The organism is Streptomyces sp. NPDC088785, from assembly GCF_044750685.1.
In the GTDB taxonomy this organism is placed as follows: domain Bacteria; phylum Actinomycetota; class Actinomycetes; order Streptomycetales; family Streptomycetaceae; genus Streptomyces.
In genome coordinates, this window is sequence record NZ_JBIVKH010000003.1 from 1 (window position 1) to 55,713 (window position 55,713).

The following is a 55,713-nucleotide window of genomic DNA, read 5'->3' on the forward strand; positions in this document are numbered from 1 at the left end:
TTTTTGGCACGCTGTTGAGTTCTCAAGGAACGGACGCTTCCTTTGTACTCACCCTCTCGGGCTTTCCTCCGGGCGCTTCCCTTCGGTCTTTCTTGTTTCCGACTCTATCAGACCGTTTTACCGGTCGATTTCCTCGGGGTTTTGCTTCGCTTTCCGACCTTTCGGCTTTCCGGCGAGTCCGACTCTATCAGATCCTTTCGGGCCTGATTCCCAGTCAGCGGGCTTGTCTTCGCGGCCTGTTGGGCCGTTCCGACGTCTCAAACTTTAGCGGATCCCTGCGGCAGTTCCTAATCGAGGTGATCGGGACGTTCGCAACCCAATTTCGAATTGAATTCGGACATGCCGAAGACAATCCCGCTCTGGGAGATCGTGCTGGTGTTTGAGTGCCGCTTCAGCGGCTGGATGTGCTGTCGGAGAACCGTTACGGCTCTGCGGCAACCCGAAGAACTCTACGGACCGGGCCAGTCCGTGTCAACCCCGGCCGAGGTCTCCTCAGTCGAGGTCGTTGAGCCGGCCGCCCGCGTCGGGCTGGGCGTGCTCCACCCGGCGCAGGAGGCGGGTTAGGACCTCGCCGAGGGCGTTGCGCTCCGCCGGGGAGAGGTCCTGGAGCAGGTCCTCCTCGAAGACCGTGGCCAGCCGCATGGCGTGCAGCCACTTCTCGCGGCCGTCGGCGGTCAGCTCCACGATGACGCGGACCCGGTTGTTCTCGTCCCGGTCCCGGGTGACCAGGCCCTCCTGGACCATGCGGTCGATGCGGTGGGTCATGGCGGCCGGGGTCAGGCCGAGCCGCTTCGCCAGGTCGCCGGGGCCCATCCGGTAGGGGGCGCCGGAGAGGACCAGGGCCTTCAGGACCTCCCACTCGGCGTTGCTGATGCCGATCTCGGAGGTCTGCCGGCCGTACGCGACGTTCATCCGGCGGTTGAGTCTGCCCAGCGCCGAGACGATCTGCTCGACCTGGGGGTCGAGGTCCTGGAACTCCCGCTGGTATGCGGCGATCTGCTCTTCGATGGTCGGCTCGGCTGCCATGCCGCGAAGTATGGCACGGCGGCGGTTGGCGTTGAAGTCCTTCGGTATGTATTGTTTAGCTTCTAACTTTAGCTTCGAAGTCTTCAGGGTTGAGCGCTGGCCGCCTCCTGGGGGCTTCTTCTCGTGCGGGCAACTGCGAAAGGGCAGGTGAAAGTGACCAGGGCGATGGGCGCCGCGATGCGGCGTGTGCAGGTGGGTAGCGCGCTGAGTTCGTTCGGCGTGGGTTTCACGGTTCCGTTCCTCTACGTCTACGTGGCGGAAGTACGGGATCTCGGCGCCAGTGCGGCAGGGATCGTGCTGGCCGCCTTCGCCATGGCCGCCCTGGTCGTCCTGCCCTTCACCGGTCGCGCCATCGACCGGCGCGGCCCCATGCCCGTCCTGCTCGTGGCGTCCGGGGTCGCGGCCGTCGGCGCGCTCGGGCTCGGTCTCGCGAGCGGTGAGCCCGCCGCCATCGGGGCCGCCGCCGTCCTCGGCGCCGGTACCGCGGTGCTCCAGCCGGCGCTCGCCACCATGATCGTGTGGTGCTCGACGCCGGAGACCCGGACGCGGTCCTTCGCCACGCAGTTCTTCCTCCAGAACCTCGGGCTCGGCATCGGCGGGCTCATCGGCGGCCAGATCGTCGACGAGAGCCGGCCGGAGAGCTTCCTGCGGCTGTTCGCCATCGAGGCCGTGATGTTCCTCGTGCTCGCCGCGATCGTGTGGACCGTGCGCATGCCGGAGGGCGCCGCGCTCGGTGAGGCCGCCCCGAAGGACGCGGCCGGGGGCGGGCTGCGGACGCTGCTCGGGCACCGGGCGATGGTGCAGCTGTGCGGACTCGGGTTCGTGCTCTTCTTCGCCTGCTACGGGCAGTTCGAGTCCGGCCTGAGCGCCTACGGGGTCGAGGCCGCCGGGATCTCGGCGTCCACGCTCGGCATCGCGCTCGCCGCCAACACCGCGATGATCGTCGTCGCGCAGTTCGCCGTGCTGAAGTTCGTCGAGCGGCGCAAGCGGTCCCGGGTCATCGCCGGCGTCGGCCTCATCTGGGCCGTCGCGTGGATCGCCGCCGGCTACGCGGGACTGGGCCACGCGAGCCAGGCCATGGCCACCGCCGCGTTCGTCTCCACGTACGCGCTGTTCGGGCTCGGCGAGGCGATGCTGTCGCCGACCGTGGCGCCGCTGGTCGCCGATCTCGCCCCCGCGGGCATGGTCGGCTCCTACAACTCGGCGTTCGCGCTGGTCAAGCAGCTCGCGCTCGCCGTCGGGCCGGCCGTCGGCGGGCCCATGGGCGCCGCCCTGCACGGCCCGTACATCGTCACCTTCCTGCTGTTCTCGCTGGGCATCACGGTGCTCGCGCTGCGGCTCGGCAAGCGGCTCACCCCGCTCCAGGACCAGCCGTCGCTCGCCCCGGCCCGCGTGGTGCGGGTCAGCAAGCCGGAACCCGCGTCCGCCGACGCCTGAGCGGGGCGGGGCGGGGTCTCAGCGGACCGCCGTCGTCAGCGTCGCCGTGAACGGGAGCGTCACCGAACCGTCGGGCGCCGCCCGGTCCGCGAAGCGGGCGGCGAAGCGCCCGCCCGCCTCGCGCAGGGCCTCCGGCGCGGCGAGCTTGCTCCACGGCAGCGCCGAGAAGTGCCCGGGCACGTGCTCGGCCAGCGGCGGGAGCGTCACGTCGAGCGTGAGCGGGCGCGCCGTCACCTCGGTGAAGCCCGCCCCGCGCAGCGCGGCCGTCAGGACGTCGCCGGTGACGGCGAAGGCCCGGGTGAAGTCGGCCGCCGCCGCGTCGCCCGCGTGTTCGGCGAGGGTGTCGCGCTGGGCCAGGAAGTACGGCGAACGGTCCAGGTGGCTCCAGGTCGTGGCGGCGAACCGGCCGCCCGGCGCGGTCACCCGGGCCGCCTCGGCGCACACGGCCGCCAGGTCCGGGAAGAACGGCGCGCCCTGCTGGCACAGGACCGCCCCGAACGCGCCGTCCGCGTACGGCAGCCGGTCGGCGGAGGCCTCGGCGAACTCGATGTCGGGGTAGAGGTGCGGCCGGTGCGCCACCGCCACCCGCAGCATCCCGGGGCTGATGTCGGCGCCGTGCACCCGGCCGGCCGGGCCGACCCGGGCCGCCGCGAGCCGGGCCGTGAACCCCGTACCGCAGGCCAGGTCCAGGACGGTGTCGCCGGGGCACAGGGCGGCGGCGTCCACGAGCGCGGTGACGAAGGGGGCCATGAGCGGGGCGACGTACCGCTCGTAGCGCTCGGGGGCGCCGCCGGTCGGCCGGAAGTCTGCGACGGGTGCGGCATCTGCTGCGTCTGCTGCGTCTGTCATAGGGAGCTGATAGCAGCCCGGGGCCGCCTTGCCCAGGGTCCGCGCGGCGCGCCTACGGTCTGTCCGGCAGCACGAACTCGCACCACACCGCCTTCCCGCCGCCCGGCGTGCGGCGCGAGCCCCAGTTCGAGGCGATGGTCGCGACGATGGCGATGCCGCGGCCCGTCTCGTCGGCCGGCTCCGCGCGGCGGCGGCGCGGGAGGTGGTCGTCGCCGTCGGTGACCTCGATGATCAGGCGGCGGTCGGTGCGGCGCAGCCGCAGGCGCATCGGCGGGATGCCGTGCTGGAGCGAGTTCGCCACCAGCTCGCTGGCCGCCAGGACGCCCAGGTCGTGCAGGTCGGGGGCGAAGCGCCAGCTGGTCAGGACGCCGGAGGCGAAGGCGCGGGCGCGCGGGGCCGCCTCGACGCCGCCGAGGAGCTCCAGCGCGGCGTTGCGGAACAGCTCGCCGGCCGAGCCCTTGCGGGCCGGGTGCTGGAGGACCAGGACCGCCACGTCGTCGTCGTGGTCGGCGGTGACGCCCGCGGCCCGGATCAGCCGGTCGCAGATCACCTGCGGGGTGCCGGTGGCGCCGGCCAGCGCGTGCTCCAGCGCGGCCACGCCCTCGTCGATGTCCTCGTCCCTGCGCTCGACCAGGCCGTCCGTGTAGAGGACCGCGGTGGAGCCGGGGCCGAGCGGGACCGAGCCCGACGCGTGCAGCCAGCCGCCGGTGCCCAGCGGCGGGCCCGTCGGCTCGTCGCCGCGGTGGATCGTGCCGTTCTCGTCCCGTACGAGGATGGGGAGGTGGCCCGCCGACGCGTAGACCAGGCGGCCCTCGTTCGGGTCGTGGACGGCGTAGACGCAGGTGGCGATCTGCTGCGGGTCGATCTCCGTAGCGAGCCCGTCCAGCAGTTGCAGTACTTCGTGCGGCGGCAGGTCCAGGCGCGCGTAGGCCCGGACCGCCGTGCGGAGCTGGCCCATCACCGCCGCCGCGCGCACGCCGCGGCCCATGACGTCGCCGATGACCAGGGCGGTGCGGCCGCCGCCGAGGGTGATGACGTCATACCAGTCGCCGCCGACCGCGGCCTCGGTGCCGCCGGGCTGGTAGGTGGCGGCGATGCGCAGGTCGTCGGGCTCCTCCAGCTCCTGGGGCAGCAGGGAGCGTTGCAGGGTGACGGCGGTCTCGCGCTGGCGGCGCTCGCTGGTGCGCAGCCGCTCGGCGGCCTCGGCGTGGTCGGTGACGTCGGCCGCGAAGACCAGGACGCCGGGGCCCTCGGCGGTCTCCAGCGGCGTGCAGGTCACCGTGTACGAGCGGCCGCCCGAGGTCCTGCGGGACTTGACCGTGCGGGGCCTGGCGCTGCGCAGCACCTGGTCGAGGAGCGGGAGCAGGCTCAGCTCGTCGAGTTCGGGCAGGGCCTCGCGGGCCGGTGCGCCGGGCGGGCGGTCGCCGAAGGCGGCGACGTACGCGTCGTTGACGTACGCGACGCGGTGCTCCGGCCCGTGCACCAGGGCGACCAGGCCGGGGATGCGGTCGAGGACGGCGCGGACCGGCAGCCCGTCCACCCCCGCGGCGCCCGCGGCGCCCGCGCTCCCGGTGTCCGCGGTGCCGTCGGGGGCGTCCGGGTGCGGTGCGTCGTCGGGGAGGTGCTCGGCGCGGGCGGGCGGCACCGCGCCGTCGCCTCGCTGGGATACGCCGTGATCGGCCCGCGCCGCGGCGCGGCGCTGCGTTCCGGGAAGTCGGGCGCTCCAGCGCGTGAAGTTCACTTGGGAAAAGCCTCGTGGGGTCGAGGGCGGGCGCTCGGCCCGTCCATGGTCGTGGACCAGTCTGGCCGACCGTACTGACAAACGTGGGACGCCGTTGCGCGGGCGGGAGTTCCGCGCTCGGGTCAGCGGGGCGTCGGGGGCGGGGCGGGTGCGGTCAGGGGGCCCCGCGCGGACCTCCGCGGGGCGGGGCGGAAGGGTCCTCAGGGGGGACGTCACCGGCCGCGAGTTCGAACTCGGCGCGTGGCCTTTCGAGCGAACCGAGCGACACGATCTCCCTCTTGAACAGGCCGGACAGGGACCATTCGGTCAGGACGCGGGCCTTCCGGTTGGCGGTGGGCACCCTGCTGAGGTGGTAGACGCGGTGCATGAACCAGGCAGGGTAGCCCTTCACCTTGCGTCCGTAGACGTGCGCGACACCTTTGTGGAGTCCGAGCGAGGCGACCGAACCCACGTACGCGTGCCGGTAGTCGGCCGGCGGGCGGCCGTGCAGGGACGCCGCGATGTTGTCGGCGAGCGTCCTGGCCTGGCGGACGGCGTGCTGGGCGTTGGGCGCGCACTCCTTGCCCGGCGCGGTGACGTCCGGGACCCCCGCCGCGTCGCCCGCCCCCCAGGCGTGCGGGACGCCCTCGACGGCGAGCGCGGGGGTGCAGCGCAGCCGGCCGCGGTCGGTCAGCGGCAGGTCGGTGGCGGCCAGCAGGGGGCTCGGCCGCACCCCGGCGGTCCACACGACCGTACGCGTGGGCAGGCGGGAGCCGTCGGAGAGGACCGCGACCCGGTTCTCGCAGGATTCCAGGCGGGTGCCGAGGCGTACGTCGATGTTCCGGCCGCGCAGTTCGCGGATCGTGTACCGGCCCATTTCCGGGCCGACCTCCGGCAGGATCCGGTCCGCCGCCTCGACGAGGATCCACTTCAGGTCCTCGGGTTTGACGTTGTGGTAGTACTTCGCCGCGTACCGGGCCATGTCCTCCAGCTCGCCGAGCGCCTCCACGCCCGCGTAGCCGCCGCCGACGAAGACGAAGGTCAGCGCGGCGTCGCGGACCGCCGGGTCGCGGGTGGAGGAGGCGATGTCGAGCTGCTCGACGACGTGGTTGCGCAGGCCGACGGCCTCCTCGACGGTCTTGAAGCCGATGCCGTGGTCGGCGAGGCCGGGGATCGGCAGGGTCCGCGAGATCGAGCCGGGCGCCAGGACCAGTTCGTCGTAGCGCAGCGCGGCCGGGCCGGTGCCCTCCTCGTCGCTGGCGAGGGTCGTGTACATCGCCGTGCGCTTGGCGTGCTCCACGGAGACGACCTCGCCGACGATCACCCGGCAGTGGCCGAGGACCCGGCGCAGCGGGACGACCACGTGGCGCGGGGAGATCGATCCGGCCGCCGCCTCCGGCAGGAACGGCTGGTACGTCATGTACGGGTCGGGGGTGACGACGACGATCTCCACGGCGCCGGACCGCAGTTCGGGTTTGAGCTTCTTCTGGAGGCGCAGCGCGGTGTACATCCCGACATAACCGCCGCCGACGACCAGGATGCGGGCGGGTTCCGGTGATGGCGTCCTTGGCATCGTCACCGTCCCATGACGCATCGGCCCCTTGATTTTGTCCACAGCCCCGGCAAATTGTGTGGCCTGCGAACGGCGGGCGGAACCTGCCGTTCAGCCCCGGCGCGCCCCCGGGCACGCGGGCAGAACCGCAGGTCAGCGCGGGAAGCGGGGGTGGAGGCGGGGGGTGCAATCGGGGCGGAACCGGCGCGTACTCCGTTCGGGGGGCGCTCCGTGCGGAACCTGCCCCTTCTGAATTGACTCCCGCTCAACTATGTTCGTGTGCTGTCGGGGTGTCGGGGGACGCACTGGCGGACCGCAGGGTCGGTCCCGTAAATCAGCTGTCTGTTCCTCACGCTCCGGCAGACAATGGCGGGGAGTGTCTCCGGGGGGAGACGTCATTACCGGGGGAACACATATGCATATTCAGGACACTCATTGGACCTCGGTGTCAGCCGTGGCGCCGTCCGGCGTCCCGGGTGGGGCCAACGGGCGGTCGGCGGGCGACAGTTCGCGCTCGACGCCGCTGCGGGTGGATGCCCAGCGCAATCTGGAGCATGTGCTGCGCGCGGCCCGCGAGGTCTTCGGCGAGCTGGGGTACGGGGCACCCATGGAGGACGTGGCGCGGCGCGCCCGCGTCGGCGTGGGCACGGTCTACCGGCGCTTCCCCAGCAAGGACGTACTGGTGCGACGGATAGCCGAGGAGGAGACCTCCCGGCTCACCGATCAGGCCCGGACGGCGCTCGGGCAGGAGGACGAGCCGTGGTCGGCGCTCTCGCGCTTCCTGCGGACCTCGGTCGCCTCCGGCGCGGGCCGGCTGCTTCCGCCGCAGGTGCTGCGGGTGGGCGTGGCCGACGAGCCCGGGCGGGATGCCGCACGGGACGAGACGCGCGTCCCCGAGCAGCGCGGGAGCGGGCCCGGGCTGCGTCTCGTGGAGCAGCGGGTGGCACCGGCCGACGAGCTGGTGGACGCGCTGGGTCCCGACGACGCGGGGGCGGCGGCGCTCCTGGAGGTCGTGGGCCGGCTGGTGGACCGGGCCCGGGAGGCCGGTGAACTGCGGGCCGACGTGACGGTGTCGGACGTGCTGCTCGTCATCGCGACGGCGGCGCCCTCGCTGCCGGACGCCGCGCAGCAGGCGGCGGCGTCGGCGCGGCTGCTCGACATCCTGCTCGAAGGGCTGCGGTCGCGGCCGGCGTAGCGCCTGCCGCGTAGCGCGCGGGAACAGCCTCGACCGCGGGTGACCGGAACAGGTCATCCGCGGTCAACTCCTGTCGTTTTCCGGCCCGTTGTGGGTGCACGGTCGGGTGACGTGTAGTGCTCGGGTGCGGGAAATCTCCACGGATGAGTGGTTGCCGTGCAGAGCCGGTCGCCGCGCACATCCCGTGTGGCACGCTTTCCCGGTGATCGGCCGTGAGTGTGCAGGCGGGGGCTTCCGCGATGAGCGTTGACGGACAGGGCGAGCAGCGGCCCGGCGGTGGGGGGACGGGCGCGGAGGACCTCACCGCGCGGCAGGTACCGAGCCAGGGCGGCCCCGACCGGACCTCGGGCCGGCCCGCACCGGCGCCCCCGGCCGAGGCCGGGATGTCCGTCCCGGCCCAGCGCGAGGGGACGGCCGCCGACGGCGACCGGCCGCCGTCCGACGCCGACCTGATCGGGCGGATGCGCGCGGGGGACGACAGCGCGTACGAGGAGCTGTACCGCCGGCACGCCGCCGCGGTGCGCCGCTACGCCCGCACCTGCTGCCGCGACGGGCACACCGCCGACGACCTGACCGCCGAGGTCTTCGCCCGGATGCTCCAGGCCGTGCGCGGCGGCAGCGGCCCCGAGCACGCGGTGCGCGCCTATCTGCTGACCACCGTGCGGCGGGTCGCCGCGTCCTGGACGAAGTCGGCCCGGCGCGAGCACCTGGTCGACGACTTCGCCGTCTTCGCCGACCAGGCCGCCCGGTCGGCCGAGGTGCTGGACGACGACACGCTCGAACTCGGCGCGGACGTACGGGCCATGCAGGAGGCCGAGCAGTCGATGGCCATGCGGGCCTTCCGCTCGCTGCCCGAGCGCTGGCAGGCCGTGCTGTGGCACACCGAGGTCGAGGACGAGTCGCCCAGTGACGTCGCCACCCTCTTCGGCCTCGACGCCAACGGCACCCGGGTGCTCGCCAAGCGCGCCCGCGAGGGCCTGAAGGAGGCCTACCTCCAGGCGCACGTCTCGGCCACCCTGACCGAGTCCGAGGAGTGCTCCCGGTACGCGGACCGGCTCGGCGCGTACGCGCGCGGCAGCCTGCGCACGCGGGCCGAGCGGGGTCTGCGCAAGCACATGGAGGAGTGCGCCAAGTGCCGGCTCGCGGCCGGGCAGATCAAGGAGGTCGCCAGCGGCATCCCGGGGGTCGTGCCGGTCGCGGTCATCGGCTGGTTCGGTGCCGCCGGGTACGCGAAGGCGGTCGCCCTCATCGGCGGTGGCGCCGCGAGCGCGGCGGGCGCCGGTGCGGCCGCGGCGGCGAGCGGCGGCGCGACCGGGGGTGCGGCGGGCGCCGCCGCCTCCGAGGGGCTCGGGGCGCCCGCGAAGGCCGGGATCGCCGCCGGGGTGGTGGCGGCCGCGACCGCCGCCGCGCTGGCCATCGCGCTCACCGGCGGCGAGCCGAAGCAGGAGCCGGAGGCCAGGAAGGAGAAGCCGCCGGTCTCCCAGCCGCTGCCGCCGGAGCCGGAGAAGCCGGCACCGAAGCCGCCCGCGCCGAAGCCCACCCCGAAGCCGACCCCCACGCCGACCCCGGCCCCCGCCTCGAAGGCGCCGCCGGAGCCCGCCCCCGCGAAGCCGAAACCGAAGCCGAAGCCGAAGCCGCCGCCCGCCCCGGAACCGACGCCCGAGCCGACGCCGAGGCCCACGCCGCCCCGGCCCGCACCGACGCCCCCTGCCCCGCCCGCGCCCGCCGTCTTCCAGCTGAGTGCGCTCGACTTCGGCGTCACGGGCGACGGCACCAAGCCGGAGATCCGGCTCGCCGAGAGCAGCTGGGTCTGGCAGCGCTACGGCATGTCGATCGCGGGCAAGCGGTACGCGCACGGCGTCTCGGTGCACGCGCGGTCCTCGGTCACCATCGATCTGAACCGCGCCTGCACCGCGTACGACGCCCTCGCGGGCGTCGACGACATGACGCTGGGTCTGGGCGCCGTCCGCTTCTCGGTCTACGTGGACGGGGCGCGGGCCTGGCGGTCGCCGGTGGTCCGGGGCCACGGCCCGGCGGTGCCCGCGCACGTGAACCTCACCGGGCACAAGACGATCCGCCTCGTGACGGAGTCCCGGGGCCCGGGCGGCGCGGTGGCCGTCGCGGACTGGGCGGAGTCGCGGTTCGCCTGCGGGTGATCGGAGGGGAGCCGGGGTGGGCGGGGTGGGCGGGGTGGGCTCCGCGGGGTCGCCGGGTTGTGGGTGGTGGGTGGTGGGTGGTGGGTGGTGTGGGTGGTGGGTGGTCCCGTGCCGGTAAGCCTCAGGTTCCGCTCAGTTCGGCCGCGAGTCGGTCCGGGGTGAGTGCCGTGCCCGCCGCGCGCTCGGCCGCGTACCGGGTGTCCCCGAGGCCGGCCCGGGCGCGGGCGTCCACGGCCGCGCACTCGTCGCGCTCCGGCTGCGGGCGGGGCCGGTCGCAGCGCAGCCCGTCCGCCGCCGCGAACAGCCGGACCGCCCGCGCCACGTCGTCGAGGCGGGCGTGCAGCTCGGCCCCGACGTCGAGCAGCCCCGCGAGGACGATCTCCGAGCAGTGCCCCGCCAGCGCCTCGCGCAGGGTGTCCGTGAGCAGGGCGAGAGCGGGTTCCGGGCCCGCCTCGGCCGCCGTGACCCGGGCGTCGATCAGGCCCAGGGACGCGTGGAACTGCGGGGGCGGGGTGCCGTCCTCGGCGATCGCGCGGGACTCCTCGCACAGCTCGCGCGCGCGGGCCACGTCCCCGTCGGCCAGCGCCAGGTGCGCGTTCAGCACTCCGATGAAGGCGGTGGAGTCGGCGACGCCGTAGCGGTCCGCCTCTTCGCCCGCCGCGCCGAGCGCCGTGCGGGCGGCCTCCCGGTCGCCCTCGCGGTAGGAGATCTCGGCGATCCGCGCCATGAGGAACGGGGTCTCCGCGTACGCCCCCACCTCGTAGGCGAGCCGCAGCGCCTCCTCGAACTCGCCGCGCGCCTCCCGGTGGCTGCCGCGCCCCATGGCGACCTCGGCCGCCGCGCTGCACACCTGGGCGCGCATCCAGCGGTCGCCCACCCGGCGGCTGATCTCGCGCAGTTCGACGAGGTCGTCGTCGACGCCCGCCATCTGACCCGCCATGTCGACGACCATGTGGGTACGGAACATCAGGGTGACGCCGACCTCCCAGTCCCCGCCGAAGCGGCGGCAGTGCGCGACGGCGCGGTCCAGCGCCTCGCGCACGTCGCCCATGCCGTCGAGGACGAAGAGCGTGAACGGCCAGATGATGCCGGGGAAGGTGGCGCCCTGCGGGCTCGGCGGCTCGAAGGCGGCCCGCACCCGCATCATGTACGCCCGGTCGGCCTCGCTGCGGATGACCTCCTGCGGGGTGGACTCGGTGACGAGGAAGAGGGCGAGCAGCCGCAGTTTCATGCGCGGCCAGTAGAGGGGGTCCGCGGTGTCGTCGGGCGCGGTGTCGTCGGGCGCGGGGGCGTCCGGTTCGGTGGCGTCCGGTTCGATGGCGTCCGGCAGCATGTCGCGGATGGTCCGTACCCAGCCGCTGCCCTCCGGGCGGTAGTTGCGCAGCCACCAGAACCAGCCCATGTGCAGCGCGAGGTCGATCGCCGCTTCCTCGTCGACGACTCCGGGCGTGCTCGTGACCCGGGTCAGGGCCGCCCGGACGTTGTCCAGCTCGGCCTCCATCCGCTGGATCCACGGCAGTTGGCCCGCCGCGCGCAGTTCGGGGTCGGCCGCGGCGGCCAGCGCGCGGACGTGTCCGAGGTGCCGGCGCTCGGCGGCCAGCCGCAGTTCGGGCATCGCGGCGGCGCGCTCGGCCGCGTACTCGTGGATGGTCTCCAGCATGCGGTAGCGCATGCCGGGCAGGCCGCGGTCGGCCGGGCTCGCGACCAGCAGGGACTTGTCGACGAGGGAGCCGACTGCGTCGGCGCCGCCGGACGGGGAGCAGACGGCCTCGGCGGCCTCCAGGGTCCAGCCGCCCGCGAAGACCGACAGCTCGCACAGGGCGGTGCGCTCGGCGTCGTCGAGCAGGTCCCAGGACCAGTCGACGACGGCGCGCAGGGTCTGCTGGCGGGGCAGGACGGTGCGGCTGCCGCCGGTCAGCAGGCGGAACCGGTCGTCGAGGCGGTCGGCGATCTGGCGCGGGGTGAGCATGCGCAGCCGGGCCGCGGCCAGCTCGATGGCGAGCGGCAGCCCGTCCAGGCGGCGGCAGATCTCGGCGACGGCGGCGGCGTCCCGGGCGGGGTCGAACCCGGGGCGGACGGCGGCGGCCCGCTCGGCGAACAGGCGGTGGGCGGGGTCCGGGGGCAGCGGCTCGACCGGGCGGACCGACTCCCCCGGTACGCCCAGGGGTTCCCGGCTGGTGGCGAGGATCGTGAGCCCCGGGCAGTGGGTCAGCAGGGTCTCGGCCAGTCCGGCCGCCGCGTCGATCACGTGCTCGCAGTTGTCGAGGATCAGGAGCAGCTCGCGGTGGGCGCAGTACTCCACGAGGAGGCGGACCGGGTCGTCGTGCAGGCCCGACGACTCGGCCGTCCTCAGGACCGTCTCGCGCAGGCCCAGCGCGCTGACGACCGCTCCGGGGACCGCCTTCGGGTCGTCCAGCGGCGCCAGTTCGACCAGCCACGCCTGGGGTTCGGGGGCGGCGGCCTCCTCGGCGAGCCGGGTCTTGCCGGAGCCGCCCGGCCCCGTCAGCGTGACCAGCCGCGCGCCCCGCACCTCGGCGCGGATCGCGTCGAGTTCCGGTTCCCGCCCGACGAACGAATTCAGCCGGGGCCGCAGGTTGCCGGTGCGGGCCGGGGGGCGCGGGGCGGATATGGCGTCCGGCGCGGGAGGCGCACCCGGCGCGGAGGGCGTACCCGGGTCGGAAGGCGCACCCGGGTCGGAGGACGTACCCGCCACGGCAGAAGCCCCCGGCGCGGAAGGCGTGCCCGGGCCGGAAGGCGCACCCGGCACGGAAGCCGTACCCGCCACGGACGGCGCGCCCGGACCGGAAGGCGCACCCGGCACGGACGCCGCCCCCAGCCCGGACGGCGTGCCCGAGGCCGCGGGCTGCGTCAGCAACGCGGCGTGCAGCCGGGACAGTTCGGGCCCGGGATCGGTGCCCAGGCCGTCCGCCAGGACCCGCCGGGCCGTCTCGTGGGCGGCCAGCGCGTCCGCCCGGCGGCCCGCCGCGGCCAGCGCCCGGATGAGCAGCGCGTGCAGCGGCTCGTCGTAGGGGTGTGCGGCGGTCAGTTCGCGCAGTTCCGGTACGAGGCCGGCGGCGCGGCCCAGCTCCAGGTCGGCCTGGGCCCGGGCGCGGGTGGTCTCCAGGCGCTGCGCCTCGGGGCGGGTGGCCGCGGGGTGGCCGGGCAGGTCGGCCAGGGCCGGGCCGCGCCACAGGGCGAGCGCGGCGCGCAGGGTGCGGGCGGCGCTCTCCGGGGCGTGGGCGGCGAGCGCGGCGGCGCCGTCGCGGGCCAGCCGGTCGAAGACGTACAGGTCGATGTCGTCGCGGGTGGCGGCGAGGCGGTAGCCGCCCGGTTCCGAGGTGACGGCGTCCTTGCCGAGGGCCCGGCGCAGCCGGCCCACCAGGGCCTGGAGGGCGGCCGGGGCGTCGGCGGGCGGGGCGTCGCCCCAGACGTCGTCGATGAGGGCGGGCGTGGGAGCGGGGCGCGGGGTGTGCAGGGCCAGCGAGGTGAGGAGGGCGCGCAGGCGCGGGCCGCCCACTTGGACGGGGGTGCCTGCGTCGTCGTACGCCGTGGTGGTTCCCAGGATCGTGTACCGCACCGGGTCATTGTCCCCGGGGCGGGGCGCCCGGCGCCCGGGGTTCGTCGCGCTCGGCGTGTGGGCATCCGGCGGGCACCCGGCGGGCCGCGAGCACGCACCGGACGCCGCGGGGCCGCTCTCCGGGCGACGACGGGAGCGGGGAGTAGGAAGCGGGGAGTGGGGAGTGGGGAGTGGGGAGGACAGGCCCTGCGGCGGGCCACCCGGCCGCGCCCCGATCCGCCGGACAGGCCCTAGCGGGGTCCGGCGCCCAGCGCCCGTTCCGGCACCACGCTGCCGGTGGGGACCGCGCGGGCGCGGGCCGGGGTGCCGGTCCAGCAGGTGCCCCGGCGGGACATCAGGCGGCGCAGCCACAGTTCGAGGCCCACGAGGTCGGCGAGGCCGTCCAGCGGCAGCGGCTCGCCGTCGGCCGCCGCGCGCAGCGCCTTGCGGACCGTGCGCGCCTCGATCAGGCCGGTCTGCGCCAGCAGGGGCGTGTCGAAGAGCGAGATGAGGTGGTCGGCGGAGACGCGCAGGCCGGTGCGGGCGGCGGCCTGCGCGGTGGCGTGCGAGGGGGCTCCCCAGCCGGGCGGCAGGTCGCTGACGCCCGCGCCTTCGAGGACCGTGCGCAGGATGACCGCGCGGGCGCCGGGCTGGACCCGGAGCGCCTCCGGCAGCGCCTGGCAGGCGCGGACCACCGCGTTGTCGAGGAAGGGCGCGTGCAGCCGCTGGGAGCGGACCTCGGCGGCCTGCTCCAGGATGCGCAGGTCCGCCGCGTGCCGGGCGAGGGCGGCGCGGGCCCGGAACGCGCCGGGGCGCTGGCCCGGTCCCGTGCCGGGGCGGATCCTGCCCTCCTGGAGGCGAACCGATACTTCGGCGAGGGCCTCCCCGGTCAGCCAGCGCGCGGCGGGCCCGGGTCTCGCCCACGCGAGCGCGGCGAGCGAGGCGCCGACGGCGCCGCCCGGCTCGTCGAAGCTGCGGTGCAGGAGCCGGTCGGACAGGTGGTCGAGGCCCGTCGTGTAGGAGGTGCGGGCGAGCTTCCTGGCCGCTCCGTAGACGCGCGCCGGGACGCGCAGCGAGCCGCCCTCGGCCTTGGTGAGCGCCGCCACGGGACGCACCATGTGGCGGCGCCTGCGGTCCATCAGGAGGTCGGCGAGGCGGGCCGGATGGGCGTCCATGACCTGGCGCGCCCCGTACCCGGTGAAGTGGTCGGCGCTGCCGGAGGCGAGCCGGGCGCGGTGGCGGGAGGCGGAGACGAGGACGGCGCTGGGCTCGTCGGTGAGCGGGCCGTCCAGGTCCGCGTAGGGCAGCGTCTCCTCGCCGCCGGTGACCACCACGTGGTGCAGGCGGGGATTGGAGGCGATCGCCCCCGCGCGCTCCAGCTCGGCCTCGCGGTGGATCGTCGTGGTGGACAGGTCGTTGAAGGTGACGGCCAGGAGGCGTTCGCCCGCGCCCGTGCCGTGGCCGAGGACGGTGCCGGGCATGCCGGGCAGTCCCGCGGCGAGCAGGGCGAGGGTGCCGGACGCCGGGCCGCCGGAGAGGTCGGCGCCGATGCCGGGCACCGGCATGCCGCGCGCCGCCCGGCGCGCGGCGGGCCCCATGCCGGGCACCGGGCCGGGGTCGAGGTCGGTGCCGGGGATGTGCCGGGGCGCGGTCAGCCGGGCCCGTACGGCGTCCACCAGGGCCTCGCGGACGGCGTCCACGGCGCGCTCCGGGTCGGCAGGCGCGGCCGCCACCGCGAGGGAGGCCACCGGCTCGTAGCCGGCGATCTCGCGTGCGCCCGCGCGCAGGATCAGCGCGTGCCCCGGCGGAATGCGGCGCACGCCCTGGTACGGGGTCGAGTCGTGCAGCGCCTCGGGGACGTCGGGGGCGGCGAGCAGCGCGGCCAGGTGGCCGACGTCGAGGTGGGCCTCGATGAGATCGGCGAGGGGGAGCGCGGCGGTGGCGTAGGCGGTGCCGCCCGCCCAGGGCGTGTAGAAGACGGGGCGCGCCCCCGCGAGGTCGCCGGCCACCATGACGCGGCGGCCGACCTGGACGACCGCGGTGTAGCTGCCGGGCCAGGCCGTCAGGTGGCGCAGGGCGCCGCCCCGGGCGGCGAACAGGCCCACCCGCAGCTGCTCGTCGGTGGCGCCGCACACGCCGAGCACGGCGATCCGCGTACGGTCGTCGGCCTGGACGATGCGCACTTCGTCGGGGCGCCAGTCACCGACCGCCCACAGCGGGTCCGGGTCGCCCCACAGCAGCTGCGAGCCCACCGGGTGGACCGTCTCGCCGTCCGCGCCCGTGGCCCCCGCGGAGTCGAAGGCAACGGCTCCCGGGGCGGTGCTGCTCCACCCCACCAACCACCGCATCGCCGCCTCCACAAGCTGTGGACAACCAAGGGATCCCCATGCTGCCACGAAGGGGGCGCCCAGGAGGGGGCAAGTGAAGGGTGAAATGGCGGCCCGGAGCGAGAGCGCGCGATGGCGTACGCTCCCCCCAATGCGCCCTGTTCGAGCCGCGGTTGAACCGTGGCACCACCGGACCCGGACAGGACGACAGGGGCGACTTTCGGCCAATTCGGCCCGGGATGGCCGGAGGTGCCCACCCCGCTTCGGCCACAGCGCGCAACCCATCGCGCAACGCACAGTCCGGGAGGCGCACACCGCCTCCCGGACCGGTCCGCCGCCCGCGGGGATGTAGGCGGCGGTGTCCCCCAGCCCGCTGGATCCAGTACAGCGGGCCGACCCACGCAGGTTCCATGGAAGCCCTCCCCCGGTGTCCGAGTAAGAGCGCACGCACAGGCGCACGGCACCACGCACGGAGCACACGGTCACACGGCGTGGCCTGCGCCGCGCTCGGGCACGGACAACAATCCCGCCATCCGGAACAGCGGCCCTTAACGCTTGGGATTCGGCGAACTACGCTGGGTGTACGAATGCCGCGCGGTTATGCCACACCGAAGTGGTCAGTATCAGTCTGGGTGACGCCTGACGCGGCAGCCGTCTGTGTCGAGGGGTGGCGCATGTCCAGGGAGCAACGCGGGCCGAACGAGAAGTTAGGCGCCGTTCTCGCCCTCGCGGGGATCAGCAACGCCGGACTCGCGCGGCGCGTGAACGACCTCGGGAGCCAGCGCGGTCTGACGCTTCGCTACGACAAGACGTCGGTGGCGCGCTGGGTGTCGAAGGGCATGGTGCCGCAGGGCGCCGCCCCGCACCTGATCGCGGCCGCCATCGGGCAGAAGCTGGGGCGTCCCGTACCGCTGCACGAGATCGGCCTCGCGGACGCCGACCCCGCACCCGAAGTGGGTCTGGCCTTCCCGCGCGACGTGCCGGGGGCGGTGCGGTCGGCCACCGAGCTGTACCGCCTCGACCTCGCCGGGCGGCGGGCCGGCAGCGGCGGGATCTGGCAGTCGCTGGCCGGATCCTTCGCGGTGAGCGCCTACGCCACGCCCGCGTCGCGGTGGCTGATAACACCGGCCGACTCGTCCGTCGCACGCGAGCCGCACGTGGCCGCCGGGGCCGAGAGCGCCGAGGACGGCTCGAAGGTCCAGAAGGTCGGCCACAGCGACGTGCAGAAACTGCGCGAGGCCGCGGAGGACGCGCGGCGCTGGGACTCCAAGTACGGCGGCGGCGACTGGCGTTCGTCGATGGTGCCGGAGTGCCTGCGGGTCGAGGCGGCGCCGCTGCTGCTCGGCTCGTACTCGGACGAGGTGGGGCGCTCGCTGTTCGGCGCCGCGGCCGAGCTGACCCGGCTCGCCGGCTGGATGGCGTTCGACACCGGGCAGCAGGAGGCCGCCCAGCGGTACTACATCCAGGCGCTGCGGCTGGCGCGGGCCGCCGCCGACGTGCCGCTCGGCGGCTATGTGCTCGCCTCCATGTCGCTCCAGGCCACCTACAGGGGGTTCGGGGACGAGGGCGTGGACCTGGCGCAGGCCGCCCTGGAGCGCAATCGCGGCCTGTCCACCGCGCGGACCATGAGCTTCTTCCGGCTCGTCGAGGCACGCGCGCACGCGCGCGCCGGGGACGCGCAGGCGGCCGGCGCCGCGCTGCGGGCCGCCGAGGGCTGGCTGGAGCGGGCCCGGGAGGGCGACAGCGATCCCTCGTGGCTGGGCTTCTACTCGTACGACCGCTTCGCCGCGGACGCCGCCGAGTGCTACCGCGACCTGAAGGCGCCCCGGCAGGTGCGCCGGTTCACCGAGCAGGCGCTCTCGCGTCCGACGGAGGAGTTCGTCCGCTCGCACGGGCTGCGGCTGGTGGTGTCGGCCGTCGCGGAGCTGGAGTCCGGGAACCTGGACGCGGCCTGCGAGCAGGGCACCCGCGCCCTGGAGGTGGCGGGCCGGATCTCCTCGGCGCGGACCACCGAGTACGTGCGGGACCTGCTGCACCGCCTGGAGCCGTACGGGGACGAGCCCCGGGTCGCCGAACTGCGGGAGCGGGCGCGGCCCTTGCTGGTCGCACCGGCGTAGCGGGTGCCCGGCGGGCGGGCACGGGCGGCGGACCGGCCGGGGACGGGCGGCCCGCCGCGTTGTCAGTGGCGTCGGGCAGGATGCCGGTAGTGGAGGTGAGGCCAGGTGGGGACGGTCGGGTACGACGGGGACGTGGTGGTGGTCGGCGGCGGGATCGTCGGCCTGTCCACCGCGTATGCGGTGTCCCGGACCGCGCCGGGGACCCGGGTCGTCGTGCTGGAGAAGGAGCCGGGCCCGGCCCGCCACCAGACGGGGCGCGACAGCGGGGTGATCCACAGCGGGATCTACCACCGCCCCGGCTCGCTCAAGGCCGCCTTCACGGTGCGCGGCGCCGCCGAGACGGTCAAGTTCTGCGCGGAGTACGGGATCGCGCACGAGGTCACCGGCAAGCTGATCGTCGCCACCGGCCGCGCCGAGCTGCCCCGGCTGCACGCCCTGGTCCAGCGCGGCAGGGAGCACGGGATCCCGGTGCGCGAGCTGGGCCCCGCGCAGATACAGGAGTACGAGCCCGAGGTGCGCGGCCCCGCCGCCATCCACGTGGGCACCGCCGGGGTCGCCGACTACCGCGCGGTCGCCGAGCGGCTCGCCGAGGCCTCCGGCGCCGAGATCCGCTACGGCGCGCGGATCGTGCGGATCGACCGGCGCGCCGACCGAGGCGTCGCGGTGCGCACCGCGGCCGGTGACATCGTGCGCGGCCGCGTCCTGGTGAACTGCGCGGGCCTCCAGAGCGACCGGGTGGCCCGCCTCGCCGGGGACGACCCGCGCCTGCGGATCATGCCGTTCCGGGGCGAGTACTTCGAGCTGGCCCGGCCCGAGCTGGTGCGCGGCCTGGTCCACCCGGTGCCGGACCCGGCGTTCCCCTTCCTCGGCGTGCACCTGACCCGGGGCCTCGACGGCGTCGTCCACGCCGGGCCGACCGCCGTGCCCGCGCTGGCCCGGGAGGGGTACGGCTGGGGCGTCGTGCGGCCCCCGGAGCTGGCGCGGACGCTGACCTGGCCCGGCTCGTGGCACCTCGCGCGCCGGCACTGGCGGTACGGGGCCGGGGAGCTGCGGCGCTCCGTGTCCCGGTCCGCGTTCGCCGCCGCGGTGCGCCGCCTCGTCCCGGCCGTCCGGGCGGAGGACCTGACGCCCGCCCCGGCCGGGGTGCGCGCCCAGGCCGTGCTGCGCGACGGCACCCTCGTCGACGACTTCCTGATCCGCGAGGGCGCCCGCACGGTCCATGTGCTGAACGCGCCGTCGCCGGCCGCCACCGCCTCGCTCCCCCTCGGCCGCGAGGTGGCCCGGCGGGCACTGGCCGCGCTCGCCGCCCGGTGACCGGCCGCCCGGTGACCGGCCGCGCGGTGACCGCCCGCGCGGTGACCGCCCGCCCGGGTCCGGCCGCCCGGGGCCCCGCCCCCGACGGCCCCCACGAGCGGCGGCGCGCCCTGCCGCACGCGTAAAATCGCCCCACTGTGTCTGAGTCTGTTGAGCACCCCACGCCCGAGCACCCCGCGCCCGAGCACCCTGCGCCCGTACCGGCCGAGCCGTCGGTCCCGGCCGAGCCGCCGGCGGCGCCCGCGCGCCCGAACGAGCCCCGGTTCCCCGACGGCCCCCGGCCCGATCCCGCCGACTCCCACCACGAGCGGCGCATCCGCAGCTTCCAGCCGCGCCGCGGCCGGGTCACCACCGCGCAGGGCGACGCGCTCCAGCGGCTGTGGCCCCAGTGGGGCCTGGACGTCGACGGGCAGCGGGAGCTGGACCTGCCCGCGCTGTTCGCAGGGGAGTCCGCTCCCGCGGTCGAGCGGATCGTCCTGGAGATCGGCTTCGGCATGGGCGAGGCGACGGCCCGGATGGCGGCGGCGGACCCGGCCACCGGCATTCTCGCCGTCGACGTCCACACCCCGGGCCAGGGCAATCTGCTCAACCTGGCCGACAAGAACGGCCTCACCAACGTCCGGGTGGCCAACGGCGACGCGATCATCCTGCTGCGCTCGATGCTCCCCGCCGACAGCCTCGACGGGGTGCGCGTCTACTTCCCCGACCCCTGGCCGAAGAAGCGGCACGTCAAAAGGCGCCTGATCCAGCCGGAGTTCCTCTCCCTCGTCGCGGGCCCGATGAAGCCCGGCGCGCTGCTGCACTGCGCGACGGACTGGGAGGACTACGCCGAGCAGATGCTCGACGTGCTGAGCGCCCACCCCGACTTCGAGAACACGGCGCCCGGCGGCGGGTACGCGCCGCGCCCCGGATTCCGGCCGCTGACCCGCTTCGAGGGCAAGGGCCTGGACAAGAGCCACGTGGTGCACGACCTGCTGTTCCGGCACGTCTAGGGCCTGTCCGGCGGATCTTGTCGCGGGCGCGGGGTCCGGCACGCCGACCTGCGGCGTTGTCGTCGGTTGCCAACGCTCCGCGTCGACGCCCTCCTCCGCCTTGCATCCCGACGCACCAGACCCCGCTCACCAGCACGGAAAAACGCGGGCCACCCGACTACGACCTGATCCGCCGGACACGCCCTAGCCCCCGGCCCCGGCTCCCGTCCCGGGACCCCGTCGCGCGGGCCGGCATCGCTCGTTAGGGTCAACCTGTGGATCCGTACCCGGCCTACCCGCCCCACCAGGACCACGCCCTCGGCGCCGCCCCGGGCGGCGCCGTCCGGCACCCGCGCTGGTGGGAGCGCAGGGGCGTACGGGTCACGGCACTCGCCACGCTGCTCGCGGTGTCCGGCGTGGTCATCGCGGCGCTCGTCCGGGAGCAGACCGGCACCCGGGGCTTCCTGGTCGGGCTCGGCCTCGCGGTCGTCCCCGTCCCGCTCCTGATAGCCGCGTTCCGCTGGCTGGACCGGGTGCGTCCGGGCCCCTGGCGGAACATGGTCTTCGCCTTCGCGTGGGGCGCGTGCGCCGCCGCCCTCATCGCCATCGTCGCCAACAGCTTCGCGACGCGCTGGATAGAGACCGCCACCGCCGACCCGACCGGCGCCGACACCCTCGGCGCCACCGTCATCGCCCCGATCGTCGAGGAGTCCGCGAAGGCGGCGGCCGTGCTGCTGGTCTTCCTCTTCCGCAGACGGGACTTCGACTCCGTCGTCGACGGCATCGTGATCGCGGGGATCACCGCGACCGGCTTCGCGTTCACCGAGAACGTCCTGTACCTCGGGAACGCCTTCGGCACCGACCAGCTGGCCGGCAGCGGCCCGGTGCTCAGCTCGGTCACCGCCGCCACCTTCTTCGTACGCGTCGTGATGTCCCCGTTCGCGCACCCGCTGTTCACCGTGCTCACCGGCATCGGCTTCGGCATCGCCGCGGTCACCGCCCGCGACCGGGGCCGGGTCCGCCGCTTCCTGCTGCCGCCCGCGGGCCTGCTCGCCGCGATGGGCATGCACGCCTTCTGGAACAGCTCGTCGTCGCTGGGCGAGTACGGCTTCTTCGCCGTGTACGCGGTCTTCATGGTGCCGGTCTTCGGCCTGCTGACCTGGCTCGCGGTGTACACGCGCCAGCGCGAACTGCGCACCGTGCGCGAGGAGCTGCCCGCGTACGTGGCGGCGGGCTGGCTGACCTTCCCCGAACCGTTCGGGCTCGGCTCGCTCAAGGCGCGCCGCCTGGCGCGGGAGTTCGCCGCGCACTACGGCGGGCGGCCGGCGGCGGAGGCGCTCGCCGCGTACGAGACGGACGCGACGTCCCTGGCCCTGCTGCGGCGCCGGGGGCGCGGGGGCCGGGCCGGCGCCGACTTCGTCGTGCGGGAGCGGGAACTCCTGGAGGCGCTGTGGGAGCGGCGCGCCGCGGCACGGCCGGCCCTCGCCTACGGGGCGCGGCTCGCGGCCCCGGTCCGCCGGCCGCCGGTGTACACGGGCCCGCGGCCGACGCCGGGACCCGCGTACAACCCCTACCGGTACTAGACCCTGCCGCCACCGGGCCGGTCCGGGTGCGGGGCGGCTGCTAGGCGGACGCCTCGGTCAGCCGCGCCAGCTCGGCGTCGGTCAGCTCCAGTTCGGCGACGGCCAGCAGCGCGGGCAGCTGCGCGGCGGTGCGCGCGGAGGCGATCGGCGCGGTGACGGTGGGCCGGGAGGCGAGCCAGGCGAGCGCGACGGTGGCGACCTCGGCGTCGTGCGCCCGGGCGACCTCGTCGAGCGCGGCGAGGACCCGCTGCCCGCGCCCGGTCTCCAGGTAGCCGGCGGCCTTGTCGGCGCGGACGCTGTCGACGCTGACGCCCGGACGGTACTTGCCGGTGAGGAAGCCGGAGGCCAGCGACCAGTACGGGGCCGCGCCCAGGCCGGCGCGCGAGGCGATGTCCTGGCGGGCGCCCTCGTAGGTGTCGCGCGAGACGAGGTTGTAGTGCGGCTGGATGGCCACATAGCGGGCCAGGCCCTCGCGGTCGGAGAAGTCCAGGGACTCCTGGAGCCGCTCCGGCGAGATGTTGGAGACGGCGATGTGCCGCACCTTGCCGGCCTTCACCAGCTCGTCGAGCGCCCCGATGATCTCCTCGACCGGGATCGTCTCGTCGTCGTCGAAGTGCGTGTAGTAGAGGTCGATGTAGTCGGTGTCGAGGCGGCGCAGGGAGGCGTCGGCGGCGGCCTTGATGGTGTCGCCGCGCAGGCCGGGGAAGTCGGGGTGGCGGCCGACCTTGGTCGCGATGACGACGTCGTCGCGCCGCCCGCGCGCCCTGGCCCACTTGCCGATCAGCGTCTCGGACTCGCCGCCCTTGTTGCCCGGGGCCCAGGAGGAGTACGAGTCGGCGGTGTCGATGAAGTTGCCGCCGCCCGCGACGTAGGCGTCGAGCACCTCGAAGCTGGCGGCCTCGTCGGCGGTGAAGCCGAAGACGTTGCCGCCGAGGCAGAGCGGGAAGACGTCGAGACCGGAGGGGCCGAGGGGGCGCAGAACGGAAGAAGTCATGCCGTGCTTCAACGCCGTTGCGGAGCACGTCATTCCGTGCGCGGGCCGGTCCGCGCCTCAAGGGCAGGCAAAACCGGCGGCCCTGGCGTCGGGGGGTTGCCGCCAGGACCGCCGGAGCCCGCGTACCGGCGGGCCGGTGGCTCAGGGAGTGAGGCCCCGCTCGCGCAGCCAGGCGGCCGGGTCGATGCCGGTGGCGTCGCCGCCGGGGTGGACCTCCAGGTGGAGGTGGGGGCCGGTGACGTTGCCGGTGGCGCCGACGCGGCCGATGACATCGCCGGTGGAGACCTTCTGGCCGGCGCTGACGTTGAGCGACGACTGGTGGCAGAACCACAGCTCGGTGCCGTCGTCGAGGGTGATGATCGTGCGGTAGCCGTACGCGCCCGCCCAGCCCGCCTCCGTGACGGTGCCGGAGTGGACGGCGTGGATCGGGGTACCCGTGGGAGCGGCGAAGTCCAGGCCCGTGTGGTAGCCGGAGGACCACATGGCGCCGGGCTGTCCGAAGGTGCCGGTGAGCGTGTAGGAGGCGACGGGGAGCTTGTAGCTCTTGGCCAGCTCGGCGAGGCGCTCGGCCTCGGCTCTCTTCCGGGCCTCCTCCGCCGCCTTCTTCTTCTCGGCGGCCTGCTTCTTGTCGGCCGCCTCCTGCTTGGCGGCGGCCTCGTCGGCGGCCTGCTGCGCGGCTGCCTCCTCGGCGGCCCGCTGCGCGGCGGCGTCGGCGGCGTCCTGCTGGGTCTCGGCCTGGGCCAGGATCCGGGTGCGCAGCGCCTCGCCCGCGTCCGACGTGCCGTTGCCGACCGTGGTGAGCGGGGTGGCGGCGGTGTCGGAGCCGCCGGAGCCGCCGGAGCCGCCGGAGTCGCCGGACTGCGCGGAGCCGCCGGATATGAGCGCGCCGACGCCCGGCAGCGAAGCGGCCTCGGGCAGCGAGTCCTTGACGGACGACAGGTCGGGCAGGGAGAGGTGGACGGCGGGCTTGCCGCCCTGCGCGGTGGCGATGCCGCCCGCGCCGACGGCGGCGATCACGCCGACGCCGAGGACGGTGGAGCTGCGCGCGAGCCCTCCGCGCTGCCGGGCCACGCGGTGCCGCCCGCGGACGGGGCGGACGGAGTCCTCGGTGGGGTTCCATTCCTCCCAGGTCTCGCTCCGGGGGCCGAACGCGTCGTTCGACGGATCCTTCGACGAGGAGAACTCGGGGGCAGGCCGGTTCGACGCCACGGGGGCGCTCTCCTTTCCTTCCTTCTCGCCTACCGGGTTAGCTGACGGGTTCGGAGCAGGAAGGTCTCCTACGGGCATACGAAGATGCCCGATTCACCCCAAGTTGGTGGTTCCCCGGCTCCCTTGCGGGATTAAGCGCGTGCGCGCGGAGCCGTCGCTGGTGACGGCTGGGACGACCGCGCTGCGTTATCGAACGTTAATAGACAGCCGACAGTAATTCCAAGCTGTTCCTACTGATCGTTCACGCCTTTGGCCAGGATTTAACGGGTCAAGAACGGCTATAACCGCCCGACTTGGCCGACGACGGTAACCGGCCACCTTTCTGATGGTTCGTCAATTGTTATGGGCGGTGTCTGCGCAGCGTCACGGCCGCCGGACCGCGAGCAGCGCCATGTCGTCCGTCGCGCCGCCGCCGGTGTGCGCGCGCACCTCCGCGGCGAGCGACAGGAGCAGCTCGTCGGGCCCGGGGAAGATCCGCCCGGACAGCCGGTCCGCCGGATCGTAGAAGACGCCCGCGGCGTCCCGCGCCTCGGACAGCCCGTCGGTGTACAGCAGCAGGGTGGCCCCGGCCGGGAACGGGGCCTCGGCGACCCGGTCCGGCCAGGACCCGAGCTCGCCCATGCCGAGCGGCAGCGCCCCCACGCCGTCGACGACCGGGATCATCCGGACGGTGCCGTCGCCGAGCAGCAGGATCGGCTCGGGGTGGCCGCGGTTGACGATGCGGACGCGGGAGTCGCCGTGCGGGATCTCGGCGAGCACGGCGGTGGTGAAGCCCTCGAAGTCGTCGATGCCGTCGCGCCGGGTGCCCTCGCGGGCCAGCGCCCGCTCCAGGCGCAGGGCGACCGCCTCCAGGCTGCCCTCCTGCTCGGCGGCCTCCCGGAACGCCCCGATGACCACGGCGACCGCCGAGACCGCGCCCATGCCCTTGCCGCGCACGTCCCCCACGACGATGCGCACGCCGAACGGGGTGTCCTGGACGGCGTACAGGTCGCCGCCGATGAAGGCACCGGCCTGCGCGGCCTCGTAGCGCGCGGCGATGGCGAGCCCGCCGATCCGGCCGGCCGGTTCGGGCAGCACGGCGAACTGGGCGGCCTGGGCGATCCGCCGGGCCGAGTCCAGCTGCTCGTTCCCGCGCCGCACGATCCGGTTGATGAAGCAGGCGAGCACGCAGACGGTGGCCACGGTCGCCATCTCGGTGACGATGTCGGTGCCGACCCGCTGGGTGTACCGGAAATGGACGACGAGGATCGCCAGGATCGACCCGATCCCGGCCAGGACCGTGCTCCGCAGCGAGAAGAACGGGGCGCTGACCAGGGGAGCCGCGCTGAACAGCGGAGCCCCGGAGAAGCCGGAGGGGGTCACGTACTCGTAGCAGGCACCGCCGAGGATCAGCAGGACCGGCAGCGCCCGCAGGAACCACCGGGTGCCGCTGCTCTCCGCCACCGATCTGTGCCGCCCTGCGCGCTTCCCCACCGCTCGTCTCCTGCCACGTCCGCGCCCGGTTTACGGCGTCTCGTCAAGGGTTCCCGGGGAGCGCGGCGGCGGCGACCTGGTGTGGGCCGTACGGGTGGCGGGCGCACGAAAACGACCGAGGCCGGAATCTCGATGAGATTCCGGCCTCGGCCTTCAGTAGCGGGGACAGGATTTGAACCTGCGACCTCTGGGTTATGAGCCCAGCGAGCTACCGAGCTGCTCCACCCCGCGTCGGTGAACCTGACTCTACGCCATGGTGGACGCGGAACGCCAATCCGTCAGGCGGCGGTGGCGTGGGTCAGGGTCTCCCAGGCCACGAAGAGGTCGTCGGTGCCCTCGGGCCGCTCCTCGCGGGTCAGCCGCACGGTCTGCGGGAGGTCCATCTTCAGGCGCCCGCGCAGATGGCCGAGGCCGATCTCGGTGTCGGGCCCCATGTCCCGCTGCACCCTGCCGCCGCACAGCCAGGCCGGGGCGGTGGCGCCGAGCTGGTACTTGGAGTGGAACTCCAGCGCGGCCCGCAGCCGGTCCTTCACCTCGCCGTACAGGTCGACGCCCTGGTGCCAGGCGGTCTCGGCGATGTGCGAGGTGGCGGCCAGCGAGTAGCTGGCGTGCTTGAAGTTGCGGCAGGTCTCCTGGGCGAGGCCGTCCTTGAAGGTGGTCTGCCCGAACCAGTACGTCCGCAGCTTCGCCGGGGTGTCGATGCCGCTGCCCTCGGGCTCGACCGGCAGCGGGCCGTCGGAGGAGAGGTAGAAGTACGCGGGGACGCGGGCCCGGAAGTGGTGCACGGCCTGGTCGAAGGCGGCGTGGTCGTTGAGGTGGACGGCGATGTTCATGGTGGCGTCGGCCATGACCAGGTCCCAGTTGCCGTTGAAGTCGGCGGAGCCGGGGCGCACCACGGGCAGGTACACCTCGCGCAGCATCCGCTGGAACTTCAGCTCCTGCCCGTCCGGCCAGCCGTCGTACGTGTACTGCATCAGCTCGGCGGCCTTCGCCCAGGAGCTGCCGGCCCAGGCGGTCTGCAACCCGGCGTTGCCCTCGGTGTGCCGCTTCACCTTGTCCGACCAGGCGTCCATGATCTCCACGGCCTTCTCGGCGTGGGCCCTGTCCCGGGTCATGTTCCACAGCAGGGCCTGGGTGTACGCGGCGATGGCGTCCTCGCGCTCCTCCACGCAGCCCTGCCCCGGGCGCGTGTCGGGCGGGCACTCCACCGTCTCGTAGGCCTTCGGCGTGTAGTCGAGCGCGGCGTACTTGCTGCGGCCCATGGCCCGGTACGCCGACAGCCAGGGCTCTTCCTTGCGGGCCACGTGGTCGCGGGCGGCCGTCAGCTGGTCCTGGCCGACGAGCACCCCGGGGTGGGTGAACGCCCCGCCCGCGGCCCGGGGCGCGGCCACCGCCCGCGCGCCGCCGTCGCTCGGTCCGGCCGAGCCGCAGCCCGTCGCCGCGATCGTGACGAGGGGGAGCAGGCTCCCCAGAAGAACACGCCGCCCCCACCAGGCCCTGGGACGTGTCCTGGGGAATCTCGCCGCTGCCATGCCCTACCTCCGGCCTCCGGTTCGGTCACTGGCAGCCTGACCCCTGCGCCGCGCGCCCGCAGTATCTGTTGCGCCGGATGGCGCCCGCGGCGGGCGGCACCGCGCGCGGTCCGAACGGCCCTTCCCCTTCTTAGACCTGACGGGTGGGCACCCCCCGGCCCCCGTATCTGCCCGCACCGCGGCGCCGTTGTAGGGGCATGACCTCAACTCGACGCGCCCTGACCGCCGTCCTGCTCGCCGTCGGCGCCACCGCGATCGCGGTGCCGACGGCCGGCGCCGCCCCCCTTCCGCTGGCCGGTGACGGCGAAGCCATCTCGCCGACCGCGACGCTCGACTCGGTGTCCATGATGGCCATCCCGCAGGAGGAGCGTGCGGCGGTGCCCAGCACCACGGCCCAGCTCGGCGGGCTCAACCGGCTGAACGAACTGCACCAGCTCACCGACCTCGCGGCGCCGGTCACCGGCCTGCTGCCCGCGGTCGAGTAGCACGTCCGGGTACGACGACGGCGGCGGATCGCGTGCGATCCGCCGCCGTCGTCGTACCCGGGGGCGAGGAGGGGCGGCCGCCCACCGGCGGCCGCCCCCTCAGGTGGTTCAGTGGTTGGCGGCACCGTTGCCGGACAGGACCGGGATGTCGTCCAGGACGTGCGACAGCGGCTCGTCGCCCTTGGCCTGGGTGGAGTTCTCGGTGCACTGCTGGTTCTGCGGGGCCGACAGGATCGGGATGTCCTGGACGGCGATCGGCACCAGGCCGACGAGCGAACCGACGTTGGCCTTGGCGGGCAGACCGACACACGGCTTGTTCAGCGAGCCCTGGACGAGGCCGAGCTGCGGGCTCATGTCGCCGTGGGTCGCGGAGTTGCCGTAGGCCTGCTCGGCGCCGTTGCCACTGATGGACGTCGTGCCGCCGTCGTCACCGATGGCCAGCGCCTGCGGGGCGGCCACGGCCGACAGACCGGCGACGGACACGGCGAGCGTCGCGGTCGCCCACAGCTTCTGCTTCATGAGTTTTCCCTTCACTGAACGAACTCCGAGTGCGGAGCCACACCCGATCAACTGATGAGGAATCGGACGGTTGCGGAGCGCGACCCGTTCGGCCCAGCACCTCACGCGCAGGCGTACGTGTCGCCGCGCACGACGGGCTGTTCCTGGAGGCGCGGCGGGTCGAGCGGCTGGGTGCGGGACGCGGGGGACGTCACCTGGCGGTCCTCGCGGAGCGTGGCGAAGAGCCGGGCGGCGCGCTCGTCGTCCCAGCGCAGCGTGGACCCCACGTTCTCGATCAGCGGGTTGAACCCGGCGATGGGCACGGTCCCGAACTCCATGTCCTTGAGCGGGACGCGCCGCAGCTCCCGGGCGAGGGCCACGAGGTCGGAGGCGGTGAAGCCCTGGTCGACCGTGGCCGTGCCGAGCAGCGTCCGGGCGAGCCGCGCCGCTCCGGCCGGGCTCGCGAGGGTCTTCTTGAACCCGGCCCCGCCCAGGGCGTTGACCAGGAACCGCTGCTGGCGCTGGACCCGGCCGAGGTCGGCGCTGGTGTCGACGTGGCGCGAGCGCACGTACTGGAGGGACGGGCCCCCGGCGAGGTGGTGCCGGCCGGGCGCGAGGTCCAGCTTCGTGGCCGGGTCGGTGAGCCGGCGCCCGGTGCAGACGGTCACGCCGCCGACGGCGTCGACGCCGTCCATGAACCGGCGGAAGTCGATCTGGAGGAAGTGGTCGACGCGCAGGCCGGTCATGGATTCGACCGTCGCGACGGCGAGCGGCGCGCCGCCCTCCGCGTACGCGGCGTTGAGCTTCGCCGGGTGGGCCTCGCGCCGGGTGCCGTCGGGCTCCCGCACCGCGGGGATCTCCGCGTAGGAGTCGCGCGGCAGGCTGATCACGCTGACCCTCTCGTGCGAGCGGGAGAGGTGGACCAGCATCATCGTGTCGCTGCAATTGCAGGCGACCCCACCGGCGTGGAACTTCTCCTTCTCCGCACGGGTGATGGTGTCCCGGCTGTCCGTTCCCATCAGGAGGATATTGGTGCCGCTGCCGCCGGCGGGACGATTCTCCAGACCGCCGAAGGCATTCACCCGGGTGGGCAGGGCGCCTGCCGCCTGTCCGGCCGCGGCACCGGAAAAGGCCAGGAATCCGAGCGCGAGAGCGCCGATTGCCCACCTCCTGCGGCCGCCCTGAAGAAACCTTTTCCTCATCGTGACACTCCACTGCGAAGGGGTCGATGCGCGAGGATCGTAGGCACATCCTCTTTTTCCCTCCGCGCAGCCCGCGCACGCCGGAGCGAAAATAACTCTTTCGCGCCACGGGCCGGAAATGCCGCTGGGCCGCCGGAAATCGGCGGCCCAGCGGGAAATGCGTGCTGCGTCAGTGGTTGGCGGCACCGTTGCCGGAGAGCACCGGGATGTCGTCCAGGACGTGCGACAGCGGCTCGTCGCCCTTGGCCTGGGTGGAGTTCTCGGTGCACTGCTGGTTCTGCGGGGCCGACAGGACCGGGATGTCCTGGAGCGAGACCGGCACGACGCCGATGAGCGAACCGGCGTTGACCTTGGCCGGCAGGCCGACACAGGGCTTGTTGAGCGAGCCCTGGATGAGCGCCATCTGCGGGCTCATGTTGCCGTACGTGGCCGAGTTGCCGTACGCCTGCTCGGCACCGTTGCCGCTGAGCGAGGTGGTGCCACCGTCGTCACCGATCGCCATCGCGGGCGCAGCCACGGCCGCCGAGACACCGACGACGGAAACGGCGACCGCTGCGGCAGCCATAGCCTTCTTCATCATGATGAGGGTTCCCCTTCATTTGCGTTCTGGGAGCACCGTGAACAACTCCGTTTCTTCGGATCGGTTGTCCACGTTCACCCGGACGGGGCCTCGGCCGGAGGCAGAAGAAATGACTATCCGACTCGCTGCACGATCGGACCGGCCGGCGGGACGTGCGGGCAAACGGGTGAACATGGAGAACCATTCACCCCGGTCCGGAGTTGTTTCCTTCGCAGCAAACCGGTGCCTGTCAGAAAAGGAACACATCAATGCTCAAGAAGGCTATGGCTGCCGCAGCAGTCGCCGTTTCCGTCGTCGGCGTCTCCGCGGCCGCCGCCCCGTCCGCCCTCGCCCTCGGTGACGACGGCGGCACCACCTCGCTCAGCGGCAACGGCGCGAAGCAGGCCTTCGGCAACTCCATGACCGAGGGTGACATGAGCCCCCAGCTCGGCCTGGTCCAGGGGTCGCTGAACAAGCCGTGCATCGGCCTGCCGGCCAAGGCCAACGTCGGCTCGCTCGTCGGCGTCGTGCCGATCGCCGTCCAGGACATCCCGGTCCTGTCGGCCCCGCAGAACCAGCAGTGCACGGAGAACTCGACGCAGGCCAAGGGCGACGAGCCGCTGTCGCACATCCTGAGCGACATCCCCGTCCTCTCGGGCAACGGCGTCGCGAACGGCTGACCGGCCGCCGCACGCAGAGCTCGGGCCGCCCGCTTCCTCGGATCGCGGGCGGTCCGAGCTTTTTTGTGCCCGAATGGCCGCACCCTTTCATCAATTAAGCGGGCACCCAGTTTCCTCGCCCGCGGTTGCCTCGTTTTGGATGTCGAGGGGCCGGGCGAGAAAGTGATCCCCTTTCGAACTGGCTCGTCATTCATATTTCTCGCAAATAAGGAGAGACACATGTCCCTGAAGAAGAGCGCCACCGTCGTCGCCGGCGTCATCATGGCCCTCGGCATGGCCGCCCCCGCGTTCGCGGACGCCGGCGCCGAGGGTGCGGCCGTGGGCTCCCCGGGCGTCCTGTCCGGCAACGTCGTCCAGGTCCCGGTCCACGTGCCGGTCAACGTCTGCGGCAACAGCGTCAACGTCATCGCGCTGCTGAACCCGGCCTTCGGCAACACCTGCGCGAACGTCTGAAGCACGACGGCTCTCAGCCTCCGGCCGACCCTGGACACCCTCGGGTTCCAGGGTCGGCCGCGCTTTCGGGCGGGACGTCCGCACGACGCACGCAGCACCCACGCACGACTTCAGCAGGAAGGGAAACGCTTTGAGGCAGGCACTGAGGATCGGTGTCATGGCCGCCGCGGCCGCGACGAGCATGCTCTCCATGCCCGGCGCCGGGGCCGCGGCCCTGACCGGTGACGAGGCCGACGCGGGCGCGTCCGCCTCCGCCGCCGACACCGCGCCGCACGAGGAGCAGGGCTACGGCGAGACCCCCCGGTCCGAGACCACCGCGCACTCCCCCGGCCTGCTGTCGGGGAACACGGTGCAGGCGCCCGTGGACATCGGCGTGAACCTCTGCGGGAACACCGCCGACGTGGTCGGCGCCCTCAACCCCGCGACGGGCAACGCGTGCGCGGGCTCCGGCGACGCCTCGGCCGCCCCGACGCCCGTGGAGGAGCACCTGCCGCCCGCGCCGCCCGCCACCCCCGCGACGCCCGTGACCCCCGAGGCGCCGAGCACTCCCGCGCCGCCCCCCACCGAGCGGTCCGTGCCGAACGTGCCGCAGGCGAGCGTGCCGCGGCCCGGTCCGGGACACGACGTGCTGTCGCCGGTGGCGGCCGTACGGGCGCCGCAGGCGCGTGAGCGGCTCGCCGACACGGGGGCCGACCCGAACCTGCTGGCCGCCGCGGCCGCCAGCGCCGGGCTGCTCGTCGGCGGCGGGATCCTGTACCGCAGGTCGAGCCCCGCGAGGCGCTGAGCGCCACCGGGGCCGCGTGCCAGGTCGGGAAGAACTCTGCGAAAGCTCTTCCCGACCCCGGAGGAAGCCGCTCGGAAGGGCTGCCCGCCCACGGCGTGACGCCGACGGCTGGGAGGAGGGCAGCGGCGCGGCGGTTCTCGTGACGGGGTCCAGTGGACCACCGCCGGTTCCCCCCTGAAGAACCGGTTCACCCGTACGCACAGCTCGTCACCCCAACGAGCCACCGGCCCCGCGGTCAGCCGCCGTCGGCCACCGCCGCGACCGTCTGCGGCGCGTGCCTGCGACCCGCGGGAACCACCGGCCCGCCCCGCGACGGCTGCCGTCCGAGATACCGCTCGACCCCGTCGACCAGCGCCGGCGCCGTGTACGTGGCGCCGTGGACGAACCGCATCGCGGGGCCGAAGTCGGGCGCCGTGACCAGGCCCGCGAGGAACAGCCCCGGGCAGTCGGACGCGAAGCCCCGGCCCACCCGCGGGGCGCTCTCGGGGCGCGGTGCGAGCAGGGCGCGCACCCGGGGTGCCAGCACCGTCATCCGGGCACAGCTCGCCTCGAAGCCGGTGGCCGCGATGACGTGGTCGGTCGCGAACTCCGCCACGTCCGCCCCGCCGGGCCCCGCCGTGCGCAGCCGCACCCGGCCGGCCTCCAGCCGGGCGTCCACGATCGTCCGGCCGAGCCGGATGTCGATGTCCGACCCCGTCACCCGGTCCCGGACCCACCAGGCCCCCGCGGGGCCCAGCGCGCTCGCGGCGATGCCCGCCCGGGTGCCCTCGGGGAGGCAGCGGAAGGCGCCCGGCCGCTGCGCGTAGAACCAGTTGCGCCAGCCGCAGCCCAGCCCGCTGTGCGGGGCGCGCAGGCTCTGCCACCAGGGCCGGTCCCAGGGCGGCGGGACGCTGTTCCAGGCCAGTGCGGGGGCGCGGGCGACGAGCCGGACCCGGGTCGACTGCTCGGCGAGCAGCGCCGCCGTCTCCAGCGCCGCCTGGCCGCCGCCGACCACGGTGACGTCGGCGCCGGCGAAGCGGTCCAGGTCGCTGTGGCCGCTGCTGTGCGTGACGTGATCCTCCGTCAGTCCGCGCAGCGCCGCGGGGAGGTTCAGGTACGGCAGCACTCCGGTGGCCAGGGCGACGGCCCGGCCGTGCAGCAGCTCGCCGTCCTCGGTGCGCGCGGTGAAGCCCTCGGGCGCCGCGTCGATGCGGGTGATCATCCGCTCGTCCAGACCGGGCACGGCGCGGTGCGCGAACCACAGTCCGTAGTCCGCGAACGTCTCCACCGGGATGGGGTGTCCGTGGCGCGCCGTCGTGCCGATGCCCGCGCAGTACTCCTCCAGGCGGAGCGTCGCGCCGGGGGCGGAGAGGTTGGAGGCCCACGGCTCGGACTTGAGGAACATCCCGCGGGGCATGTGGTGGCGCCAGGACTCCATCGGTCTGCCGAAGACGGCGGTGCGCAGTCCTCTGGCCCGGGCGTGCGCGGCGATGGACAAGCCGTACGGGCCCGCCCCCACGATCAGCAGGTCGTACATCAGCAGCTCGCCTTTCGTTCGGCCGGCGTCGGGTGTGCGGCGGCCGGCGGTTCGGTGCGGTGGTCGGGGTGGCCGGGGTGGACGGCGGGGCCGGCGGGGCCGGGTGCGGGCCGGCGCAGCAGGCGGCGGGCCGCGTGCCGGGACCATTCGGCGGCCATGTGCCGGGCGGGGGCCGGGTCGTCGGGGGCGTGCCAGGCGAGTTCGCGCAGCGGGGAGCTCCGTTGCGCGGGCAGCGCGCGGGAGGCCAGGGCGTGCAGGGCGGTCAGCGGCGCGTAGTTCTCCACGACGAAGGTGCGGCCCGGCAGGGGGCGTCCGGCGGGCAGCCGCTGCTGCGTCAGGTCCAGGTACTGGGCGCGTACGGCGTCCAGGCCGCCCGCGTCCGCGAAGAGCCGGAACTGCGCCCCCGGCCGGGGGTTGAAGTCCAGCAGGCAGTGGCGGCCCGAGTCCGGGTCGACGCGGAAGTCGATGTCGAAGATGCCCCGGTAGCGCAGTTCCCCGATCAGGCGCTCGACCATGGACTGGAGTTCGGCGACGGGCGACCAGCGGCCCACGGCGGTCAGGCCCGCGCCGCGCGGCCACGCCCGGCGCTTGCTGCCCGTGCCCCCGCCGTGCAGCCGGCCGAGCCGGTCGGCGTACCCGTGGCAGAACCAGTCGCCGCCCCCGGCCGCCAGGTGCTTCTGGAGCAGCAGGGCGCTGCCGGTCCCCCGGCCCGACCGGTACAGGCTCCTGGCCTCCTGCGGGGTGCTGATCAGGCTGGTGCTGCGCAGGCCGGCGTCCGGGGGCAGCAGCCACGGGCGGCTCCACTTGGCCACGACCTGCGGGCCGAGGCTGCCGACCGCGGCGGCCGCCTCCTGCTCGTCGCGCGGCTCCACCGTGGCGGGGTGCGCGATGCCCAGGCCGCGGCAGAGTTCGGGCAGCCGCGCCTTGTCCGCGACGTGCTCGGCGAGACCGTCGGGCTGGTCCGGGAGGAGGTACGGGCCCGCCAGCGCGCCGCCCAGCCGGCTCACCGCGATGGCCCCGGCGTCGTCCATCGGGATCAGCACGGCCGGCCGGCCGACCCGGGCCGCGGTCCGGCGCAGCGTCGCGGCGATCTCGGCCAGGGGCGCCCCGGGCGGCGGTGGTGGGTGCATCTGGCTGACGAAGCGTGAGCGGGCGACCGGGCTGCGGTCCGCCTCGGCGGCCACGTGGACCTCCACGCCGCAGCGCCCCAGGGATCTCACCGCCCCCAGGGTGCCGTGGTGGAAGGGGTTGGGGTCGATCCGCAGCAGCACCACCGGGACACCGGGGTCGAACATGTGTCGCTTCCTTTCCAGGAACTAGCCCACGAGGGTGACGAAGACCAGCCATCGGACGGTCCCCGATTGGCGCATTGGGCATATATGTGACTGATTGTCAGAAATGGAGCGTCGCGCACGAGGAGCAAGGCATGGCCGCAGAAAGCCGTAGGAAGAAGAACGGACGACTCCCACTGATCACGGCGGGAGTCCTGGTCTCGCTGGTGGTCGCGTCAGGATCGGTGACCGTCGAGCCGGCGGACGCCAGTCCACGCCCCGACCCGGCCCCGACCACCGGGACGGGCCCGATCCCGTGGTGGCCGGACGACGCCGACGACCCGGGCCCCGCCGCCGCACCGGCGGCGGCGAGCGAGCGGCCCGCGCCGGAACCCAGCGTCGCCGGTGACCGGGACCCGGCCCCGTCCGCCACGCCGTCCGGGACCCAGGACGCCACACCGACCGCGTCCGCTTCGCCGTCCGCGCCCCCCGCCCAGGAGCCCGGCAAGAGCCCGGACAAGCACCCCGCGTTCGGCGCCTACCTGGACTACGGGCCCCGGGGCGTGACCCGGATGGCACAGCTGTCGAAGTGGCTCGACGGGGCCGACCTGCGGGTCGGGCACACCTATCTGCCCGGGGACCGGTGGAGCAACATCGAGGGCGGCCAGTCGTTCCTCGACAGCTGGGCCAAGTGGCGCAAGGAGCGCGACGACCGCCTGTTCGTCCTCAACGTGCCGATGCTGGAGCGCAACGAGGAGGGCGTGCCGGACGCCGAGGTGCGCACCCTGCTCCAGCAGGGCGCCCAGGGCGACTTCGACCGGCACTACCGGGCGCTGGCCGAGCGCCTGGTCGACCTGGACGTGCCGGACACCGTCGTGGTGCTCGGCTGGGAGATGAACGGCACCACCTACACCCACCGGTGCGGTCCCGATCCCGAGTCCTGGAAGAAGTACTGGAAACGGATCGTCACGGTGATGCGGTCGGTGCCGGGACAGAAGTTCCGCTTCGACTTCACCCCGAGCCGGGGCCGGGACGCCGTGCCGTGGACCGACTGCTACCCCGGTGACGACGTCGTCGACATCGTCGGCATGGACTCGTACGACCAGCCGGAGAACAAGTCCTTCGACGAGCAGGTCTCCGAGCCGTACGGGCTCCAGGCGCAGGTCGACTTCGCGGCGCAGCACGGCAAGCCGATCTCGTACCCGGAGTGGGGGCTGTTCCGCAACGGCGACAACGCCGAGTACATGAAGCGCATGCTCGCCTGGATGGACGCCCACGAGCCGCTCTACAACACGCTGACGGACTACTGCCCGCACGGGGTGTGGCAGTGCGACGAGAACCCGAAGGCGTCGGCGGTCTACCGGGCCACGCTGAGCGGTCGCGACAAGCCGACCGAGCCGGTCAACCCGACCGAGCCCGTCGACCCGCCGGAGCCGCCCCGGTGTTCGCCGGTCGACCTCGGCGACTGGGTCGAGCACTGGCTCGGCGGGAAGCTGTGCCTGCGGTTCGACTGGTTCCAGCGCCGCTCCTGAGCCGCCGCGACCACGGAGCGCGGTGGCGGCCGGTCCTCTACGTCGAGGTCCGCTCGCCACCGCGCTCCTTCCACGCCCGGCGCGCCGCTCTCGCCAGCGACCGGGCGCGCACGTCGGCGAGCAGCGCGGCGAGCTGCGGGGCGGAACCGGCGCGGGCCAGCAGCAGCCGCTGGTTGACCAGCCGCTCGGGCCGCCAGTGCAGCTTGTAGGGCTCGGTGCCGCGCAGCAGGCTCAGCACCCCGCCCGGCGAGCCGTCCTGGAGGTGCTGGGCGCAGCTGCGCAGCAGCATCGTGGCGACGTCGATCTTCTGCTCCCGCAGCCGCGGGTGCGCGCCGTACAGGTAGCCGCCCGCGAGCCGCGGCGAGACGAACGTCAGGTCGGCGGCGACGACGGCGCCGTCCAGCGAGAACTCGGTGACGACGGCGTCGCCCGTCTGCGCCATGAGCGTCGCCGAGCGGCTCAGGTGCTCGGCGAACCGCGGCTTGACGTGCTCCGTCGTCACCTTCCGCTCCTGCCACTGCAATTGGTGCAGGGCGAGCAGTCGCCGTACGGAGTCGCCGACCTCGGCCGGGGGCACCACCCGACGCTCGATGCCGGTCGCGTCCAGCTTGCGCATCTTGGCGCGGGCCCGCTGCGCGCGCGGCCGGGGCAGCCGCTGCACCAGGTCGTCCATGGGCAGCGCGGGCAGCTCCAGGCACGCCGAGTCGTCGAGGCGGCGGCGCGGTCCGGGCCACCGCTCGTGCAGGGCCTCCACCGTGGAGCCGGGCCGCACCTCCCGGAAGTCGATGACGGCTCCCCGGGCCAGCCGCCACAGACCGGCGCCGAGCGCGTCGAGCACCGCGTCGGCGGTGCCCGGCGGGTCCGCGTCGACGAGGACGTCGCTGAAGTCGGAGATGTCGGTGCCGAGCGGGGTCAGCGTCGGGAACGGGCGCAGCCGCCGCATGAGCGGCGCCGCCGCCACCAGCCGCCCGTCCTGGTGCACGAGGACGACGCGCAGCCGGCCCCGGCTGCCGTACGACAGCCACCAGGAGTGCAGCCAGGCGTGGCTCTGGAACGGGGTCGCGGTCGCGCAGGCGCGGTGCAGCCGGTTCCACTCCTCGCGCAGCGCCCCGAACCCGGCCGCGTCCGCGCACACCGAGACCACGGGGCCCGGCCCACCGCTCGGCATCAGGCGCCCCGCACCGCGGAGCCGGCCGCCGGGGCGGGCACCGTGGCCGTGCCCTGGCCCGCGGCGCGGCGCGGCCTGAGCAGCAGCGCGAGCCCGCCGAGCAGGCCGCCCGCGCTGGCGCCGACGAGGGTGGTCAGCGCGGCGGAGGCCGAGGACGGGTCGGTCGGCTTCACGGCCCGGGTGAAGCGCAGCAGCTCCACGTGGGTGTCGTCCTTGGTGTGGCTGGCGTTGGCGGTGAGCGCGCGGGCGACCGCGTTGGCCATCTCCATCGCCTGCGCGGGCCGCGCCGAGGACGCGGAGATCGCCACCATGGGCGCGTCCGGCGAGGTCTCCGCCCGCACGTTCGCCTGGAGCGTGCTGACGGGCACGCCCGCCGCGACCTGGGCGTCGCTCAACACGGCGACCTGGGTGGCGACCCGGCTGTACGCCTGGGCGAAGCCGAGCGCGGACATCGAGTCGGACTCCCCGGTCGGCACGGCGATCACATAGCTGGTCGCCGTGTACTGCGGGGTGCTGACCGCGCCGTACACCCCGCCGGCCAGCGCACCGGCCGCGAGGCCCACGGGCAGCGGCCACCAGCGGGGCAGCCGCCTGCCGCGGGGGGCGGTGCGGGTGAGCGGGGCGCTCGGGGCGCTCCTGTCCTGGGCGGTTTCGGTCATCACGTACTCACTCCTGACGTCGGGGCGCCCGCGGCCGACACGTACACGTCGTGGTGCAGTGCGGCGCTACGGACGATGCTGTAGTGGAGAGCGGCCTGCGACGGCTGCCTGGCGACGGCCGGCCCGTCGCCGGTCCGGGCCGCGCGGGCCGCGTGGATCTCCCGGACGAACGAGGCGGTGTCACCCGGGACACGGACGGCGCGGGCCCGCGTCCCCGCCGGCAGGTCGTCGACCGCCGGGCAGGTCACGTAGAGCACCGGCAACCCGCTGGCCTGCGCCTCCACCACGGCCAGGCCGAACGCCTCGTCGTCGGAGGGGGACGCGAGCAGGTCCATCGCGGACAGCAGCGCGGGCAGGTCGGGCGCGCCGGTGCCGGCGGCCCCCAGGTGCGGCCGCTCCCCGGCGAGGACGACCCGGCCGGACACCCCGGCGCGGTGCGCCGCCCGGCGCAGCTCCGCCTCCTGCGGGCCGGTGCCGACCAGCAGCAGCCGGACGTCGCCGGGGAGTTCGCGGACCGCCTCGACCAGGACGCCGAACCGTTTTCCCGCGACGAGCCGGCCCACCCCGCCGACGACGTACGCGTCGGCGGGCAGGCCCAGCGCGCCGCGGGCGGCGGCGCGCGCCCCGGGGTCGAAGGCGAAGCGCGGCACGTCCACGCCGTTGGGGACGACCCGCACCCGGTCCGGGGCCACGCCCCACGCGCCCAGCCGGTCGGCCACGGCGGGCGACACGGCGATGGTCGTGCGGCCCAGCCGCTCCCCCGTCCGGTACAGGGCGCGCACCGAGCGGGTCAGCGCACGGCCCTCGATCTGGGTGTCGCCCAGGGAGTGCTCGGTGGCCACGACCGCCCGGACCCCGGCCAGCCGAGCCGCGAGCCGGCCGTACAGGCAGGCCCGGTAGAGGTGGGTGTGGACGACGTCGTAGCGGCCGGCGCGGATCAGCCGCACCAGCCGGGGCAGCGCCCGCCCGTCGCGGTTGCCGGCCATGCCGAGGTGGGTGACGCGCACGCCGTCGCGGCGCAGCCCCTCGGCGACCTGGCCCGGATTGGTCAGCGTCACGACGTCGTGGGTGCCCGGCACGTGCCGCAGCAGCAGCCGCAGCTGCTGCTCGGCGCCGCCCGCGCCCAGCCCGGTGATGACGTGCAGCACCTTCACCGCGCGCACTCCCCGACCTGCCAGGGGCGGCGCAGCACCCGGTGGGCCCGGCGCTTGAGTTCGAGCCGCCACGGGGTGTCCCGCTGCCCCACGTAGACGCGCGGCATGGCGTGCACGCTGGTCAGCGCGCCCGGGGAGATCGCGCAGCCGTAGCGGTACCCGGCCCGGCGGACCGCCTCGACCGCGGCGGAGTCCACGAATCCGTACGGGTAGCAGAAGCCGAGCACCTCGGTGCCGGTGATCTCCTCGATCTGCGCCTTGCTGCGCTGGACCTCGGCCCGGCGCTGGTCCTCGTCGGCGAGCGTGAGGTCGACGTGCATCAGCCCGTGGGAGCCGATCTCCATGCCGGCCGCGGCGGCCTTCCGGATGCCCTGCGGGGTCAGCAGCGGCTTGCGGGGGCCCTCGGAGTCCCACGCGTTCTCGCCGCCGAGCCGGCCCGCGAGGACGAAGACGGTCGCCGAGCACTCGAAGTGCCGCAGCAGCGGCAGCGCGTTCTCGACGAAGTCGCCGTACCCGTCGTCGAAGGTGAGGCCGACCAGGCCGCGCCCGGCGCCCCGGCTGCGGGCCCGCAGCAGCTCCGCGACGCTGACGCCGCGCAGCCCGCGCGAGCGCAGCCAGCGCAGTTGCTGCTGGAGCCGGTCGGGGGTGACGGTGACGTTGTACGGGTCGTCGGCGCAGTCGTCCACCGAGTGGTACATCGCCACCCACGGGGAGCGGCCCGGCAGCAGTTCCCTCGATCTGAGTCCCGGGGTTTCCTTCAGCGCTGTTTCAGCGGACATGGCGGAGCTTTCTGGTCGCGAAGCGGACGGCGGGTACGAACGCCTGGACGTTCAGGGCCCACAGGAGCAGGCCGAAGACCGTCCCGACGGCCAGGCACCCGGCGGTGAGGGATCCCAGCGGCTGTCCGACCCGCGCCGCGCCCACCAGCCCGGCGACCGTGGCGACGACGGCCGCGAGCAGCGTCTTGCCGAGTTCGACGAGCACCACGGGCAGCCGGACGGGGACGCTGCGCCGGTCCATCGCGGTCAGCAGCAGGACGGCGGTGAAGGTGATGCCGAGGGCGTTGGCCGCGGCGATGCCGGCGACGCCCCAGGTGCCGACGGTCAGGGTGCCGACACCGGCGGTGAGCGTCATCCCGAGGGCCATCGACGCCACCGGGTACCAGGTGGGCCGGCCCGCGGAGAAGTAGGAGCGCACGAGCGCGCCCACCAGGCAGTGCCCGAGCAGGCCCAGCGAGTAGACGCGCATGATGGACGCGGTGGCGGCGGTGTCCGCGGCGGTGAACGCGCCGCGCTGGAACAGCAGTTGGACGATCTGCGGGGCGCAGGCGAACACCACGGCCGCGCCGGACAGCACGATGCAGGCGGCGAGCGCGACATCGCGCTCGACCCGGTCGCGGGCCCGCTCGGTGTCGCCGCGCGCCAGCGCCTTGGCCACCACGGGGAAGGTGACCGTGCACAGCATCAGGGACAGCACCATCGGCAACTGCGCCACCTTCTGCGCGTAGTTGAGGTGCGAGATGGCGCCCGACGGCAGCGACGAGGCGAGGAAGCGCTCGATGAAGACCTGCGACTGACGGCACAGCGCGAACAGCAGCACGGTGGAGATCAGCATCATGTCCAGCGACTGCTTCTGCTGCGCTCCCCCGTCGCCGTCCCCGTCGCCCCGCGCGTCCGGGCGCGGCCGGCTCTCCGGGTCGGCGCGGGTCAGGCGGCGGCGCAGCACCGGCGCCTGCACCAGCACCATCAGGCAGCCGCCCACCGCGACCCCGGCCGCCGCGGCGCGCACGCCCCAGCGGTCGGCGAGCAGCAGCAGGGTGACGATGATGCCGGTGTTGTACGCGACGTAGATGGCGGCCGGGGCGAGATAGCTGCTGTGGGCGCGCAGCGCGGCGCTGCAATACCCGGTGAGTCCGAAGGTCAGCATGCAGGTCGCGGTCAGCCGGGTGCAGTCCACGGCGAGCTGCGGGTCGGGCAGGCCCGGCGCGAGCAGCTCCACCAGCTGGGGCGCCCCGGCGATCAGCGCCACTCCGGAGGCGAGGAAGGCGAGGGTCAGCCGGGGCAGCGAGGCGGCCACCAGCGCCCGCACCGGGTCCTGCCCGGGGACCGGGCGGCTGCCGCGCAGGGCGATCGCCGCGCTGAAGGCGGGCACCAGCATGAAGGCGAGCCCGTCCTCGATGAGCAGGGTCGCGGCCACCTCCGGCACGGTCCACGCCACCAGGAACGCGTCCGTCTCGCTGCCCGCTCCGAACAGGTGGGCCAGCGTCTGGTCGCGGACGAGCCCCAGCAGCGATCCGGCGGCGGACAGCACCGCCGTCAGGAGCGCCGCCCTGGCCAGGAAGGTGCTCGACGAGGCGTGGGAGTCGCGGCCCGTGCCGGGTGCGGCCTGCGCCGTCGGCTGGGCCGGGACCGCCCGCGGGCGTACGGTCTCGTCGCCGTCGGCGGGGAGGGTCGGTTTCATCGCCCGGCCGCCGTCTCCCGGCCGGCGGCGGGGGCGAGCGCCCACCACGCGGCCAGCCCGAACACGACGGAGGTGAGCACCGTGGAGGGCCCGCCGATGTCCGCGTAGACGAAGTCGATCAGCTGCCAGACGAGCAGCCCGCAGGCGATGAGCGCGCAGTCGAGCCCGCCCGCCCGGCGGCGGTGCGCCGTCACCAGCCGCCGCACCCCGCACACCAGCATCGCGGCCCAGGCCCCCACGACGGCGCACAGGCCGAGCAGCCCCTGCTCGCCGAGGACCAGCAGGTACATGTTGTGCGGCGAGAGCAGCGGCTGGCGGCGGAAGGTGGCGCCCGCGCCGGCCACATCGCTGCCCGCCGACAGGGCGAGGGAGGCGTGGCTGTCGCGGTAGGCCGGGAAGTTCTTGAGCCCCACGCCGGTGGCCGGGTGCTCCTTCCACATGTCGATGGCCGCCGCCCACATGGTGTACCGGTCCGTCACGGACTGGTCGGGGGCCGCGGTGACCTGCGTGATGCTGCTCAGGCGCTCCTCCAGCATCGAGGTGCCCACGCCGAGGCCGCCGACGAGGACGACCGCCGCCGCGACGCCGATCGCCAGCAGGCGCAGGGCCCGGCGCAGTCCGGCGCAGCCGATCTGGAGCACGCAGACCGCGGCCGTCGCGATCCAGGCGCCGCGGCTGAAGGAGAGCGCGAGCGGCACCACGAGCCCGGCCGCGCAGAGCAGCGCGCCCAGCCGCACCCGGGCCGTGCCGCCGCCGAGCGCCAGGGCGACCGCGCACACGAGCCCGTACGCGACGACGGTGGACATGCCCATCACGTCGGTGGCGCCGAAGGTGCCGACGGCCCGGATGTCCTCGCCCGCGTAGCTGGCGCCGGTGCCGGTCAGGTACTGGTAGACGCCGATCGCGCCCTGCCACAGGCCGAGCGCCACCAGCCCCCAGGCGACGAGCCGGAAGTCGCCCCGGTCGCGCACCAGCAGCAGCACGGCGGCCGGGACGAGGACCAGGATCTGGTAGTAACGCGCCATCCCCACCAGGGCGTCGGACACCGAGTCGGCGCCGAGCGCGGCCACCGCGACGGCGACGACGGGCAGCCCGAGCACCACCAGGGCGGTCCGGGTCAGCGGGCGCTGCCGGTGGCGCACGGCGCGTACGGCGCAGAAGACCACGACGAGCCCGGAGACCGCGTCGGCGAGGGTGCCGGTGCCTCCGCTGCCCTCCTGTTCCGCGCCCGCCCCGAGGGGCAGCGCGAGCATCGCGACGAGCAGCAGGACCGGGAGCACCGGCCAGTGGCGGCGCAGCGTCTGGACGACGGGCGCCCCGGCACCGGCACGCGGGCCGGTGACGGCAGGGAGGACGGTCACGGATCAGCTTCCCGTCGGGCGGAAGAACTCGGACGCCGTGCGCAGGAGGATGCTGATGTCCCGCCACAGCGACCAGTTGTCGATGTACGCGTTGTCGAACCGGCAGCGGTCCTCGATGGAGGTGTCCCCGCGCAGCCCGTTGATCTGGGCGAGCCCGGTGATGCCGGTCGGCATCCGGTGCCGCTCGCTGTAGCCGGGGTGCGTCTCGCTGAACTGCACGACGAAGTACGGGCGTTCGGGCCGCGGGCCGACCAGGCTCATGTCGCCGCGGAAGACGTTCCACAGCTGGAGCAGCTCGTCCATCGAGGTGCGCCGCAGGAACCGGCAGAACCACGGCATGCGGTGCTCGTTGGCGACGCTCCACCGGGTCGCCGACTCCAGCGGGTCGGCGGGGCGGTGGGTGCGGAACTTCAGCAGGGTGAACGGGCGGCCGTCCTTGCCGATGCGCTCCTGCCGGAACACCACGCCGGGCCCCTCGCTGAGCCGCAGCCAGACCGCGCAGGTCAGCAGCACCGGGGCGGCCAGCACCAGCAGCACCGAGGAGACCGCCAGGTCGAGCGCGCGCTTGCCGGGGTGCCGCGGCAGCGGCGGGGCCACGAGCGGGCGGACGGGGAAGCCCGCCAGCTGCCGGCGCGGCGTGCGGTACTGCGCGACGTACGGCGACGGCTCGGGGTCCAACTCCCAGATCTCGCACCGCAGTTCGCTCAGCGCCCGCAGCCAGGTCAGGTGTTCGGGGGCCCCGGCGCTGCCGAGCACGATCGCCCGCCGGACCCCGTTCTGGATCACCGCGCGCCGCATGTCGCCCACGGTCGTCAGCACCGGCAGCGACGCCGCCGGGTCGTCCGGGCGGGGTTCGGCCGCGCTGTCGCTGACCACGCCCACGAGGTTCACGCCGCTGCGCGGGCTGCGCTGGAGCGCGGCCGCGACCCGGGCCGCGGTCTGCTCCGGCCCCACCAGGAGCGTGGTGCACGGGCGCCGGACCAGGGAGACCCGGCGCCGCCAGTAGACGAGGGAGCGCCCCAGGAAGGTGAGGACGCCCTGCGCGGCGAAGCCGGTGAGCACGGCGTGCGGGGAGATCGGCGCCAGCGGCGGCAGCGTCGCGGCGGCCATCAGCACGCACCACGCGACGGCGAGCCGGCCGGCGACGACGGGCAGGTCGTCGAGCATGTACCGCTCGTCGAAGCGGCGGAAGAGCCCGGCGTTGCGGAACAGGCCGAGGACCAGCACCACGAAGGCGGCCACCAGCAGCGGATGGCGTTGCGCGGGCGTCAGGACGAGGGTGCCGAGCAGCGCGGCGGTGGCGTCCGTCGCGGCCAGGAAGGCCCGCGAGGAGTGGCCCCGGGCGGGGCCGCCGATGAAGGTGATCCGGTGGCCGCCCGCGGTGCGCTGCGCGATGACGGTGGCGAGCGGTCCCGTGTCGTCCACGGCGGGCCGCTGTCCTGCGGTGGCGGCCGCGGTTCGTTCCTGGGTCACGTCGCGATCGGCTCTCTGCACTCGGTGGTCTCCAGACCCAGAAGTTCGCGATAGACGTCCGTGACGGCTCCGGCCGTCCGCCGCACGTCGTGGTGCGCCCGCACGTGGCGCCGGGCCTCCCGGCCCAGCGCGCGCAGCGCGTCGGCGTCGCGCAGGAGCCCGGACATGACCCGGGCGAGGGCCGCCGGGTCGTCCGGCGGGGCCAGGCACGGGCCGGTCAGCGGGGGCGGCAGGCTCTCGCGGGCGCCGTCCACGTCGGTGAGGAGCACCGGCGTGCCGCAGGCCATGGCCTCCAGCGGGGCGAGCGCTATGCCCTCCCACCGCGAGGGCAGGACGACCAGGTCGGCCGCCCGGTACCAGGGCGCGGGGTCGTCGACCGCCCCCGCGAAGCGGACCGACGGCGGGGCGGCGGCCCGCAGCTCCGCCAGGTCCGGGCCGTCGCCGACCAGGACCAGACGCGCCCCGGGCAGCTCGGCGAGCACCCGCGGCCAGGCCGCGACGAGCACGTCCTGGCCCTTCTGCCGGCACAGCCGCCCCACGCACACGACGAGCGGGCCCGCGCCGGACCCGGCGTCGGCGACGGGACCCTCGGGGCGGAAGCGCGCCAGGTCGACGCCGTTGGGGACGAGCCGCCAGGGCGCCTCGATGCCGTGGCGGGTGCCGGTCCGCTGCTCGGCCCGGCTGACGCAGATCAGCCGGGAGGCCCACCGCGCGCCCCGCCGCTCCCAGGCCAGGGCCAGCCGGGCGCCGAGCCCGCCGACCGCCTCGAACGACCAGGCGTGCGGCTGGAAGACGGTGGGGATGCGGCCCCGGACGACGAGCCGGCTGACCAGGCCCGCCTTGGCGCTGTGCGCGTGGACGAGCTGCGGCCGGGCGCGCCGGACGAGCCGGGCCAGCCGGCGGCACTCGTCCGGCACGGCTCTGCCGGGCGCCCGCGTGGCCTCCCACTCCAGGACCTCGCAGCCGAGGGCCGCGAGGGTGCCGGGCAGCTCGCCCGAGGCGGGGCAGGCCACCGTCACCTGCATCCCCGCGGCGCGCTGCGCGCGCACCAGGTCGGCCACCACACGCGCCACTCCGCCGTCGACCGGTTGGGTCACGTGCAGAACGTGTGGCGGCAAGGGTGCGGACGTCACATGCATCGCCTCTTCTGGCAGAACGGGGAGACGGGGAGAAAGCGGCTAGGACCGGGCGTCGACGGCGCCGAAGAGCACCCCGGCCCAGGCCGGGTCGCCGGTCGACGCGAGCCGGAAGTCCAGCGCCTCGCCGCCGCGGGCCAGGGCCCGGTCGAGCGGGAGCACGTCGGAGTCGTAGCCGAGGGTGTTGTCGTGCGCCGGGATCCGCTCGGGCCGGATCCCCGGCTGGCTGATGGTCGAGTTGAGGACGTCGTCCGCCGGGTTGGCCCGGTCGGACAGCGCGACCGGCCCGCCGCGGCCGGCGGAGACGGTCAGGGAGTCGCCGCGCGTGCCGCGGTCGCCGTTGTAGGCGACGAGACCCGCGTAGCCGTGCGCCCCCTCGGGGAACGCGGCCGGGACGTGGACCTTCGTGGCGGACGCGGCGCGGGTGAACGTGTCGAAGCCGTCCCGCAGGAAGAGATGGCGCAGCGGCTCGGAGGGCTTCTCGTACGCGGCGACGAGCGTCCACCCGCCCCAGGCGCCGGCGGCGGTGCGCCCCATGGCGACGTTGAGCTGCGCCACGGTGTAGAGCCCGGACCCGCTGGCGCGCACCAGGTCGGTGACGTCGGCCGAGGCCTGGTAGGCGTCCGCGCCGTTGGCGACGTGGTGGCCGACCACGGTGTCGGCGAGCACCGGCTTGTACGCGCCGCCGGGCTCGGCGATCAGGACGCGTCCGTTGTCGCGCGGCGGCTTCTGCTCGCCGACCCGGAGGTTGCCGCCCCAGTACAGGCGGGCGTAGGTGACGCGCGCGCCCTCGGGGACGCGGACCTCGGCGCGGGAGGAGTTGTAGGTGTTCGGGTCGCGGTCGACGTCCGTGTAGAACATGTCGAAGTCGCCGTTGCCCGCCGTCGCCCCGGCCCGCGCGTCGGCGCAGCCCACGTTCTTGGCCGAGGCCGCGCCGCGGCACGTGATGGCGGCGTTCGCCGCGCGGACGAGACCACCGTGCAGCACCGCGTCGTAGCGGCTGGTGAACGGGATGCGGGGCTTCTCGGCCGCGGGCCTCGGCGCGGGGTTCGGTGCGGGGTTCGGTGCGGGTGGGGTCGTCGCGGCCGCCGCCGTATGCCACAGCGGAGGCAGCACCGCAAGCGACAGCAGACCCACCGTCACCCGTCGTAGGAAACAACCTTTCGAATTACGCACGGCCGGCGTCCCTTTCAGGAATGAGCAGACGCTCTACAGCACCCAGGAAATAAGAAAGTCACACTTATCCAACCGCCTTACGGGGGTCAGATCCCTCGCTCAGGGAGCGGCCCACAATAGCGTTGAGAAAGTGAGTTTCACTTCATACACGATGTGTGTTGAGGTTGTGAAATTCCCGGTCAACCTGCGTCGACACTCCGTGATCCACTTCAACGAACCAATCGGAATTCACCCGTTCGGGGCCGCAACTCCTGGGCCCACCGTCCGTTGCACCAGGGTCGGGCACCTGCCCCGACCGTTTGGAACGACCCAAGGAGCTTGTTCATGTCGCGTACCGCGAAGGCCGTCGTCTTCTCCGCCATGGCCGCCGCCGCTGTCGCCGGCAGCGCCGGCATCGCCGCCGCCGACAGTGGCGCGCAGGGTGCCGCTGTCGGCTCCCCCGGCGTCGCGTCGGGCAACGCCGTCCAGGTCCCCGTGCACGTGCCGGTCAACGTCTGCGGCAACACCGTGAACGTCATCGGTCTGCTGAACCCGGCCTTCGGCAACAGCTGCGTCAACAGCTGACCCGCGGAGCCTGACTCTTCCTCAGCCGCCCCTTTCCCAGGGGCGGCTGCTTCGTTTCTGCCCCATTCGGACGCGGTGGGCCGTCACTCGGTTGCGGGGTGTCGTGGGCCGTCTCACGGTGATCACAAGCACCACCACGCCCTCGAAGGGGAAAGACATGCCCGCTCTGCCCGTACGGCGCATCGCGACCACCGCTCTCTGCGCGTCCCTCATGATCGGTGCGGCCGCCCCCGTGTTCGCCACCGGCTCCGCGCCCGAGCGCGCCGGCCGCACGGTCGCGTCCGCCACCGCCGCGCCCGACGCCGCGACCCTGCTGAACCAGGTCAAGACCCTTCAGGACACCCAGGGCGTCATGACTCCGGTCACCGGCCTGCTCGACGCCGTCCTCAAGACGAAGGACGGCAAGCTGCCCGCGGCCGAGGCCGAGAAGCACGCCGCCGCGGTCAAGTCCGCCATCGACACCGCGAAGGACATGACTCCCGCCCTTCCGCTGCCGCAGGCTCCCGCCGCCGCGGTCCCCGACGACGCGAAGGCACCGCTCGACGTGCGGGCCGAGGCGCTGACCGCCCTTCAGGCCGCGGTCGACGCCCTGGTGAAGTCCGCGACGGCCGGCGACGTCAGGGCCGTCTCCACGCAGGCGCCCGCCGTCGTCACCGGGCTGGTCAACGTCCTCGCGGCCACGCTTCTGGGCGGCGGCCTGCCCGCCCCCGACCTGCCCGGCCTCCCCCCAATGCCGAAGCTGCCCGCCTCGAACACCCCGTCGCTCCCCGAGGCGCCGGCCGTCCCCCAGGCCCCGGCGGTCCCGCAGGCCCCGGCCGTTCCCCAGGCTCCGGCGGCTCCCCAGGCCCCCGCGGCGCCCCAGGCTCCCGCGGCCCCGGCGGCCCCGGTCGCTCCGCAGGCCCCCGCCGCCTCGTAACCGCACCCCCGCACCGCCGCACCCCCGCACCCCACCCGCCCGGGACAGGTCCGACGACCTGTCCCGGGCGGGTTTTCGATGGGCGCACGAAAATTCATATATACGCCGAGGAACCGTTCTTTCGAGTGGGGATCACTGAACCGGGACACCCCGGGGTTTCCGTCGGCGAAGACGATCGTTGAGCAAGCAGAACCCCCACACCGCACATTCCCCAGGTGCTGCGGTGAATATTCCATGCAGATGACGGAAAAGTCATCGAGGAAAGGTGAACAATGAAGTCTCTGAAGGCCGCTGCCGTTATCGCCGGTTCCCTGGTCGTCGCCGGTGCCGCTGCCCCCGCCTTTGCCTCGGACCTCACTCCGATGAGCCTGAACGGCGCCCTGGACACCATCACCAGCCAGCCGACGCTCGACGCGCAGCCGGTCAGCAGCAACCTGCTCGACCCGAAGGGCGGCGCCGTGGACACCGTCACGGGCGCCGCCGACCAGCTGAACCCGGGCGGCGCCGCGGCCCCCACCGACCTGCTCGGCGGCCTGCCGCTCGGCAAGTGACCACCCCGCTCCACTGATCCGAACGGGCGAAGGGTTTCCCAGGGTGTGTCTTTACGGCATTTCGCGTGAAGCCCGCCCATACGATCCCGGAAACCCCCCGAAGGAAGGTTCGCGAAAATGAACACTGCCAAGAAGGCCGCTCTCGTCCTCGCCACCGCCGGCCTCGCGGCGGGTGCCGCCTCCGGTGCCGCTTTCGCCGACTCCGGCGCCGAGGGTGCCGCTGTCGGCTCCCCGGGCGTCGCCTCGGGCAACCTCGGCCAGGTGCCGGTCCACGTCCCGGTCAACGTCTCCGGCAACACCGCCAACGTGATCGGCGCCCTCAACCCGGCTTTCGGCAACACCGCCGCCAACAACTGACCGACGCCGCGTCTCCCCGCGCACGTCGGGACACGTCTCGAAGGCCGGTTCGGAACCCACCCGTTCCCGGACCGGCCTTCGGCGTTCTCCGACATCAATTCGAGTGCACCGCGTTCCTCCAATGGAGTGACAGCGCGGCCCGGGGCGGTGTCCGCCTCGCTAGGCTTCCTCGGTGACTTCAACGTCGAGTATTGACACCACGTTTCGGGCAGCGGATCTGGGAACCCTCGCTGTCATCGCCTGGAGTGGGGAACACGTCGGTGAGGAAGACGACATGCCTTTCCTCCTCGCCTATTCCATGGGTGATTCCCCGGCGGGCCCCGAGGGTTCGGAGGCGGCCGTACGGGCGCACCTGCGCAACAACGGGCTGACCGTGGGCACCACGGTCCACGACGGTTCCCGGCATCCCAGCTTCCCCGTCTCGCTCCTCGTCGAGGCGGGCCAGGCCGTCGTCACCATGCCGCTGCTGAACGCCCAGTGCCAGGTGCCCCCGGAGTGGCTGGAGGCCGCCGAGGCCCGCGGCAGCGCCTACTTCATCTTCACCGCGCGCGCCTGGCCCGCCGCTCCGCCCGGACAGCCGGTCGCCGAGGGCGAACTGGAGAAGTTCGCGGGCGCCGAGGAGACCCTGACGGCGGCCGCCCACTGCATCCTGCCGATCCGCCGCATCCGCTCATAACCCCGTCCGCACGCGGCCGCGGGGCGGCGGCGGCCGGCCGCGAAGCCGCCCCGCCGCACCGCGGCGCCCCGGTCACGGGCAGGACGGGTGATCGGTCCCGCAGCGGCCGTGCACCGTGAGGAGATAGCGGGCCTTGAAGCGCAGCGCCTGCGGGTCCAGCGGCGTCGTCAGCACGTCCGCGACCTCCAACCGGGCCGCTTCGGCGACGAATCCGGGCAGGTACCGGCGGTCCGAGACGGTGATGACCGGCAGGCAGCGCATCGGCCCGATCCGCCGCATGTACCGCACGACCTCGAGGCGGTCCGTGCCGGGCCGCCCCATCGCCAGCACGACCAGCCCCACGCCGCCCCGTATCAGCGCCTTGAGCGCCGCGTCGTTGGAGGAGGCACCGGCGATCGGGAGGTCGAGCGGGACGAGTGCCGCCTCCAACGCCCTGATGCCCCAGGCGCATTCATCGATCAGCAGAATTTTCATCCTGGAAGACCTCGATCTTTTCCACCGCGCCGACAGGTCGATTGTCCTGCACGTCGGCGGTCCGGGAGGTGCACTATCTGCGGATTAGTCCCCCTGAGGGAATTCTGCACTGATACGCAAGAAGGTTCGTTACCCCTGATGCGTCATCAATCCCGAATGGAAAGAGACAGCATCCGAAATGAGCATCAAGGTACGAGGAACGATCGCCGTGCTGGCCGGCTGCATCGCCGCGGCGGCCGGAGCCACTCCCGCCCTCGCGTCGGCGAACGTGCCCATCGAGGCTCCCCTCGGTGGCGTCGAGAGCGCGCTGCACATGGACCTGCCGGAGCTGAGCACCGAGGCACCCCTGCCGATCCCCGGCGCTCCCGAGGGGCCCGCCTACACGACGGACCACGTGCTGCCGCAGCACGCGGTGCCGCGGCTGCCGATGAGCAGCGCGCTGCCCGCCACCACCGCCGATGTGCCGGTGCCCCAGCTGCTGCCCGCCGAGCACACCGACCGGATCGGGCTGAGCACCGAGGGCACCCCCGTGCACACCCTGACGCCGGGCGCCTCCGTGAACCCGCCGCTGAGCGGCCCGCGCCCCGAGCGGCTCGGGCTGCCCGAGGTGTCGGCCCCGCAGGCCGCCCTCGGCACCCCCGACGTCCAGGCCGAGCCGGGAGCGGACCTGGCGCTGGGCTGATCCCCGAGGGGCCGGTCCCCCGGCCCCCAGACCTCCAGGAGGACATGGCCGTGCATCCCCGACTTCCCCTGACCACGGGCCGGGCGCCAGGTGCGACAGCACTGCTCACCCGGCGCAGCGCGGGCCTGATCCTGCTGGGCGCCCTGTCCACCGCCGCCGCCGTCGTGCGGCTGCGGCCCCGGCCGCAGCCGCCCGGTCCCCCGGCCGAGGCGTTCGACGAGATGTACCGGGGGCGCCGGATCACGGGGACCGGGGCCGCCGGGGTCTGGCAGGTCAGGGTGGACGGCCGGCCGCTGCACCTCATGCGCCGGGCCGACGGCTCGTACCTGAGCATGGTCGACCACTACGACTCCTACGCCACTCCCCTCGCCGCGGCGAGGGGGGCCGTGGCCGAACTCGGCGGCCAGGCGCTCCGCGACCACGTCGGGGAGGTGTGAGGGCCGATGGTCCACACCCGGCAGAACCAGAACGCGCTCACCAGGGCGCAGAAGCGGCGCTTCGTGGACGCCGTGCTGGCGGTCAAGAAGAGCGGCCGCTACGACGAGTTCGTGCGCACGCACATCGAGTACTACCAGGGGGACGGCGACGGCGGGCTGCGCGTGGCCCACATGGCGCCGTCGTTCTTCCCCTGGCACCGCAAGTTCCTGCTGGAGTTCGAGCGGGCCCTCCAGAAGGTGGACGCGGGGGTCACGGTCCCGTACTGGGACTGGACGGCGGACCGGACGCCGGCCGCGTCGCTGTGGGGCGAGGACTTCCTCGGCGGCAACGGACGCCGCAGCGACCGGCAGGTGACCACCGGGCCGTTCGCGCGCGCCCACGGCCACTGGACCGTCACCGTGGCCGTGACCGACGGCGACTTCCTGATGCGGGACTTCGGCCGGCCGCAGGCGCCGGTCGAGCTGCCGGACCCGGCCGAGCTGGCGTCGGCGATGCGCGAGTCCGCGTACGACGCCCAGCCGTGGAACTCCACGGCGTCCACCGGCTTCCGCAACGCCTTCGAGGGCTGGCCCAGCCGCCTGGGCGACCGCACCTGGTACAACCACAACCGGGTGCACCGCTGGGTGAGCGGCCACATGCTGGGCGCCGGATCGGTCAACGACCCGGTGTTCTGGCTGCACCACGCCTTCGTCGACCGGTGCTGGTCGCGCTGGCGCGAGCGGCACCCCGACGCGGCGCCCTACCTGCCCGCCGAACGCCCCGGGCTCGGGGACGCGCAGCGCAAGCGGGTGCTGGCGGCGGGCGACGCCATGCCGCCGTGGAACACCCCGATCCGCGACATGCTCGAACACAAGAGCCTGTACCGGTACGCGTAGGGCGCGCTGACGACGCCCGATGGCGGACGCGCGCACGAGGGCCCCCGGCACACCGTGCCGGGGGCCCTCGTCAGTCCGCGTACGCTGCGGGGAATCAGCCGCCGTAGCCGGCGTCGCCACCGTCGCTGTTCACGCAGGTGTTGCCGAACGCCGGGTTCAGCAGGCCGATGACGTCCACGGTGTTGCCGCAGGCGTTGACCGGAACGTGGACGGGGACCTGGACCAGGTTGCCCGACAGCACGCCCGGCGAGTTGGTGGCAGCGCCCTGGGCGCCCGCGTCGGCCATGGCCAGACCGGCGCCGCTCATCACCACGGCACCCGTGCCGAGGGCGACAGCGGCTGCCTTCGCGATGCGAGACATCACGTTCTCCTTTTGCTTGGCAGTGCGGCCGCGTGGTCGCAGCCGTCGCGTGTTCAACGGCACGGCCCACCGCCAGTAACGGCTTATACCGCGATACCTCCCGAAAAAGGGCAGTACCCGGCGCACCGGTGCCCCGGCGGGGGCGGGCGGGGGCCGGGGCGTCCGGGCTTCGCCGCCGGCCCGATCAGCAACCCGAGCGGCGCGCCGTCGTTTCCCCGGTAGCCCGGCTAGTCACTCGCAGCCAAGGAGGACGTGTGAAGGTTGTCTGCGCCGGCGGAGGGCCCGCGTCGCTGTACCTGTCCATTCTCTTGAAACGGCAGGACCGGCGGCGGCACGTGACCGTCCGCGAACGCGATCCCGCCGGGGCCACGTACGGCTGGGGCGTCACCTACTGGCCGGACATGCTCGACACCCTCACCGCCCACGACCCGGAGTCCGCGCGGGCCATCGAGGAGCACTCGGTGCGGTGGACCGACGGCGTGGCGCACATCGGCGGCGGCACCACGGTCCACCCCGGCGACACGGGCTTCGCGATCGGCCGCCACCGCCTCCTGGAGATCCTGGGCGAGCGGGCGCGGTCGCTGGGCGTCGAACTGGCCTACGACCGGCCCGTCGCGCCCGGCGACCCGGACCTGGACGCCGACCTGGTCGTGGCCGGGGACGGCGCCCGCAGTGTGCTGCGCGACGCCCACGCGGAGCACTTCGGCACCCGGACCGTGCCGGGGCGCAACCGGTTCGTCTGGCTCGGCACGACCCAGGTGTTCCGGTCGTTCACCTTCGCCTTCGTACCGACGGCGCACGGCTGGATCTGGTGCTACGCCTACGGTTTCGACGGCGGGCACAGCACCTTCATCGTCGAGTGCCCGCCCGCCACCTGGACCGGCCTCGGCCTCGACGTGCTGGAGCGGGACGTCGCCCTGAAGCTGCTCGGGGACCTCTTCGCCGAGCCGCTGCGCGGGCACCCGCTGATCGGCCGCACCGATGTGGACGGCCCCGCGCAGTGGCAGCGATTCGGCACGGTCACCAACCGGACCTGGTCCCGCGGCAATCTGGTGCTGCTGGGCGACGCCGCCCACACCACGCACTACTCCATCGGCGCGGGCACCACGCTGGCGATGCAGGACGCGATGGCGCTGGCCGACGCCCTGCGCGGCGACGCCCCGCTCGCCTCCGCCCTCGGCCGCTACGAGAAGACCCGGCGGCACGCGCTGCTGCCGTTGCAGAGCGCGGCCCGGCACAGCGCCGCCTGGTACGAGAACCTGCCGCGCTACGCGCACCTGCCGCCGGACCAGATGTTCGCCCTGCTCGGCCAGCGCCACTCGCCGCTGCTCCCGCACGTGCCGCCCCGGCTGTACTACCGGCTGAACCGGTTGGCCGACGGCAGCGGCCCGCTGCGCGCCCTCAAGCGCGGTCTCGGCCACCGGCTGGCCCGCTTCCTCCAGAAGGGCTGACGCCCGGCGGCGGGACGGACACCGGATCCCGCCGATTTCATTGCACCGGGATAACGGTCCGTTCTTCCGGCGGCCGTACTTCGTTGAGCAGGGCATGGAGATGAAGAGAAACGATCCGACAAGCATGTCGAATCATCCGTCGGACACTCCGATCTACGAGACCGTGGTGCGGCTGTGGCAGGCCCACGGGCGGGCGGTGCCGGGGCCGCCGCCCGCCCGGCCGGCCCGGCCCTCGCGGGGCTGGGTGCGGGTGGACCCGGCGCCGCACCCGGGGCGCTGACGGCCGCCGGGACACGCCCGCCTACGGCTCAATTCGGCGTCCCGCACGCCCGGTGGCGGTGTGATTGACGCGTCATATTCCCTCACCTTTTAGGGAGAAACGATGCGTCTTCGCGCATTCGCCGCCGCCACGGTCCTGGCCGGGACCGCGGTCCTCGGTTCCGCCGCCATCGCTTCCGCGCAGGACGGCCCCGACGGCGCCACCGCCGCCGGGTTCGCCGCGAACAGCCCCGGCGTCCTGTCGGGCAACGTCGTCCAGGTCCCGATCGACGTTCCGGTCAACCTGTGCGGCAACTCCGCCGACGTGATCGGTCTGCTCAACCCGGCGTTCGGCAACACCTGCGTGAACGGCTAGGTTCCGCGCGCCTGAATTGCTCGCGTGTCCGCCGCCGGTACGCGTTACCGGCGGCGGACACGCGCGTTTCCCCGCGTGCGGCGCGGAGCGGCCGGCGCTTTCCGGAAAGGGTTGCGCGGAATTCCGGCCTGCCGGAAATCGCCGTCCGACGCAGCCGGTTCGAGCCAGACCGCGACCGCGGACCGAAGCGCTTCACCCGCCGCCCGCCCGGGCCCGGAGCACACAATTCCGTTCCGTGGAGCCGGGCGCCCACCGCGCTCTCCGGCATCGAGCGCCCAGGTCACCCCTCTCTGGGCGGGATTCACCGCGAGTGGGGCGAGTTCTCCGTAATCATCGCCGTAAAGGGAAGTGGCCGGTTCCGCTCGGCCTCTGTTGATCTTTCTCGTAATATTCTCGGCGATCGGCAGGCGGACACGTCCGGGTCCGCGGCCGAAGCGCACGGGGGGGCTCGTGTGAAGAGTTCGGGCGACCGCGGGAATTCCTGATCCCCGCGCACGACCGCGCACAGTGCCGTGCGCCGGTGCCCGCTCCTCACTTCTTGTCGGCGCTCCTCCCTGTTCTTCTCGACATGCAACGGGGGGTTTTTCTCATGCGCGTGGCAGAAAAAGACGACGACATCGATCTGGCCGACGAGGCCGCACGAGCGGCGGCGGCGGAGGCCGAGGGGATCGTCGAGGACGCCGCGGGGATCGTCGGCGACGCGGCGCAGGAGAGCGGCGCCGCGCTCGGCCCCGACTGGTCGGACGACCGGGTGGCCCATCTCCTGGAACGGCTCGCCTCGGACTTCGTCCTCGACAACACCTACCGCGAGCAGCACCTGAGCCTCACCGCCAGCGAGAACTACCCGAGCAAGCTGGTGCGGATGCTCGGCAGCGGACTCCAGGGCGGCTTCTACGAGTTCGCGCCGCCGTATCCGGCCGAGGCGGGCGAGTGGGCCTTCCCGGACTCCGGTGCGAACGCGTCACTGGTGGGCAAGCTGACCGGGATCGGCCGGCAGCTCTTCGAGGCGGCCACCTTCGACTGGCGGCCCAACGGCGGCTCCGTCGCCGAGCAGGCCGTCCTGCTGGGCGCCTGCGGGCGCGGCGACGGCTTCGTGCACTTCGCGCACAAGGACGGCGGCCACTTCGCCCTGGAGTCGCTGGCCGCCGCGGCGGGC

At 74.1% G+C, this 55,713-nt stretch carries 51 protein-coding genes, 1 tRNA gene and 1 riboswitch (1 of these 53 only partly in view); of the genes, 25 read left to right on the plus strand and 27 right to left on the minus strand.

All coding sequences use genetic code 11. The features are described from left to right. On the plus strand, positions 1-383 hold a 383-nt coding region (locus ACIP5K_RS10480), incomplete at its 5' end, for a hypothetical protein (RefSeq protein WP_401407597.1). A gap of 109 nt (positions 384-492) precedes the next feature. On the opposite strand, the gene ACIP5K_RS10485 is transcribed toward ACIP5K_RS10480, so the two are convergent. Beyond that, the gene (locus ACIP5K_RS10485; RefSeq protein ID WP_401407599.1) at positions 493-1,026 is read right to left on the minus strand and encodes a MarR family winged helix-turn-helix transcriptional regulator; all 534 of its coding nucleotides are present in this window, start codon (positions 1,024-1,026) and stop codon (positions 493-495) included. A 165-nt stretch (positions 1,027-1,191) separates the two neighbouring features. Between ACIP5K_RS10485 and ACIP5K_RS10490 the strand changes: the two genes are divergently transcribed. Beyond that, complete coding sequence (locus ACIP5K_RS10490) at positions 1,192-2,463, plus strand: MFS transporter (protein WP_401408962.1); 1,272 nt, start codon at positions 1,192-1,194, stop codon at positions 2,461-2,463. Between the two features lie 18 nt (positions 2,464-2,481). Here the strand turns inward: ACIP5K_RS10490 and ACIP5K_RS10495 are convergent, their stop codons facing one another. From ACIP5K_RS10495 to ACIP5K_RS10505, 3 genes are all read right to left on the minus strand, one after another. Beyond that, on the minus strand, positions 2,482-3,312 hold the full coding sequence (locus ACIP5K_RS10495) for a class I SAM-dependent methyltransferase (RefSeq protein ID WP_401407601.1): 831 nt from the start codon (positions 3,310-3,312) through the stop codon (positions 2,482-2,484). 52 nt (positions 3,313-3,364) lie between these two features. Next, positions 3,365-5,053, minus strand: coding sequence for a SpoIIE family protein phosphatase (locus ACIP5K_RS10500; protein WP_401407603.1), 1,689 nt, complete (start codon positions 5,051-5,053; stop codon positions 3,365-3,367). Positions 5,054-5,207: 154 nt separating this feature from the next. Continuing rightward, entirely contained in the window at positions 5,208-6,605 is a 1,398-nt protein-coding gene (locus ACIP5K_RS10505; protein WP_401407605.1) for an NAD(P)/FAD-dependent oxidoreductase, read from the minus strand. Between the two features lie 394 nt (positions 6,606-6,999). Between ACIP5K_RS10505 and ACIP5K_RS10510 the strand changes: the two genes are divergently transcribed. Next, positions 7,000-7,779 carry a TetR/AcrR family transcriptional regulator gene (locus ACIP5K_RS10510; RefSeq protein WP_401407607.1) on the plus strand — a complete coding sequence of 260 codons (780 nt, stop codon included), beginning with the start codon at positions 7,000-7,002 and terminating at the stop codon, positions 7,777-7,779. A 239-nt stretch (positions 7,780-8,018) separates the two neighbouring features. Then, the gene (locus ACIP5K_RS10515; RefSeq protein ID WP_401407609.1) at positions 8,019-9,935 is read left to right on the plus strand and encodes a sigma-70 family RNA polymerase sigma factor; all 1,917 of its coding nucleotides are present in this window, start codon (positions 8,019-8,021) and stop codon (positions 9,933-9,935) included. 121 nt (positions 9,936-10,056) lie between these two features. Here ACIP5K_RS10515 and ACIP5K_RS10520 read toward each other — a convergent pair whose 3' ends face one another. Both ACIP5K_RS10520 and ACIP5K_RS10525 read right to left on the minus strand, forming a co-directional pair. Continuing rightward, positions 10,057-13,512: an AfsR/SARP family transcriptional regulator gene (locus tag ACIP5K_RS10520; RefSeq protein WP_401407611.1), complete on the minus strand. Its 3,456-nt coding sequence runs from the start codon at positions 13,510-13,512 to the stop codon at positions 10,057-10,059. A gap of 230 nt (positions 13,513-13,742) precedes the next feature. Beyond that, positions 13,743-15,839 carry an asparagine synthase-related protein gene (locus tag ACIP5K_RS10525; RefSeq protein WP_401407613.1) on the minus strand — a complete coding sequence of 699 codons (2,097 nt, stop codon included), beginning with the start codon at positions 15,837-15,839 and terminating at the stop codon, positions 13,743-13,745. Between the two features lie 653 nt (positions 15,840-16,492). Between ACIP5K_RS10525 and ACIP5K_RS10530 the strand changes: the two genes are divergently transcribed. The 4 genes from ACIP5K_RS10530 (at position 16,493) to ACIP5K_RS10545 (ending at position 21,803) form a co-directional block, all read left to right on the plus strand. Continuing rightward, complete coding sequence (locus ACIP5K_RS10530) at positions 16,493-17,935, plus strand: MFS transporter (RefSeq protein WP_401407615.1); 1,443 nt, start codon at positions 16,493-16,495, stop codon at positions 17,933-17,935. 105 nt (positions 17,936-18,040) lie between these two features. Further along, a complete protein-coding gene (gene lhgO, locus ACIP5K_RS10535) occupies positions 18,041-19,249 on the plus strand; it encodes an L-2-hydroxyglutarate oxidase (protein ID WP_401407617.1) in 1,209 nt (402 codons plus the stop codon). 137 nt (positions 19,250-19,386) lie between these two features. After that, positions 19,387-20,241: a tRNA (guanosine(46)-N7)-methyltransferase TrmB gene (gene trmB, locus ACIP5K_RS10540; RefSeq protein WP_401407619.1), complete on the plus strand. Its 855-nt coding sequence runs from the start codon at positions 19,387-19,389 to the stop codon at positions 20,239-20,241. Positions 20,242-20,495: 254 nt separating this feature from the next. Continuing rightward, a complete protein-coding gene (locus ACIP5K_RS10545) occupies positions 20,496-21,803 on the plus strand; it encodes a PrsW family intramembrane metalloprotease (protein ID WP_401407621.1) in 1,308 nt (435 codons plus the stop codon). 40 nt (positions 21,804-21,843) lie between these two features. On the opposite strand, the gene ACIP5K_RS10550 is transcribed toward ACIP5K_RS10545, so the two are convergent. From ACIP5K_RS10550 to ACIP5K_RS10570, 5 genes are all read right to left on the minus strand, one after another. After that, positions 21,844-22,797: an aldo/keto reductase gene (locus ACIP5K_RS10550; RefSeq protein ID WP_401407623.1), complete on the minus strand. Its 954-nt coding sequence runs from the start codon at positions 22,795-22,797 to the stop codon at positions 21,844-21,846. A gap of 141 nt (positions 22,798-22,938) precedes the next feature. After that, complete coding sequence (locus ACIP5K_RS10555; protein WP_401407625.1) at positions 22,939-24,006, minus strand: M23 family metallopeptidase; 1,068 nt, start codon at positions 24,004-24,006, stop codon at positions 22,939-22,941. Between the two features lie 11 nt (positions 24,007-24,017). After that, positions 24,018-24,154, minus strand: a riboswitch (cyclic di-AMP (ydaO/yuaA leader). A 215-nt stretch (positions 24,155-24,369) separates the two neighbouring features. Then, complete coding sequence (locus ACIP5K_RS10560; protein ID WP_401407627.1) at positions 24,370-25,479, minus strand: PP2C family protein-serine/threonine phosphatase; 1,110 nt, start codon at positions 25,477-25,479, stop codon at positions 24,370-24,372. A gap of 157 nt (positions 25,480-25,636) precedes the next feature. Further along, positions 25,637-25,710 (minus strand) — tRNA-Met (locus ACIP5K_RS10565). A gap of 47 nt (positions 25,711-25,757) precedes the next feature. Then, on the minus strand, positions 25,758-27,011 hold the full coding sequence (locus ACIP5K_RS10570) for an alginate lyase family protein (RefSeq protein WP_401407629.1): 1,254 nt from the start codon (positions 27,009-27,011) through the stop codon (positions 25,758-25,760). Between the two features lie 197 nt (positions 27,012-27,208). On the opposite strand from ACIP5K_RS10570, the gene ACIP5K_RS10575 reads away from it, so the two are divergent. Further along, positions 27,209-27,496 (plus strand): hypothetical protein, encoded by a 288-nt coding sequence (locus ACIP5K_RS10575; protein WP_401407631.1) that lies wholly within the window; start codon positions 27,209-27,211, stop codon positions 27,494-27,496. Between the two features lie 108 nt (positions 27,497-27,604). On the opposite strand, the gene ACIP5K_RS10580 is transcribed toward ACIP5K_RS10575, so the two are convergent. From ACIP5K_RS10580 to ACIP5K_RS10590, 3 genes are all read right to left on the minus strand, one after another. Beyond that, positions 27,605-28,015 carry a rodlin gene (locus ACIP5K_RS10580; RefSeq protein WP_401407633.1) on the minus strand — a complete coding sequence of 137 codons (411 nt, stop codon included), beginning with the start codon at positions 28,013-28,015 and terminating at the stop codon, positions 27,605-27,607. A 101-nt stretch (positions 28,016-28,116) separates the two neighbouring features. Then, on the minus strand, positions 28,117-29,013 hold the full coding sequence (locus ACIP5K_RS10585; protein ID WP_401407635.1) for an LCP family protein: 897 nt from the start codon (positions 29,011-29,013) through the stop codon (positions 28,117-28,119). 352 nt (positions 29,014-29,365) lie between these two features. Then, the gene (locus ACIP5K_RS10590) at positions 29,366-29,776 is read right to left on the minus strand and encodes a rodlin (protein ID WP_401407637.1); all 411 of its coding nucleotides are present in this window, start codon (positions 29,774-29,776) and stop codon (positions 29,366-29,368) included. A 248-nt stretch (positions 29,777-30,024) separates the two neighbouring features. Between ACIP5K_RS10590 and ACIP5K_RS10595 the strand changes: the two genes are divergently transcribed. The 3 genes from ACIP5K_RS10595 to ACIP5K_RS10605 all read left to right on the plus strand — a co-directional run bounded on the left by ACIP5K_RS10595 (position 30,025) and on the right by ACIP5K_RS10605 (position 31,672). Beyond that, the gene (locus tag ACIP5K_RS10595; protein WP_401407639.1) at positions 30,025-30,435 is read left to right on the plus strand and encodes a rodlin; all 411 of its coding nucleotides are present in this window, start codon (positions 30,025-30,027) and stop codon (positions 30,433-30,435) included. A gap of 225 nt (positions 30,436-30,660) precedes the next feature. Then, the gene (chpD, locus tag ACIP5K_RS10600) at positions 30,661-30,888 is read left to right on the plus strand and encodes a chaplin ChpD (RefSeq protein ID WP_353947123.1); all 228 of its coding nucleotides are present in this window, start codon (positions 30,661-30,663) and stop codon (positions 30,886-30,888) included. Positions 30,889-31,018: 130 nt separating this feature from the next. After that, positions 31,019-31,672 carry a chaplin gene (locus ACIP5K_RS10605; RefSeq protein ID WP_401407641.1) on the plus strand — a complete coding sequence of 218 codons (654 nt, stop codon included), beginning with the start codon at positions 31,019-31,021 and terminating at the stop codon, positions 31,670-31,672. A gap of 235 nt (positions 31,673-31,907) precedes the next feature. Here ACIP5K_RS10605 and ACIP5K_RS10610 read toward each other — a convergent pair whose 3' ends face one another. Together ACIP5K_RS10610 and ACIP5K_RS10615 are read right to left on the minus strand one after the other, a co-directional pair. Continuing rightward, a complete protein-coding gene (locus tag ACIP5K_RS10610; protein ID WP_401407643.1) occupies positions 31,908-33,188 on the minus strand; it encodes an FAD-dependent oxidoreductase in 1,281 nt (426 codons plus the stop codon). Then, positions 33,188-34,483 carry an ATP-grasp domain-containing protein gene (locus tag ACIP5K_RS10615; protein ID WP_401407645.1) on the minus strand — a complete coding sequence of 432 codons (1,296 nt, stop codon included), beginning with the start codon at positions 34,481-34,483 and terminating at the stop codon, positions 33,188-33,190. The genes ACIP5K_RS10610 and ACIP5K_RS10615 overlap by 1 nt, the downstream gene beginning before the upstream one ends. A 131-nt stretch (positions 34,484-34,614) precedes the next feature. Here ACIP5K_RS10615 and ACIP5K_RS10620 point away from each other — a divergent pair, with 131 nt between their 5' ends. Then, positions 34,615-35,991, plus strand: coding sequence for a glycoside hydrolase family 26 protein (locus ACIP5K_RS10620; protein ID WP_401407647.1), 1,377 nt, complete (start codon positions 34,615-34,617; stop codon positions 35,989-35,991). Positions 35,992-36,028: 37 nt separating this feature from the next. Here the strand turns inward: ACIP5K_RS10620 and ACIP5K_RS10625 are convergent, their stop codons facing one another. From ACIP5K_RS10625 to ACIP5K_RS10665, 9 genes are read right to left on the minus strand one after another with little or no spacing between them, the layout of a single operon-like run. Beyond that, on the minus strand, positions 36,029-37,159 hold the full coding sequence (locus ACIP5K_RS10625; RefSeq protein ID WP_401407649.1) for a GNAT family N-acetyltransferase: 1,131 nt from the start codon (positions 37,157-37,159) through the stop codon (positions 36,029-36,031). Further along, a complete protein-coding gene (locus ACIP5K_RS10630) occupies positions 37,159-37,818 on the minus strand; it encodes a lipopolysaccharide biosynthesis protein (protein WP_401407651.1) in 660 nt (219 codons plus the stop codon). The genes ACIP5K_RS10625 and ACIP5K_RS10630 overlap by 1 nt, the downstream gene beginning before the upstream one ends. Then, complete coding sequence (locus ACIP5K_RS10635) at positions 37,818-38,972, minus strand: glycosyltransferase (protein ID WP_401407653.1); 1,155 nt, start codon at positions 38,970-38,972, stop codon at positions 37,818-37,820. Before ACIP5K_RS10635 ends, ACIP5K_RS10630 begins: the two co-directional genes overlap by 1 nt. Continuing rightward, positions 38,969-39,751 (minus strand): polysaccharide deacetylase family protein, encoded by a 783-nt coding sequence (locus ACIP5K_RS10640; protein ID WP_401407655.1) that lies wholly within the window; start codon positions 39,749-39,751, stop codon positions 38,969-38,971. Before ACIP5K_RS10640 ends, ACIP5K_RS10635 begins: the two co-directional genes overlap by 4 nt. Further along, the gene (gene murJ / locus ACIP5K_RS10645; RefSeq protein WP_401407657.1) at positions 39,741-41,432 is read right to left on the minus strand and encodes a murein biosynthesis integral membrane protein MurJ; all 1,692 of its coding nucleotides are present in this window, start codon (positions 41,430-41,432) and stop codon (positions 39,741-39,743) included. Before murJ ends, ACIP5K_RS10640 begins: the two co-directional genes overlap by 11 nt. Continuing rightward, positions 41,429-42,793: an O-antigen ligase family protein gene (locus tag ACIP5K_RS10650; protein WP_401407659.1), complete on the minus strand. Its 1,365-nt coding sequence runs from the start codon at positions 42,791-42,793 to the stop codon at positions 41,429-41,431. Before ACIP5K_RS10650 ends, murJ begins: the two co-directional genes overlap by 4 nt. 3 nt (positions 42,794-42,796) lie before the next feature. After that, entirely contained in the window at positions 42,797-44,266 is a 1,470-nt protein-coding gene (locus tag ACIP5K_RS10655; protein ID WP_401407661.1) for a sugar transferase, read from the minus strand. Next, a complete protein-coding gene (locus tag ACIP5K_RS10660) occupies positions 44,263-45,405 on the minus strand; it encodes a glycosyltransferase family 4 protein (RefSeq protein WP_401407663.1) in 1,143 nt (380 codons plus the stop codon). The genes ACIP5K_RS10655 and ACIP5K_RS10660 overlap by 4 nt, the downstream gene beginning before the upstream one ends. Before the next feature lie 39 nt (positions 45,406-45,444). Further along, entirely contained in the window at positions 45,445-46,578 is a 1,134-nt protein-coding gene (locus tag ACIP5K_RS10665; RefSeq protein ID WP_401407665.1) for a DUF3344 domain-containing protein, read from the minus strand. A gap of 324 nt (positions 46,579-46,902) precedes the next feature. Between ACIP5K_RS10665 and ACIP5K_RS10670 the strand changes: the two genes are divergently transcribed. From ACIP5K_RS10670 to ACIP5K_RS10690, 5 genes are all read left to right on the plus strand, one after another. Then, entirely contained in the window at positions 46,903-47,142 is a 240-nt protein-coding gene (locus ACIP5K_RS10670; protein ID WP_401407667.1) for a chaplin, read from the plus strand. Positions 47,143-47,299: 157 nt separating this feature from the next. Further along, on the plus strand, positions 47,300-48,058 hold the full coding sequence (locus ACIP5K_RS10675; RefSeq protein ID WP_401407669.1) for a hypothetical protein: 759 nt from the start codon (positions 47,300-47,302) through the stop codon (positions 48,056-48,058). A gap of 272 nt (positions 48,059-48,330) precedes the next feature. Then, positions 48,331-48,609 (plus strand): hypothetical protein, encoded by a 279-nt coding sequence (locus tag ACIP5K_RS10680; RefSeq protein WP_401407671.1) that lies wholly within the window; start codon positions 48,331-48,333, stop codon positions 48,607-48,609. A gap of 117 nt (positions 48,610-48,726) precedes the next feature. Further along, positions 48,727-48,966, plus strand: a complete 240-nt coding sequence (locus ACIP5K_RS10685) for a chaplin (RefSeq protein ID WP_401407673.1) — start codon at positions 48,727-48,729, stop codon at positions 48,964-48,966. A gap of 172 nt (positions 48,967-49,138) precedes the next feature. After that, on the plus strand, positions 49,139-49,642 hold the full coding sequence (locus ACIP5K_RS10690; protein ID WP_401407675.1) for a DUF5949 family protein: 504 nt from the start codon (positions 49,139-49,141) through the stop codon (positions 49,640-49,642). A 72-nt stretch (positions 49,643-49,714) separates the two neighbouring features. Here ACIP5K_RS10690 and ACIP5K_RS10695 read toward each other — a convergent pair whose 3' ends face one another. After that, complete coding sequence (locus ACIP5K_RS10695) at positions 49,715-50,116, minus strand: two-component system response regulator (RefSeq protein ID WP_401407677.1); 402 nt, start codon at positions 50,114-50,116, stop codon at positions 49,715-49,717. 178 nt (positions 50,117-50,294) lie between these two features. Here ACIP5K_RS10695 and ACIP5K_RS10700 point away from each other — a divergent pair, with 178 nt between their 5' ends. Genes ACIP5K_RS10700 through ACIP5K_RS10710 form a run of 3 tightly spaced genes read left to right on the plus strand, consistent with a single transcriptional unit; the run spans position 50,295 to position 52,111 of the window. Next, positions 50,295-50,798 (plus strand): hypothetical protein, encoded by a 504-nt coding sequence (locus ACIP5K_RS10700; RefSeq protein WP_401407679.1) that lies wholly within the window; start codon positions 50,295-50,297, stop codon positions 50,796-50,798. A 44-nt stretch (positions 50,799-50,842) separates the two neighbouring features. Next, positions 50,843-51,235, plus strand: coding sequence for a tyrosinase family oxidase copper chaperone (locus ACIP5K_RS10705; protein ID WP_401407681.1), 393 nt, complete (start codon positions 50,843-50,845; stop codon positions 51,233-51,235). Between the two features lie 6 nt (positions 51,236-51,241). After that, the gene (locus ACIP5K_RS10710; RefSeq protein WP_401407683.1) at positions 51,242-52,111 is read left to right on the plus strand and encodes a tyrosinase family protein; all 870 of its coding nucleotides are present in this window, start codon (positions 51,242-51,244) and stop codon (positions 52,109-52,111) included. Between the two features lie 94 nt (positions 52,112-52,205). Here ACIP5K_RS10710 and ACIP5K_RS10715 read toward each other — a convergent pair whose 3' ends face one another. Then, complete coding sequence (locus tag ACIP5K_RS10715) at positions 52,206-52,472, minus strand: chaplin (RefSeq protein WP_401407685.1); 267 nt, start codon at positions 52,470-52,472, stop codon at positions 52,206-52,208. Positions 52,473-52,726: 254 nt separating this feature from the next. Here ACIP5K_RS10715 and ACIP5K_RS10720 point away from each other — a divergent pair, with 254 nt between their 5' ends. From ACIP5K_RS10720 to ACIP5K_RS10735, 4 genes are all read left to right on the plus strand, one after another. Further along, positions 52,727-53,923, plus strand: a complete 1,197-nt coding sequence (locus tag ACIP5K_RS10720; RefSeq protein WP_401407687.1) for an FAD-dependent monooxygenase — start codon at positions 52,727-52,729, stop codon at positions 53,921-53,923. A gap of 124 nt (positions 53,924-54,047) precedes the next feature. After that, entirely contained in the window at positions 54,048-54,203 is a 156-nt protein-coding gene (locus ACIP5K_RS10725; protein WP_401407689.1) for a hypothetical protein, read from the plus strand. Positions 54,204-54,305: 102 nt separating this feature from the next. Next, the gene (locus tag ACIP5K_RS10730) at positions 54,306-54,557 is read left to right on the plus strand and encodes a chaplin (protein ID WP_401407691.1); all 252 of its coding nucleotides are present in this window, start codon (positions 54,306-54,308) and stop codon (positions 54,555-54,557) included. 589 nt (positions 54,558-55,146) lie between these two features. Further along, positions 55,147-55,713, plus strand: partial view of a hypothetical protein gene (locus tag ACIP5K_RS10735; RefSeq protein WP_401407693.1) — the 5' end (the start) only. The gene runs 897 nt beyond the window's last position; the window shows 567 of its 1,464 coding nt (coding positions 1-567); its start codon is at positions 55,147-55,149; the stop codon falls past the right edge of the window.

What these genes read in the sequence shown, in the direction of transcription:
- ACIP5K_RS10485 (WP_401407599.1), bottom strand. Translation starts at nt 1,026, where the DNA reads ATGGCAGCCGAGCCGACCATCGAAGAGCAGATCGCCGCATACCAGCGG.
- ACIP5K_RS10490 (WP_401408962.1), top strand. Translation starts at nt 1,192, where the DNA reads ATGGGCGCCGCGATGCGGCGTGTGCAGGTGGGTAGCGCGCTGAGTTCG.
- ACIP5K_RS10495 (WP_401407601.1), bottom strand. Translation starts at nt 3,312, where the DNA reads ATGACAGACGCAGCAGACGCAGCAGATGCCGCACCCGTCGCAGACTTC.
- ACIP5K_RS10505 (WP_401407605.1), bottom strand. Translation starts at nt 6,605, where the DNA reads ATGCCAAGGACGCCATCACCGGAACCCGCCCGCATCCTGGTCGTCGGC.
- ACIP5K_RS10510 (WP_401407607.1), top strand. Translation starts at nt 7,000, where the DNA reads ATGCATATTCAGGACACTCATTGGACCTCGGTGTCAGCCGTGGCGCCG.
- ACIP5K_RS10515 (WP_401407609.1), top strand. Translation starts at nt 8,019, where the DNA reads ATGAGCGTTGACGGACAGGGCGAGCAGCGGCCCGGCGGTGGGGGGACG.
- ACIP5K_RS10525 (WP_401407613.1), bottom strand. Translation starts at nt 15,839, where the DNA reads ATGCGGTGGTTGGTGGGGTGGAGCAGCACCGCCCCGGGAGCCGTTGCC.
- ACIP5K_RS10530 (WP_401407615.1), top strand. Translation starts at nt 16,493, where the DNA reads ATGTCCAGGGAGCAACGCGGGCCGAACGAGAAGTTAGGCGCCGTTCTC.
- ACIP5K_RS10550 (WP_401407623.1), bottom strand. Translation starts at nt 22,797, where the DNA reads ATGACTTCTTCCGTTCTGCGCCCCCTCGGCCCCTCCGGTCTCGACGTC.
- ACIP5K_RS10570 (WP_401407629.1), bottom strand. Translation starts at nt 27,011, where the DNA reads ATGGCAGCGGCGAGATTCCCCAGGACACGTCCCAGGGCCTGGTGGGGG.
- ACIP5K_RS10575 (WP_401407631.1), top strand. Translation starts at nt 27,209, where the DNA reads ATGACCTCAACTCGACGCGCCCTGACCGCCGTCCTGCTCGCCGTCGGC.
- ACIP5K_RS10580 (WP_401407633.1), bottom strand. Translation starts at nt 28,015, where the DNA reads ATGAAGCAGAAGCTGTGGGCGACCGCGACGCTCGCCGTGTCCGTCGCC.
- ACIP5K_RS10585 (WP_401407635.1), bottom strand. Translation starts at nt 29,013, where the DNA reads ATGGGAACGGACAGCCGGGACACCATCACCCGTGCGGAGAAGGAGAAG.
- ACIP5K_RS10590 (WP_401407637.1), bottom strand. Translation starts at nt 29,776, where the DNA reads ATGATGAAGAAGGCTATGGCTGCCGCAGCGGTCGCCGTTTCCGTCGTC.
- ACIP5K_RS10595 (WP_401407639.1), top strand. Translation starts at nt 30,025, where the DNA reads ATGCTCAAGAAGGCTATGGCTGCCGCAGCAGTCGCCGTTTCCGTCGTC.
- ACIP5K_RS10610 (WP_401407643.1), bottom strand. Translation starts at nt 33,188, where the DNA reads ATGTACGACCTGCTGATCGTGGGGGCGGGCCCGTACGGCTTGTCCATC.
- ACIP5K_RS10615 (WP_401407645.1), bottom strand. Translation starts at nt 34,483, where the DNA reads ATGTTCGACCCCGGTGTCCCGGTGGTGCTGCTGCGGATCGACCCCAAC.
- ACIP5K_RS10620 (WP_401407647.1), top strand. Translation starts at nt 34,615, where the DNA reads ATGGCCGCAGAAAGCCGTAGGAAGAAGAACGGACGACTCCCACTGATC.
- ACIP5K_RS10625 (WP_401407649.1), bottom strand. Translation starts at nt 37,159, where the DNA reads ATGCCGAGCGGTGGGCCGGGCCCCGTGGTCTCGGTGTGCGCGGACGCG.
- ACIP5K_RS10630 (WP_401407651.1), bottom strand. Translation starts at nt 37,818, where the DNA reads ATGACCGAAACCGCCCAGGACAGGAGCGCCCCGAGCGCCCCGCTCACC.
- ACIP5K_RS10640 (WP_401407655.1), bottom strand. Translation starts at nt 39,751, where the DNA reads ATGTCCGCTGAAACAGCGCTGAAGGAAACCCCGGGACTCAGATCGAGG.
- murJ (WP_401407657.1), bottom strand. Translation starts at nt 41,432, where the DNA reads ATGAAACCGACCCTCCCCGCCGACGGCGACGAGACCGTACGCCCGCGG.
- ACIP5K_RS10660 (WP_401407663.1), bottom strand. Translation starts at nt 45,405, where the DNA reads ATGCATGTGACGTCCGCACCCTTGCCGCCACACGTTCTGCACGTGACC.
- ACIP5K_RS10670 (WP_401407667.1), top strand. Translation starts at nt 46,903, where the DNA reads ATGTCGCGTACCGCGAAGGCCGTCGTCTTCTCCGCCATGGCCGCCGCC.
- ACIP5K_RS10675 (WP_401407669.1), top strand. Translation starts at nt 47,300, where the DNA reads ATGCCCGCTCTGCCCGTACGGCGCATCGCGACCACCGCTCTCTGCGCG.
- ACIP5K_RS10680 (WP_401407671.1), top strand. Translation starts at nt 48,331, where the DNA reads ATGAAGTCTCTGAAGGCCGCTGCCGTTATCGCCGGTTCCCTGGTCGTC.
- ACIP5K_RS10685 (WP_401407673.1), top strand. Translation starts at nt 48,727, where the DNA reads ATGAACACTGCCAAGAAGGCCGCTCTCGTCCTCGCCACCGCCGGCCTC.
- ACIP5K_RS10695 (WP_401407677.1), bottom strand. Translation starts at nt 50,116, where the DNA reads ATGAAAATTCTGCTGATCGATGAATGCGCCTGGGGCATCAGGGCGTTG.
- ACIP5K_RS10700 (WP_401407679.1), top strand. Translation starts at nt 50,295, where the DNA reads ATGAGCATCAAGGTACGAGGAACGATCGCCGTGCTGGCCGGCTGCATC.
- ACIP5K_RS10705 (WP_401407681.1), top strand. Translation starts at nt 50,843, where the DNA reads ATGGCCGTGCATCCCCGACTTCCCCTGACCACGGGCCGGGCGCCAGGT.
- ACIP5K_RS10710 (WP_401407683.1), top strand. Translation starts at nt 51,242, where the DNA reads ATGGTCCACACCCGGCAGAACCAGAACGCGCTCACCAGGGCGCAGAAG.
- ACIP5K_RS10715 (WP_401407685.1), bottom strand. Translation starts at nt 52,472, where the DNA reads ATGTCTCGCATCGCGAAGGCAGCCGCTGTCGCCCTCGGCACGGGTGCC.
- ACIP5K_RS10725 (WP_401407689.1), top strand. Translation starts at nt 54,048, where the DNA reads ATGTCGAATCATCCGTCGGACACTCCGATCTACGAGACCGTGGTGCGG.
- ACIP5K_RS10730 (WP_401407691.1), top strand. Translation starts at nt 54,306, where the DNA reads ATGCGTCTTCGCGCATTCGCCGCCGCCACGGTCCTGGCCGGGACCGCG.